Source organism: Bacillus sp. AF62 (assembly GCF_050312695.1).
GTDB lineage: Bacteria > Bacillota > Bacilli > Bacillales > Bacillaceae_G > Bacillus_A > Bacillus_A cereus.
On sequence record NZ_JBNPJZ010000073.1, the window covers coordinates 1 to 54,192 of the forward strand.

Sequence of the window (54,192 nt, forward strand, 5' to 3'; positions counted from 1 at the left end):
AGTAGGTCCTGTATCTCCAGTAGGTCCTGTATCTCCAGTAGGTCCTGTATCTCCAGTAGGTCCTGTATCTCCAGTAGGTCCTGTATCTCCAGTAGATCCTGTATCTCCAGTAGGTCCTGTATCTCCTTGTGGTCCTGTTGCTCCCGTTGGGCCAGTTGCCCCCGTTACACTCGGTCCCGTAGGTCCAGTGGGTCCTGTCGTACCAAACGCTTGCCAAGGATTCCAAACACCACCAGTCTGGCTTCGCACATATACAGATGGATTGGAAATAAATAATTGCAAGATGGACGGGGTTCCGATGCCAGGCGCAATGACCGAAACATATACTGTCCAAATGGGATTGGCATTTGGTCCATTAACAGATGGTCCAGATACTCCATCGGAACTATAGACACCAGCTGATGTTAAGGTATTGAGATCCGTATTAGAAGGAGTCGTGGCGTAAGAAAACGCACCGACATCCTGTGCGTCTAATGCAACTGCACCAGTTTGACCGTTTACTGTCAATACAGATCCAGCAGGTCCTGTTGGACCAGCTGGACCTGTTGGGCCAACCATAGTAGGCATTTCCATAACACTTTCTAATTTTCCTTTTAACAACATTTCCGTTTCAGAGGCGCTTTTTAAAGTAGATTGTACGCTTTTGTTTAATTGGATTAATTGATCGAATGTAGGAGGCGTTGCCAAATTATTATTGGTTAAAGTTCCTAATGCATATTGTAACTTTTCTCCCTCTGCATTAATAATATGTGCTAAACCGAGTTCTTGCATGGCAATGGAGGACAGCAATAAATTAATTGCTTCCTCTCGTGTCAAAGTAATATTCGGATTAATATCCGGTAAATTCGGCTGCGACATGCTTCATTCTCCTTCCTATTTGCATCTGTCACTTGTATCAAATCTTTTGATTTACTTTTACCAATACAGATATGGTTCTATATACCATATGATTCTCTCTACTCCCTTTTTTACATTAGATGTAAATGGAACACCTCTTCTCCTATCTCTTTTTCCGTAAAACAAAAAAACCATGCAAGCTCTGAGACTTGAATAGGGGTTTCACAACCCAAATTACCGATATTACATACATTTTCTAAACCAAAGAGTAACTCACAGGAATACACAAAATGATTATAACTACCTGCGGCGCTAGTTGATTTAGAATATTAAAAGGTGCTGGAAAATAGAAAAAGATTGCATATATTGAACTCAAAATGACCAAGAAATGAGTGAATGATATGCAATCTCCTAAATACATAAATAATTATACAAATACCCTTACCGTTTTTAATCAAATTTTAGAAATTGTCGTTAAACTATACAAAAAGTGTATACCATCTACGATTAAAAATCGTAAGAATGTTGATAAATTAGTCCAACCCGATACGGATGTTAGACTAAAAAGTAGACACAGGTTATTATAATAAAAATAAACCGAATGAGATAATATGAAGTGCCCCCCCTAGATTATCAAGTCAGGGATTTTAATCCATAATAATGAGTGAGAACAAACATTATGAATGGGTTTATACCCTATGACAATAGGAGGCTACTATGGAAAATATAATCTATATCGGGATGGATGTCCACAAGGAACGCCTTAGTTTATGTGCGTTGCACGGAACAACCGGGGAAATTGTAGGAGAAGCACGATGTGCTTCAAATGTATCTCTCGTGAAAAAATTCGTTGAGAAACTGAAAACAAAATATAGGGAAGATATAAACATTAAAGCTAGATATGAGGCTGGTTGTTTAGGATATTCACTCCATAATCTTCTTGAACAAAACGGAATTGATTGTGATATTTTAGCTCCCACAACAATGTACAGTTCATCAAAAAACAAAATGGTGAAAAATGATAAATTCGATGCCAAAATGATTGCTCTTAATTTAGCGAATGGCACCTACAAAGAAGTATATGTTCCAGAAGAAGAGGATGTTGCCGTGAAAGAGTATATCCGTATGTTAGGTGATTTTAAAACATCATTGAAGAAAATCAAACAACAGATAAAGGCATTCCTTTTAAGGCATGGCTATGTGTATGAAGGGATATCAAGCTGGACAATCACTTATATGAAATGGGTAAGGAACCTTGATTTACAAGGATTATTCAAAGAAACGTTAGGCGAGTATCTATTACAGTATGAGGTTCTAGTTGATAAAATTGAGCGGTTCAGTCTGAGGTTAGAAGAATTATCTCATCGTGAAAGGTACGAAGAACCAATCGCAAAGTTAAGATGCTTAAAAGGGATAGACACAACAGCAGCAATGAATGTTTATGTAGAAATTGCAGACTTCACTCATTTTCCCACAGCTAAAGCATTTATGGCTTATCTAGGATTGACGCCAATCGAAAGTTCAAGTGGAGAGAAAATTAGTCGAATTTCGATTACAAAGCAAGGCAATTCGGCCGTTAGGTCTATGCTTGTAGAATGTGCAAATGCTTTAGTAAAAGGAACAATCGGATTAAAATCGAAACGAGTGAAAGCAAGACAAACAGGGAAGCCCAGAAATGTTGCCATTACAGCGATTGCAAGAGAACTTGGGTGTTTTATCTGGGGATTAGAAACAGGAAAAATTTAAAAAATCAAAAAGGGATATGAAGGGGCTGCATTCATAGTTAGAGACCCAAAGTATCAATCGATTGATGGTATAGATGAGCTTCAGAGATAATGAATTACAGGTCTGGCTATCTATTTTGACACCTTTCTGGCACAGCTGAAATTCTGATAAACAAGCTATTTATTAGAATGTGAAAAGATGTGAACCACGTAACGAGATGATAAGAGCCTAACGACGGACCATTAACCTGAGGTAACCAATCCACGAATAACAGAGTGGTTAACTGTCGATAAACCTTATTTCTGAAGCTTTTGTGTGCCATCAAGAAAAAATATTGTGGTTGAAAAACTATTGACAAAGGTCACTTCATAACAGGTGTCTACATGGGGAAAATAAAACAATATGGAGAAAAATTTAAACGCCAAAGAGTAATGCATGTTTGACAAACGGGTAAAGCTGTAGCTCAAGTTGCCCGAGAATTAGGAATTTCAGTGAATACCCTTCACGGTTGGGTAAAGAAATATAAACAAGAGTTCGCGGTGATACAGCAACGAGCGTTCCGTTCTGAGGACAAAAAAACAAATGAAATGGAGCGACGTATTCGAGATTTAGAGGCAGAAAATGCAATCTTAAAAGGTGATGCACTTCTTCGCGAAAGACCATCGATAAAATTTAAGTTTATCCATCGACATCGCTTCACATACCGAGTGGAGAAGATGTGCCAAGTCCTACATGTATCCCGAAGCGGATATTACAAATGGAAACATCACACCAAAAGCCTTAGGCAAATACAGAGAGAACAAATAACCAAAGAAATCCACCGTATTTTCCTAGAATCGCGTTGTTTATAGGGAAGTCCCAAAGTAACGTCTGTCTTATGTCAAAAAGGAAAGTAAATCTTACAAAAAACAGTGTCCAGAATCATGAAAGAACAGGGATTACAATCAAGAACTGTAAAAAAATATAAAGCTACTACAAATTCCAAACATTCTTATCCGATACAGGACAATGTGTTAAATCGTCAATTCAAGGTAAAAAAGCTAAATCAAGTTTGGGTAGCCGATATTACCTATGTATCGACGAAAGAAGGATGGTTGTATGTAGCAAGTCTGATGGACTTGTATTCTAGAAAAATTGTGGGCTGGCATGCTAATTGTACGATGACAAAAAATTAGTATTGAAGGCTTTACAACAAGCTTATTTCCGTCAAAAACCGGAAGGTTCAGTCTTGTATCATTCTGATCGAGGAAGTCAATATGCTTCCCATGATTATCAAAAACAATTACAACAGTATGGAATGCAATGTAGCATGAGTAGAAAAGGGAACTGTTATGATAACGCTTGTATCGAATCATTCCATGGTGTCTTGAAAAAAGAACGTATTTATTAGCAACAATACGCAACACATACCCAAGCACAGCAAGATATTTGGGAATACATTGAAATCTTCTATAATCGTAAAAGAATTCATTCAGCGAATGGTTATTTATCTCCGACAGAAAAAGAACATACTTACGATTTGGAGACTGCATAATTAAATTTATCTGTGTCTATTTTATTGACTTAATATCACTCTCACCAATAGACTAACATGATTAGGACCGCAACCACATACTATATATAGAAAAATGAGGGGATACAAATAGGTAATCTGCCAATTGTATACGACTCTGGTACAGTTCACCTTAAAATAAATAAATTTACCATAAATAACCATTTATTATTTTACCTACCGCACGCTGTTTTTCAACCTAATATATTGTTTTTTCCTGATTTTTATAAAAGGAGGCCGAAATAGAATATGTCTCTTCCTAATCTCCCTGATATCACACCTGATATCTCTTTAACACGACAAGAAGTCATTAACTTATTACTCTCTTCCATTGCCATGGAGGAAATTGGTTTATCACATATACTCAATGCAGAAGGTGAAAAATTACAACATTTCATGAAACAAAAAAAACGAAATTTTTGCGAATATATAGCTATCAATCAAAGTGTGAATGCTACATTAAAAACAATTGTAAAATCTCAGCTATTGCTACAATTAAAATTAGAAGAAGTTAACGCTATAAAAGATGTAGAAAATCCAGAACACTGCACACCCTGTAAATCATATGAAGAACATACACCATGCTGTAAACAAACTTGTTATCCTTGCCAGCCAACAAGATGCCCATCTGTACCTTGTAGAAGGTTTAATTGCGATTGCAAAAGTGGGAATTCTCACCCACCACCGCTACAAAAAAAATGTACATGTCAACCCAATATTCACAAATGTCACTGTAATGACTAATCTTGTTTCGTATTGGTGGTGTAGAAATGGCGCCTCTTGATTCCTCACCTACACAGGCCATGTTGGATGCAACTCTCTTTTATATAGAGCACTCCTGTTTACTTTGCCGAGAAATGGTATCTCAAGATTCTTACGATCCATATGAACAAAAAGAAATAACTCATACCCTATATGAATCATTCTGGATTTCCCATGCGCTTATTCAAAATATTACCATTCATCATCCTGACATAGTAAGGTGCACTACACAATGTAACAACCCTGCTCTACCTTCACACACACTTGATCGAATGAAAAAGATTCGATATTTGTTACAAAAGCTAAGACAACATTTGCGTACTTTCCGTTTTCTTGATCCGAATCAAAAATGTAGCACACTACTTCAGATGTTATTACACCAAGAAATCCTAAACATACGAGCCGTAAAACCATTTCATAATAAAACCAGTCCTCCTTGGATAAATCCCATCATATCTAATAAGAAGATATGATAAGAAACAATGATCCTACCAGATACCTCCAACGTCTCTTGTACGAAATAAAGAAGCGTAAGAGCCTGTTTAAAATCTTTTCAATAAAATTGCCACACCTGCCAATAAGCAAATCTGTCTACTATTTTCAAGTGTTCGTTCACAATTCTTCCATAGTCTACGGTAATTTTCCAACCAGGCAAAGGTGCGTTCCAAAATCCAGCGTTTTGGTAACACGACAAATTTGTGAAGTTCAGAGCATTTGATGATTTCAACTGAACAATCAATCGTTTCTTTTATTGATTACGCAAAGGATGGTCCTATATATCCTCCATCACAAAGTATATTTGTTACTTTTTCCAATGTTTTCTTGTGCCTTTCACACATTTGGATGGCGCCCTCTCGGTCTGTTATGTTCGCAGTTGTTACATCAATTGCATGAATGAGACCGTCCGTATCTACAGCGATATGACGTTTGATTCCTGACACTTTCTTTCCGGCATCATAACCCTTTTCACCAGCTATCCATGTGTTTTTCACGCTTTGTGCATCTACGATGCAGAAACTTGTCTCATTCTTACGTCCACCTTGCTCGCGATAGGTTTCAACCAATTTTTTTATGCACTTTTTCGAGAAGACTTATGCCATTCTCGTCTACTTTCCGCCAAATCTGATAGTAGAAATAAACAGTTTGCCAGTTTGGGAAGTCACATGGTAGATTGCGCCATTGACAGCCTGTGGTAAGCACGTATAGTACGCCGCAGAATACCTCATATAAATTAACTGTGCGTGGACGCGTCCTTTTACGTGCGTTTTCCAAATCTTCTCGAATGAGTTCAAACTGTTCACGTGAAACGTTACTTGTATAATTATGTATCATAGAAAATATCCTTTTTGTACAGATTATACCATAGATTCTAAACAGGTTCTTAGAGAATACGATAATTGGAGCAATTTCTATCGTAATTGGAATTATACTTGGTATAGCACTATCAAAAAGCTTTTTTGAATTCATCGGGAAATCGCTCTTCTTAAGTGAGTCATTTTCCTATTTCTTCTCTCCAATTGCTACTTTTTTTACAGTTATTTTGTTTGGAGTTCTATTCTTTTTTGTTTCATTACGTAGTTATTATAAAATTGGACGCATTTCTGTTTTGGAGTTATTTCAAGAGACAAAAAAAACAAAAGATTTACCTAGGTTTTCTAAGAAGAAATTCATAATTTCCCTGTTAATTTTGGTTATTTCGTATGTTTTTATCCTTTATGCAACTTTACCTGTACTATTATTTTCTTTTTTGCCTTTATCTGCTCTTTTATTGTTAGGGACGTACCTTTTTTGTTCACACGGATTAGTAGGAACTGTATCGTATTTAATTAATAAAGAAAAAAAACATTTAAATGGCATTCGAATGCTAATATTTATAAGTCTAAGGAAAAAACTTTATTATAATGCTAAAATCATCTTTCTTGTTTCAATATTCTTATCAATGATAATGATATTAATCAGCTCTATATATTTATATTCGGAGTTGAATGATCAAAGAATGCGAAGTAGCCACCCACAGCCAGCTGTATTTATTGTTGATAAAAAACAAGAGAATACATTAGAATCTGATTTAGAAAAAAATTTCAAAGGAGAGGTTGAGGGATTTCATAAGAAAAAATGGGAAGGTGTATTACTGAAATCATCAAAGGAAGAAGGACAAACTCTTATACTACAAACAGATTCATTCTTTATAAAGAACTGGACAAAAACAAAAAAAGATAACCTGTTATTTAGTAAAAAAAATGCTAATATCGATAAGTTGAATATCCAAACAAATAAAGGGAATACAAAATTGATAGTAAAAAATGTAGTTGAAGGACATGCGATAAACCCGGTATCTGGGATAGATAATGTAGTTTTTGTACCAGCAGATATACTTAATGAATTAGAGAAGGGAATATTACCTACTCAACATGTTTCATTTTATACATTAGATTTCAAGGAAGATAATAAGAGTTATAGTGCACTAAAAACTTTATTTGAGGCACTCCCTTTAGAGATAAAGGAACAGTCCAGCGTTCGTCTTCTTCATTATGAAAATACAGTTCAATTAACTTCAGTTTTATGGATAATAGCATTATTTATTGGTTTTATCTTGCTAATTGCTTTATCCAGTCTTCTTTGGTTTAAGTTATACGAAGATATATCTAATGATAGAAAAATATTTCACGCTTTAAGAAAAATTGGTTTGAATTTCAATGAAATAAAAAAAACATTAAGAGTTCAAATTGCAATAATTTTCTTTGTACCAATTATTCTCGGGGGAATAAATCTATTCATAGCAATCTATGCCTTGCAAAATATATTGGGAGGATTTAAAATTTACTCAATAATATTAATATTTTTTATTTTCTTGGTATTCCAATTGGTATTTTGCTTCATTTCAAACCACGTTTATTATAAGAAGGTTGTTCATGAAAAGAATATTAATTAGCAAGAAAATATATTTCACAAAATAATAAGAGTTTTAAAATAAACTAGAGAGGAGTGTTTTTTTGAATGGAACGATTCTTGTTGTAGATGATGAGTCAGAAATTGTAGATGTACTCTCTGATATATTCTGTGATCGGGGTTATAAAGTTCTCAAGGCTTACAATGGAGAACAAGCTCTAAATCATTTGAAAACACAAGTTGATTTAGTCATTTTAGATATTATGATGCCAAAAATGGACGGTTTTGAATTTTGTAAGGTCGTTCGTGAACAAATAAAATGCCCGATTCTATTTTTGAGTGCTAAACATTCAGAAATAGATAAAGTGAAAGGCTTTACTTTAGGTGGAGATGATTATATTACAAAACCATTCCAAGTTAAGGAGCTCATCGCACGTGTGGAGGCCCACTTGAGGCGTGAGAAAAGAGAACGTGTAAACTTGCAAAATCAACGTTTCTTAGGAAACTTGACCATTAACTATTTACAGCATGATGTTTTTATTGATGGAGTAAAAATAGATGTAACGAGTAAAGAGTTTAAAATATTAGAGCTTTTAACGGTAAATTTAGGACAAATTTTTTCTAAGGAACAAATTTATGAGAAAATTTGGGGATTGGATGCAGTAGGAGATCTCAATACAATAATAGTGCATATTAATAACTTAAGAGCTAAATTAAGTTTGGGTATGTCAACTTACCATATTAAAACCGTATGGGGAGTTGGCTATAAGTTGGAGAAATGTTAATGTTAAAAAAATTATCGTTGAAAAACCAATTTATTCTAACATTTGCAGCTGTAATATTTTTAAGTATTGTCAGTACGGTTTGTACGTTAATTTTAATATACTCTTTTCTTTTTATTTATAATGAAAAATCTGTTTTACCTGCCAACCATTATGAAAAACAAGTGCCTAGCATTGAAAAATTTGTAGAAATGAATGGAGATAAAATAGTAGATTTATCCTATCAAAAAAAAATAGAGAAAGTGATTCCAATGCAAGGAATTACTTATCAAGTTATGAATACGAATGGAAATAGGTTATATGGTACATTGAGTGATGAATTATTGAAAAACGATAAAGAAGTGTATCATAAAATAAATACCTCTACTCAAAATGGTAAACTAATTACAAAATACATTCCAATTATGAGTAATAATCAACTAGTTGGTGTGCTTGCTGTACGATACATACTAGCTGCATCTATTGATTATTACATAGAATATGTTTTTATTATTGCTTTTCTTATTCCTTTTATATTTTTAACGCTTTATTCTTATCTATTAGCTAAACGTTTAGGAAAACAATTGAATAAACCTATTAAAGAAGTAATAATGGCCTCACAAAAAATTAAAAACAAAGATTTAGACTTTGAAATAAAATATGAAAGTGAAAATGAAATAGGTATATTAATTGATTCATTTAACAGTATGAAGGAAGAATTAAAAAATTCATTATATGTTCAATGGAAATTAGAACAGGAACGTCGGGATATGGTTGCTTCCATTGCACATGATTTGCGAACACCGCTAACTATTATTTTGTCTCATGTAGAAGTATTAATGGAGCCCATGCCAAATAATCAAAAACGACTTCATCACTACTTACAAACAATAAAGAATAATACCGAAAGAGTATTACATTTAACCGAAGAGATGAGAAGAATTTCTGAAGTGGATAACCCTGATTTCACTCTTATGATTTGTAATATAGCTCCAGCTGAAATGATTCCAGAAATGCTTGAAGAGTTTAAGGAATTGGCAAAAAATGAAGATATCCAATTAACCTATACTTTACTTATTAAACCAGAAGAAAAAAATCTTAAGTTTGCACTTGATCCAAATCGCTTGCATCAAATTCTGACGAATATTATTTCTAATAGTATTCGCTTTACGCCAAAAAAAGGAAGGATTAATGTGCAAGTGGAGGTGAAAAAAGACGTTATGTCTTTTTCTATCTCGGATTCTGGAGTTGGATTTAATACTAAAGATATTCCATTTTTATTTAGTAAATTCTACCAAGGGGATCTTTCAAGGTCAAATCAACTACATCATGGACTAGGTTTGTATATTGTAGAAAAATTGGTTGAAAAACATGGTGGAGAAATTCATGCTGAAAATAATGAGATTCAAGGAGCTCGGATTTCATTCACGATACACGCTCTGTTTAGTAATAAAAAAAGGAACTATGAATTGTCATAGTTCCTTCTCCGTTATTTAATAGCATTATATACATCCAGCTGTCCGTACCCCCAAGAAGCTTTATCAGGTGCTATATCTTTCTTTATTCCATTTTTGTAAAGGTGTGAAATTGATCGATTTGGTTGATTTTTATAATTATAGTGATTGATAATTAGAGCTAGTGTAGCGGATACTTTCGGAACTGCCATCGATGTTCCAGCGGCAAATAAGTATCTTCCAGTATTAAAAGTTGTCAGTACTTCTTCTTGTCGGAAAAGACCAGTATTCCACCATACCTCTTCGCCATATTGTTGCCACAAACGATAATCTCCTCCTGGAGCAGATATGTCAATGAATCCTTCTCCGTAATTAGAGAATACAGAACGTTGTCCAGTTGGACCAGTAGACGATACTGTTACTACTCCTGGTAATTCCCCAGGTGCTTCTATTCCTACACCAGTATATGTTTTACCCTCTTTTTCATATTTTTGTTTAAGAAAGTTATTTAGCTCCTGTTTATTAGCCACGTTTATAGAATCATTTCCTGCAGAAGCTACTACTATACTACCACGTTGATTGGCATATTCTATAGCACGTTTGTAACCTTCTACTTCTGCCCATCCATTGTCTACAAGTTTTCCATTTTCATAGACTTTTCCATTTACATAATAGGAACCAAGACTAAGGTTGATGACATCTACATCATCCTTAGCTGCTTCGATGATGGCATTAATGACCCAAGCTGCATCAGCTGATTTATTTCCAAATACACGATATGCTCTGATTCCCGTATTAGGAGCAACACCTTTTATTTCCCCATTTGCAGCAATAGATCCAGTAACGAGAGTTCCATGGCCGTTGATATCATTGATATTATTAATATCGCCTGTTTCTTCAGGTTCAGTACCTCTCAATCCTCCTTTTGGAACGAAATTTTTAGATCCGGGAATAAGGTTTTTTACTAAGTCAGGATGATCCACATCGACTCCCGAATCAATAATTCCAACAACCACATTATGAGAGCCAGTTTCCTTTTTATAACTTTCTCCATTATGAGTAAGTTCCTTCATGTCCCACTGCATATCCCATAAGGGAGGTAGGTTTGTATCTAAGGTTTTTGTTGAAAAATTAGATAAATTAGGTATCTTTATGGAATGAGAAATCTCTGGTGTTTTGACTTGCAAAGAAGGATTAACTGATTCGAATAAAGGAGATTGATTTGTAGACACTTGTGTATCTCCTTTGAATTGAATGAGTCCTATCTCCGGGACAGTGTAAGTAATTTCTCCATCCTTCTTTTTTATTTCGGTAATGCCTTGGTCTAATTTTGATGGGTCTTTTAATAAAACGGTGTAATATTGCTTAGGTTTTTCTTGAGCATGTCCTACATTTGAAAATAAAAAATACGTTAACACGGTTGCAATGACAGTGATTGCTTGTTTTTTCATAATTATCCCCTTACCTTTATAAATTGGAGGTGGAATTTGAAGATGGACCGCAAAATAAGTTTTGACAAATACCCCTATTGCCCATTTTGCTATCCCACCTAGATCCTATAAATAAGGTAACAAACCATTGGAAATTTCAAATCCGTAAATCCCGAACTTATAAGTGGTATATAGCGCAATATACTTCTTTATGTAAACACCCTGGAATTTCTACTCTAGATTTATTTCCAAAGGAATAATTCAGAAAATACAGAAAAATGTCGTAATCATTTGTAGAAGTCTGTTATAATAAACGAAAAAATGAAAACGTTTTAAAGGGGGACATAACCAATATGATGATGAATGTACCGCTAACAATTAGTTCTATGATGGAAAGAGCAGAGAAACTGTTTTCGAAGAAAGAAATTGTTTCACGGACACATGATACAGTTACAACGTTAACGTATAAGCAGTTAGGGGAAAGAACGAGAAGACTTTCCAGTGCGTTGAAAAAGCTTGGAATTAAAGAAGGTGAACGTGTAGGAACGTTAGCATGGAACCATCATCGGCATGTGGAAGCATATTTTGCTATTCCTGGTATTGCTTCTGTTTTGCACACAATTAATATTCGTTTATCTCCTCAACATATTTCATACATTATTCAGCACGCAGAAGATCGAATTCTACTTATTGATGAAGATCTCGTACCGTTTGTTGAAAAAATTCAATCACAATTATCAACTGTACAAGCTTACATTATTATGACTGATAAAGATGAACTTCCAAATACTACGCTAGAACCTGTATATCATTATGAAAAGCTATTAGAAGAAGGCGATCCAAATTTCCAATTTGTAAAAGATATTGATGAAAATACACCTGCTGGTATGTGTTATACGTCAGCGACTACAGGAAATCCAAAAGGTGTTGTATATACGCATCGTAGTACTGTGCTGCATTGCATGGCACTCGGTTTAGCGGATACAGCTGCTTTATCGGAAAGTGATGCGGCGATGGCAATTGTACCGATGTTCCATGTGAATGCTTGGGGACTTCCTTTCGCTGCTACTTGGTTTGGATCAAAACAAGTTCTTCCTGGACCGATGTTTACTCCGAAAATTTTATTAGAGATGATTCAATCAGAAAAAGTGACGTTAGCTGCGGGTGTGCCGACAATTTGGCTCGGCGTATTACAAGAGTTAGAAAATAATAGTTACGATTTATCTAGTATGACGAGAATACTATGCGGAGGTGCAGCGGCGCCGAAAAGTGTTATTAAAGCATTTGAACAGAAACATAATGTTCCGTTCATACATGCATATGGTATGACTGAAACGAGTCCACTCGTAACACTTGCACGTTTAAAAAGTTATGAAACGGAATTATCGTATGAAGAGCAACTAGAAATTCGCTCTAAACAAGGATATCTTGTACCTGGTGTCGAGATGAAAGTAGTCGGTACAAATGGTGAAGTGAAGTGGGATGGTACTGAGATGGGAGAATTATGTTTACGAGCACCTTGGATCGCTGAAAGCTATTATAACGATGATCGTACTGTCGAAGGGTTTCGAGATGGGTGGTTATATACAGGAGATGTTGTAACAGTGGATGAGGAAGGTTGCGTAAAGATTGTTGACCGTACGAAAGATGTGATTAAAAGCGGAGGAGAGTGGATTTCTTCAGTTGACCTTGAAAATGCTTTAATGGCACATGATGCTATATTTGAAGCGGCTGTCGTGGCCGTTCCTCATCCGCAGTGGCAAGAGCGCCCAGTTGCTTGCGTCGTTCAAAAGAAGAATAGTACAGTAACGAAAGAAGAGATATATGAGTTTTTAAAACCACAGTTTGCGAAGTGGTGGTTACCAGACGATATTGTATTTATGGAAGAAATACCGAAAACATCTGTTGGGAAGTTTTTAAAACAGGCGCTTCGGAAAGAACTTGAGCATTTGCATAAAGAGAAATAATTGAATTTATATTTGTAAACTGATTTAAAAAACAGGTTGACAAATGATAGGCGGAAAGATAATATAACTCCTGTAATATGTTATCTAAAAAACATTTTAAGTTTACAAATAGGAGAAGCAAATATGAATACAAAAAACTTAGTTTTCGTCGCTTTATTTAGTTCTATTATGGGAGTGTTAGGGTTAATTCCTCCAATTGCTCTTTCTATTACACCAGTTCCAATTACATTACAATCACTTGGTGTTATGCTTGCTGGTGGACTATTAGGATCACGTCTTGGTGCATTAAGTCAGCTAGTTTTCTTACTTATTGTAGGAGTTGGAGCACCATTACTTGCTGGTGGACGCAGTGGCCTTGGTGTATTTGTTGGGCCAAGTGCAGGATATTTACTTGGTTATATCGTTGGAGCGTTTGTCATTGGTTATTTAATTGAGCGTTTACGTGAAGTTTCTATAATAAAGGTATTATGTATTAATATAATTGGTGGTATTTTCGTAGTTTATGTATTTGGTATTATTGTACAAGCTTTCGTAATGGATATTTCTATATGGCAGACGATGAAAGTAAGTGTCGCATTTTTACCAGGGGATTGCATAAAAGCAATTATAGCAGCAATTCTTGTAACAAAATTACATCGTTCATTGAAACATATTATTACGCCAGCTTTAAAGAGTGGGAAATATACAAAAGCGGGATAAGAAAGAGAAGAAACACGTTCATTACGTGTTTCTTTTTATTATTTTGTCAAGAAAGGACGTCTCAAATGGGGATTACAAAAGAATATAAAAATTATGCCTCTTTACAACCGAATAAAATAGCAATAAAGGAAAATGATCGATTTTTAACATATAAAGAGTGGTTTGAGTCAGTGTGTAAAGTAGCAAACTGGTTGGCTGAAAAAGAATCGAAGAATAAAACGATAGCAATCCTATTAGAAAATCGTATAGAGTTTTTACAACTATTTTCTGGTGCCGCTATGGCCGGATGGATTTGTGTACCATTAGATATAAGGTGGAAACAGGATGAGCTTAAAGAAAGGATTGCAATTAGTAATCCGGATGTGATTGTGACAGAGCGATATAAGGTAAATAATCTACCTGGTGAAGAAGGAAGAGTAATAGAAATTGATGAGTGGAAAAGAATGATAGAGCACTATCTTCCTACATATCAGTCCGTAAAAAATGTACAAAATGCTCCTTTTTATATGGGATTCACATCAGGATCAACTGGCAAAGCAAAAGCATTTTTACGTGCGCAACAATCGTGGGTTCATAGTTTCGATTGCAATATACATGATTTTCATATGAAAGAAGAAGATTCTATTTTAATAGCTGGGACACTCGTTCATTCTCTTTTTTTATACGGCGCAATAAGTGCATTATATGTAGGACAAACAGTGCACATTATGAGAAAGTTCTTTCCAAATCAAGTATTAGATAAGTTAGAAACTGAAAATATATCAGTTATGTATACAGTTCCGACAATGCTTGAATCTTTATATAAAGAAAGTAGATTAATAGAAAATAAAGTGAAAATTATTTCGTCAGGAGCGAAATGGGAAGCTGAAGCGAAAGAAAAAATAAAGAATATATTTCCTTATGCGAAAAGATATGAATTTTATGGTGCATCAGAGTTAAGTTTTGTAACAGCACTAGTCGATGCAGAAAGCGAAAGAAGGCCAAATTCAGTAGGAAAACCTTGTCATAATGTGCAAGTTCGAATATGTAATGAAGCAGGCGAAGAAGTACAAAAAGGTGAAATAGGAACTGTTTATGTGAAAAGTGATCAGTTTTTTATGGGATACATAATAGATGGGGTTTTAACACGGGAGTTGAATGCAGAAGGCTGGATGACAGTGCGAGATGTAGGCTATGAAGATGAAGAAGGCTTTATATATATTGTTGGTAGAGAGAAGAATATGATTTTATTTGGAGGAATCAATATTTATCCAGAAGAAATAGAAAGTGTATTACATGAACACCCAGCTGTTGATGAAATAGTTGTAATTGGTGTGAAAGATAGTTACTGGGGTGAAAAGCCCGTCGCGATCGTAAAAGGAAGTGCTACGAAACAACAATTAAAGAGTTTTTGCTTACAGAGATTATCCTCTTTTAAAATACCGAAAGAATGGCATTTTGTAGATGGAATACCTTATACAAATAGTGGGAAAATCGCTCGTATGGAAGCAAAAAGTATGATTGAAAACCGGGAGAAAATATATGAATAGAGCAGTTATTGTAGAGGCGAAAAGAACACCTATTGGTAAGAAGAATGGGATGTTAAAAGAGTATGAAGTTCAGCAATTAACAACGCCGCTTCTTACGTTTTTAAGTAAAGGGATTGAGAGGGAAATAGATGATGTCATATTAGGTAATGTTGTTGGGCCAGGAGGGAATGTTGCGAGACTATCTGCTTTAGAGGCGGGACTTGGCTATCATATTCCTGGTGTAACGATTGATCGGCAATGTGGTGCTGGTTTAGAAGCAATTCGAACTGCGTGTCATCTCATTCAAGGCGGGGCAGGTAAGTGTTATATCGCCGGGGGAGTAGAGAGTACAAGTACGTCACCTTTTCAAAAAAGAGCACGATTTTCACCTGAAAAAATTGGTGATCCTGACATGGGAGTAGCGGCTGAATATGTTGCGGAGCGTTATAATATAACGAGAGAAATGCAAGACGAGTATGCTTGTCTTAGTTATAAGCGGACACTGCAAGCGTTAGAAAAAGGATATATACATGATGAAATATTTTCTTTTAATGGATTATTAGATGAATCTATAAAGCCAGAAATGAATTATGAACGAATCATTAAAAGAACAAAGCCCGCATTTTTACAAAATGGAACAGTGACGGCAGGTAATTCATGTGGTGTAAATGATGGGGCATGTGCTGTTCTTGTAATGGAAGAGGGACAAGCCCGAAAGTTAGGTTATAAACCTGTCCTTCGTTTCGTTCGTAGTGCTGTAGTGGGAGTGGATCCCAAGCTTCCAGGGACTGGTCCGATATTTGCGGTGAACAAATTATTAAACGAAATGAATGTAAAAGTAGAGGACATCGATTATTTTGAAATAAATGAAGCATTCGCCTCAAAAGTTGTTGCTTGCGCAAAAGAGTTACAAATTCCGTACGAAAAAGTAAATGTAAATGGTGGAGCAATTGCGCTCGGTCATCCGTACGGTGCATCTGGTGCTATGCTTGTAACACGTTTGTTTTATCAGGCACAAAGAGAGTCTATGAAATATGGAATTGCTACATTAGGAATTGGAGGCGGGATAGGGATTGCGCTATTATTTGAGAAAGTAGAAGACTAGCGAGGTAACTAGTTTTCTACTTTTTGAGGAACATAAATATTACTACCAGGCTTCGCTTTCATTTCGTTCCAAGCAGCAATCGCATCAGCTTTTGCTTTCCCTTTATTATTTGGATCTTCGAAAAAGTCACGAGTAAAGCGATTGTATTCAAATTGTGCACCGATAGTTGTTTTGTATGTAGGGTCTTTTTTTCGTTTGTTTTCTTTATGCCAAAAAGCTACCGCGTCTTCATATGTTTTTCCAACATTGTCTTTAAAAAACTTTTGAAGAGCTACTGTAAAGCGGAAGTTTGCTCCGATTTTTTCTTTGAAAAAAGCACGAACATCTTCGCTACAGCGGTGATTGTTAGTAATAATCGTTTGAAGAGAAAGGTCTTTATAGGATAGGGAAGCTTTACTCACCTTTTGAACAGAGCTGTTTTTTAATATTTTACCAGTAGTTAAATAATGTGAGATACGCTCGGTTATTTCGATCTTAGAGCCACTAGCTGGCAAATCATGTTCACGACAAAATGTTTGGAGTTCTGCTTTTAACCAATAATAGTTTTGGAAATCTTCAAGTGATATAGACTTTGTTAAAGGTGGACGCATGAATGTAACAACTACTTTCTTCCATAATTTTCTTCAATTATAAAACGTACGTTCTTTTTATGGAAGGGTTAATTTGTAAATATAATGGGAAGAGGAGATTACATATGGAAAATGTAATGCAAGTTCGTGTTACGGGAATTTTAATTGAAGGTGAAAAATTATTGCTAGTAAAGCAAAAAGTTGCTAATAGGAATTGGTCTTTACCTGGAGGAAGAGTGGAGAATGGTGAAATGTTAGAAGAGGCGATGATTAGAGAAATGAGAGAAGAAACGGGATTAGAAGTTAAAATTAAGAAGCTACTCTATGTTTGTGATAAACCGGATGCCAGTCCATCTTTATTACATATTACATTTCTACTTGAAAAGCTTACAGGGGAAATTATGTTACCCTCTAATGAATTTGATCATAATCCAATTCATGATGTGCAAATGGTGCCGATTAAAGATTTAAGTCATTATGGTTTTTCGGAAACTTTTATAACTCTTATAAGTGAAGGTTTTTCAAATGCAGGGAGTTACCAAGGATTGAAACAAAATATTGGTTTGTAAGTATAGAGTAAGGATAGCTGTTAGCTATCCTTACTAAAAATGCTTTACACCGCCGACTGTAAAGAAGAAACAAGCTGATTTAAAAATTCATCTCCGCTCATAATTGCTTTCCCGCCACCGCGAGCACTCTTCTTATTTCCGCCACCTTTTCCTTCGATTGTAGGAAGAGCGTCTTTTAAAAGAGCATTCATATCGAGTGATACTGATTTTCCGCAAGCGAGAATACATTGTAGTTTGTCATCATTTTCGATGACGAAATACGTAATTGCATGCTCTTGTTGTTCTGTAATAATAGCGGAAAGCTTTGCGATTTCTTGCATAGAACGATTTGTAAATACTTTAGAAATAAGTATGTCAGCATGAATTTTTATAGGCTGTAGAAGTAGTTCATTTGCCTCTGCAAATAATAATTTTTCATTCATTGTTTGTATTGCTTTTTCGTTTTCTTTTTGAGAAGTAAGCAGTTGCGCCACTTTTGCTGGAATATCATTTTCGCTACTGTTTAATTGTTTAGAAACATCTTTCATAATTTGTTGCTGTTGTCCCATTAATTTAAGTGTACGCCAACCAGCGATAAACGTTAAGCGTATACCACCTTTATTGCGCTCCCATCCTAGTACTTGAATAGGACCAACTTCACCAGTTCGTTTCGGATGCGTTCCACCACAGCCGTTGTAGTCAAAGTTTTCGATAATAACAACCCGTATATTTTCTGTCATAGTCGGTTCTTTACGAAGGGGCAACGTTTTCGCTTCTTCTAAGTCCATCCACTGGATGCGGATTGGATGGTTTTCAAAAACAATTTTGTTTGCAATTTGTATTGCTTTTTCAACCGTTTCTGCATGAAGATTTTCTGTTTCTAAATCAATTGTTACTGTTTCTTTACCAAGATGGAATCCAATTGTAGGCATGTTAAAATGGTCCCAAAAAGCAGCAGATAAAATGTGCTGAGCTGCATGTTGTTGCATATGATCAAAACGGCGCTCCCAATTGATTTTACCTTCTACGTCTTCTGTATGTAATTGTTCTGCAATGTAGTGACGAATTTCTCCGTTTATCTCTTCTACATTGATTACATTGATATCATTTAATGTACCAGTATCATATGGTTGTCCGCCACCTGTCGGATAAAATGCTGTTTCATTCAAAACAACGTATAAGTTACCGTCTTTATCATAATCTTGCTTTATAATTTTAGTAGTAAAGTCTTGCTTATAAGCGTCAGTGTAATATAATTTGTGCTCCAATTTTCTTTCTCCTCTCGCATTAACTAGTTTCATTGTAATGCAATTGAAATTAGTTTCCTAATATTTCAGAAGAAAGAAACTATTTTTAGAATTTTCTTGCTATAATAAGGGAAAGAAAATGCGGGGGTGGAATAAATATGTTATATGAAAACGGCGTAGATAAACTGCTTAGTTTAAGTAGAAATATTTCCGAATTATATCGAGAATTAAACGAAATGACCCGGATTTTAACGGATTGTAATCGAGAAAGTGTGAAGTTTGATCGATTATATGTAAAAGAGTTACTTTGGAAGAAAGAAGATGTAATAGAGAAATATGATCAGCTACTTGTACAACTTTGTATTAACGAATGCTTTGATCTAAAAAGTGTCATTACAGGGGAATATAAGTATACATATGAAGAAGTAGAAAACATAGTTTTACAATTTAATGAAAAGTATAATGTTGCAATCTTAATTAAAGATGTGTGTAAAGAATTACAGTTCACATATGGAATTGATATGGACATAACGAGAACAACTCGGGTATCAACAGCTCAAGTATAGAAAAAGGAAAAGAAAGCAGATCCTTTGCTTTCTTTTTTTTGTGAAAATAGAGAGAGTAGGTTTAACGATGAAGGGGAAGTTACAGCATATTCATCCGCTTGGAATGAGTATTATTTTAGGGACATTGTTTGCTAGGTTTGCAACTTCAATGAGTATCCCTTTTTTAGCGATTTATTTAACGACTGTTAAAGGTGTATCAGCTGGAATGACTGGTGCTATTATTGGAACGAGTGCACTTGTAGGTGTTTTTGCTAGTTTTATCGGAGGGAATTTATCAGATCGATTTGGCCGGAAAACGATTATGCTCTGGTCCATGATCGTTTGGATTTTTGTGTTTATAGGTTTTTCACTTGCGGATCATGTTTTAAGTTTCTTTTTATTAAACGCTTTAAATGGATTATGTAGGTCGTTTTTTGAGCCAACATCAAGAGCATTATTATCAGATTTAACGAAACCAGAGTATCGTTTACTCGTATATAATTTGCGTTATGGTGCAATCAATGTTGGAGTAGCGATTGGCCCACTTGTCGGATTACAAATCGGAAGCGCAAAATCTACAATTCCTTTTTTAGTAGCAGCTGGGGTATATATTTTATATACAGCTATATTAGCGTTCCAATTTAAGAAGTATCCAATAGAAAAAAAGAAAGTGAATAAAGAAAAACCTGTTACAATGCTAAATGCAATGCGTATATTGCGAAAAGATATAGTATTTTTAGTTGCTTTAGTCGGTATTATTTTGAGTAATTGTGGTTTTTCACATTTAACGACCACAGTATCTCAATATTTTGCAAATGCACATATATTTGAGGATGGAGTGAAGCTATTCTCATATATGCTCGCTTTAAATGCAATTGTTGTAGTGATTATCCAATACCCTGTTATTCAAATGTGCAAAAAGTATACACCGTTAACATCAATTATGGTTGGGACTTTATTTGTGAGCGGGGGATTATTTGGCTTTGGAATAGTAGAATCTATGCTAGGTGCTGCCGTTTGTACAATTATTTTTACAATTGGAGAAGTCTTAATGTTTTCGATGACGGATGTATTTATTGATGATATTGCTGTTGCGCATCTAAAAGGAACATACTTCGGTGCGATGGGCTTTTCGGGAATTGGAGCAGTAATAGGTCCGTGGTTTGGAGGAGTACTTCTCGATTACTACGGCTACCAAAATGGGTTTGTAGTATTTTCAGCACTAGCTATATTTTCAACTGTGGCATTTCCTGTGCTTTTAGTTACAAAAGGTTTATCGAAAAAAAGATATGATAGAAATTCTAATATAGGAATGCATGCGAAATAACATAAGCCCCAGTAACCAACTGGGGCTCAGTTTGTATTATATTAACTCTTAATTTGAAAAAAGAACTTTCTTTTCATGCTTATCAGCAACTTCATTTTTGGAAATATGAATGGCTAAAAATCCGTTTTCTAAGCAGGCTAGCATCTTTTTATAAATGATAGTAGTAGGTAAAGGGATTGTTCGTTGCAAGGAAATGTTTTTATGAAGTATGCATATAGCTAGGCCTGTCTCTAACTTTTTAATGAGTACATTTTGTTCCGTGACATTTTGTACATCTGTTTCCAAAATATATTCTTCTTCGGTTTCGCAAAGATCGATGTAAATTTGATTTGGAAAGCTAAAGTTACTATAAGAATCGGAACAAAATTGATCCATCCATTCTTCGAAACCATCAACATGAAAAAGACAATTCTTCTTTTTCTTGCCCATGTAAGACACCCTCCGTAAAATATCAATTCATATCATGTTATGCATGAATGAAACAGAGGTGAAGAATAAATGATGAAATACAAACATTTTATGTTGAATGTGCACGGTATGTGAATGTTTTTTATTACATATCATGATGTGCATGATTTTTTTGGCGTGAATGGTTACGGTTTTTCACTTTATGAGATCCGCTTAATGGTTCTGGTTGTCCTTTTTTTTCTTTAGATTCACGATTGTTTTTACCCATTGTATATGACACCTCCTCTTTCTTTTTAGAATGAGAGAAGTTGACGATTTTATACGAGAATGTTTTTAGAAAAAAAGGTAAAGATAAAGGGGACTAACAATTATAGAAAGGGGATTATATAATGCCATATCATAAAGATAAGCAACAAGCCTTTCAAGCGGCACAGCAAGGAGTTACACAAGCAGAAAATGCATTTAATAATATTGTGAAAAATGACCCTAACTACGGTCATGATTTAAAAGAGTTACGCCAAGAGGTTCAGGAAGCATATGAACAAATTCAAAATGCACTAGAGGTAGCTTCAGAAACACAACGTCCACAACTTGAGCAATATGAAAATAATCTCCAAAATATTATGCAGAATGTAGATCGATTAGAAAAGTAAATAAGGTTGTTGTGTATTCGACAACCTTGTTGCTTTCATGAACGTTATGTTAAAACAGAAGATTTTTTTAATCGTTTTTTCTTTATTATGCGCAGTACATATATTTCAAGTGGAAAAAGTGGAAGCGAAAATGTTGCTCAGAAAAGAGCTAGAACCAACCGGTTATGTAACATGGGAAGTACCTAATAATGAAAAAATTATTGCAATTACATTTGATGATGGACCAGATCCAACGTATACACCACAAGTTTTAAATTTATTACGTCAATATAAGGCTGAAGCGACATTTTTTATGATTGGATTTCGAGTTCAGCGTAATCCATACTTAGTAAAGCAAGTTTTAAAAGATGGGCATGAAATTGGAAATCATACGATGAATCATTTGTATGCAAATAACTCATCAGATGAAAAATTAAAAAATGACATTCTGGATGGAAAGAAATATTTTGAAAAATGGGTGAAAGAGCCTTTACTATTCCGTCCTCCAGGCGGATATATTAACGATGCTGTATTTAAAACAGCTAAAGAAGCCGGTTATCAAACCGTTCTATGGTCGTGGCATCAAGACCCACGTGATTGGGCAAATCCAGGGGTTGAATCCATTGTCAATCATGTAGTGAAAAATGCTAAAAGTGGCGATATTGTATTGTTACATGATGGTGGAAATGATCGTAGTCAAACAGTAGCAGCGCTAGCAAAAATTTTGCCTGAGCTGAAAAAGCAGGGCTATCGATTTGTAACGGTTTCGGAATTACTGCGTTATAAACATTAGAAAAAATCCCAAAAGGAAAATAGACCTTTTGGGATTTTTCGTTACTGGTTCTTTTTGCGTTTCTTATTATTTTGTCGCTCTGCAGGAGTTAAATTCTCATTTGCAAATTCTTCGTTATAACCAGCACCTTGTCCTTGTGCGGATGCAGCATTCATTCCTGAAATAGTATGATTTGCTTTTCGTTTACCCATTTTATTTCACCTCTATAACATTTTTTGTATGTTGCATGATGAGCAGTTCATAGTATGTATGAACTGTAAGTAAACTGCTGATAGAGCACTTTACTTTATGATAATAGTATTCATAAGGAGCATGAAAGCTATTCAAATTTAGAAACATAAAGAAAACTTATGATAATCTATAAGTTTCTTATTATTTACTTATTTAGAAAGTTGTAATAAGATATTATCGTAAGGTATTGAAAAGTTTGTCTACATTTTATATTCAGACAACTTAGTCACGTTTAACAGGGGGGAAACATAATGGTCAAACATAATCCATTTCAATCACGTGCAACTTTTGAAGTAGATGGAAAAACGTATCATTATTATGATTTGAAAGCGCTTGAAAATGCAGGGGTTGGCAACGTATCTCAATTACCATATTCCGTGAAAGTTTTACTTGAATCAGTACTTCGTCAAGTAGACGGACGTGTAATCACAGAAGAGCATGTTACAAATTTAGCGAAATGGGGAACGAAAGATGTGCAAGATATCGATGTTCCATTTAAACCATCTCGTGTAATTTTACAAGATTTCACTGGTGTTCCAGCTGTTGTTGATTTGGCTTCGCTTCGTAAAGCAATGGCAGACATGGGTGGGGATCCTGACAAAATTAATCCTGAAATTACTGTAGACCTTGTAATTGATCACTCTGTACAGGTTGATAGAGCGGGTACGGCAGACGCGCTTGCATTCAACATGGACTTAGAGTTTAAACGTAATGAAGAACGTTATAAATTTTTAAGCTGGGCACAAAAATCATTTGATAACTACCGTGCAGTTCCACCAGCTACAGGCATTGTACACCAAGTAAACCTTGAATATTTAGCACCAGTTGTTCATGCTGTGAAAAATGCTGAAGGTGACTTAGTTGCATACCCAGATTCATTAGTTGGAACAGACTCACATACAACAATGATTAACGGTATCGGCGTTCTTGGATGGGGCGTTGGTGGTATTGAAGCAGAAGCAGGAATGCTTGGACAGCCTTCATATTTCCCAGTACCTGAAGTAATCGGTGTGAAATTAACTGGCACACTTCCAAGTGGTACTACAGCAACAGACGTTGCATTAAAAGTAACACAAGTATTACGTCAAAAAGGTGTAGTTGGTAAATTTGTTGAGTTCTTCGGTAATGGACTAAAGAGCATGCCTTTAGCTGACCGTGCAACAATTTCAAATATGGCACCAGAATACGGCGCAACTTGTGGATTCTTCCCAATCGATGATATTTCATTAGAATACTTACGTTTAACAGGTAGAGATGAAGAGCAAATTCGTATTGTTGAAGAATACTGTAAAGCGAACGGTTTATTCTATACAGCAGACAGTAAAGATCCAATCTACACTGATCTTGTTGAAATTGATTTAAATACAATCGAATCTAACCTTTCTGGACCGAAACGCCCACAAGATTTAATTCCACTTTCAGATATGAAAGATGCGTTCCACAAAGCTGTTTTAGCACCAGTTGGAACACAAGGACTTGGATTTAATGAGCAAGAGTTCGATAAAGAAGTGAAGGTTACATTAGAAGATAAAGAAGTAACGATGAAAACAGGTGCAATTGCAATCGCTGCAATTACAAGCTGTACAAATACATCAAACCCATATGTATTAATCGGGGCAGGTCTAGTTGCGAAGAAAGCAATTGAAAAAGGACTTGTAGTACCTGAGTACGTAAAAACATCATTAGCACCAGGATCTAAAGTTGTTACAGAGTACTTAGATAAGTCTGGTTTAACAACATATTTAGATCAATTAGGTTTCCAAACAGTTGGTTACGGCTGTACGACTTGTATCGGTAACTCTGGTCCATTAGCGCCAGAATTAGAAGAAGCAATCGCAGCAAACGACTTATTAGTAACATCTGTTTTATCTGGTAACCGTAACTTTGAAGGTCGTATTCATCCTCTTGTAAAAGCAAACTACTTAGCATCACCACCACTTGTTGTGGCATATGCACTTGCAGGTACTGTTGATATTGACCTGAAAAATGATGAAATCGGTAAGGATGCAAATGGCAATGCTGTTTACTTCAACGATATTTGGCCATCAGCTAAAGAAATTGAAGATGTAGTTCAAAGCGTTGTTACATCTGAACTATTCAAGAAAGAATATGCACAAGTATTTAATAGCAATGAGCGTTGGAATGAAATCCAAACTTCAAACGAAGCTTTATATACTTGGGATAATGATTCAACATACATTCAAAACCCACCATTCTTTGAAGGGTTATCTAAAGAGCCAGGTGAAGTTGAAACGTTATCAGGTTTACGCATAGTTGGTAAATTTGGTGATTCTGTAACGACAGACCACATTTCACCAGCAGGTTCAATTGGTAAGCACACACCAGCTGGACGCTACTTATTAGAAAACGGCGTACAACCAGTTGACTTTAACTCTTACGGTTCTCGTCGTGGTAACCATGAAGTTATGATGCGTGGTACATTTGCAAACATCCGTATTAAAAACCAAATCGCACCAGGAACAGAGGGCGGATATACAACATATTGGCCAACTGGTGAAGTAACATCTATCTATGATGCTGCTATGAAATATAAAGAAGATGGAACTGGTCTTCTAGTTGTTGCTGGTAAAGATTACGGTATGGGAAGTTCACGTGACTGGGCTGCGAAAGGTACTAACTTATTAGGTATTAAAGCAGTAATCGCAGAAAGCTTCGAACGTATTCACCGCAGTAACTTAGTGTTAATGGGCGTATTACCACTTCAATTTAAAGATGGCGAAAGCGCTGAAACATTAGGTCTTGTTGGTAACGAGTCATTTGAAATTCAAATCGACAAAACAGTTAGACCACGCGATCTTGTAAAAGTAGTTGCAACTGATTTAGATGGCAACGAAAAACAATTTGAAGTAGTAGCTCGTTTCGATAGTGAAGTTGAAATTGACTACTACCGTCACGGTGGTATTCTGCAAATGGTTCTTCGTGAGAAAATCGAAGAGTCTAAAGTGTCAAACTAAATAATTGAAATGAACGATAAGGAAGCTGGCAATTGTTAGCTTCCTTATTTTATGGAAAGGGATGAAACCATATGGTTTCATCCCTTTCTTTTTATTATAAAAAATGGGGGGAACGTCATGAAAGAATATAAAAGAATACTGTTACCGGTACAGAAAGAAAAATTATTAGTAATAGCAGCTGTATGCAGTGGACTCTTTGCGGCTATTTTAAACTTATCCCGTCCACTATTCATGGGATTAATTGTAGATAATCTTATTCAACGAGAGCTAAAGGGAGTGTATCTTTACATTACTTTGTTTGCAGCAAGTCGCTTGTTGATGTGGATAAATAATCTTTCAGTTGATTATGTAAGCTCCAAAGCAAGTCAGCGAATATTACGAGAGAAGCGTATAGATGTATTACGTCATTTTTTCTTATTACCGTTTGAAGAGAGTGAGAAAATTAAACAAGGAGAGTTAGAGACGTTAGTTGTGTCTGATATTCCAAACTGGGTCAGATTATATGGTTCTATATTAATAGAATATATACACGCCGTTGCGCAATTTGTAGGTGCGTTCATAGCACTACAACATATAGATATACAGTTCATATTGTGGGTAACTCCGTTTTTATTTTTAAGTGCAACGGTTCCTTCCAATGCTTTTGGGGAAGAAGGTAAGAAATATTGCCAGTATTGCTCAAAAAAATCAATCAACTGTTGTAGAGATGGTGTCACAGTTTGTAAAAGGAGTACAAGATTTACGTAGTTTGCAAAAAGAAAAATGGGCCATTCGCTTATTTAAGGGAGTAACGGCACAATCTTATAAATCGGAAGTAAAGAAGACGATGATGCAACATTGCATTGGAGTAGTTGGAACAGTGATTGAAACAGGAGCATATATCGTTGTTCTCATTATAGGCGCGCAAAAAATAGCGAAGGGGGAAATGGAAGTTGGTTCACTCGTTGCAGTGTTAGCGACAATTGAGATGCTCTTTTTCCCTGTTCGTTATGTGGGCGATTTATTAGTAATGACACAAGTTGCAGTCGCTTCGGCAAATAGAGTTTTTTGCTTTCTAAATAAACGAGCAGCAGATAGCAATGTAGAAAGAGCGATGGGGATCAGGATGGAAAATGTTTCATTTCAGGAGAATACTGAAGAGAAATGCAGAATTCATAATATTGCTTTGCAAATTCGTCCTGGTGAACTCGTTATTATTGTGGGAGAAAGCGGTGCAGGAAAAACAACTCTTTTAAAGTTAATAACGGGCTTGTATAAACCATCTAACGGTAGCATTGCTTATTATGGTAATGAAGCTCGTATGACTACAGTGTGGCAAGAACCTCGTTTCTTTCGGACGACAGTAAAAGAGAATATGTATTTCGGAGAAGAGTATTTAGAAAAACAGTTAGAAAAAAATATTGAACTCGTTAATGTGAAGCCGATAATTAGGGGGATATCTGAAGGGGTTCAAACTGTATTACATAAAAGTGGTGAAGAGTTTTCGGGAGGAGAAAGGAAACGTCTTGCATTATTACGTGCCATTGTTTCAAATCCAAATCTTATTATTTTAGATGAACCGACTGCGGGGTTAGATCCGGACAATCAAGAATTGATTTGGAATATGATAGAAGGACTAGGAAGAGAGGTCACGAGAATTGTGGCGACACATGATGTAGAGAAAGTAATACTAGCAGATCGCGTTGTCATCATGAAAGAAGGAAGTATTGTAGCATGTGGAAGTCCTGAAAAATTAATAAATAGTCATTCGTTTTTTAAGAGATGTGAATAAAGATAAGAGCAATGCTCTTATCTTTATTCAGCGTCATTTATTTGATACTCGATAGATTCTGAATGATTCAAATCGAAGTTAAAAGTAGCAGTCATAAGGAAAGTTGCAATTCCAAGGATTAAGAAAAGGACGAATGAGACTAGAGAGATGTAAAGACAAATACGCCCTATGTTCTTTTTTTCAAGATCGTTACTAAAGAGTGAAATGATCCATGTAATAATACCGATTGGGTATAAAAGAAAACTAAGAATATATAATGTTATTTTTTCGAATGAATTCATAAAAAATCCCCCTTTTGTTGAAGTTTATATAAGTACGAAAGTAAAAAGGTGAATGGGCCCATAAGAAGATAAACAACACTTCATCTGTTTTTCTAATTATATGATAAAAAGGAAAAAATTACACTTTAAATAAGAATATTCTAATTATTTCGACTCTGAATATTTCCAAGCTTGTCCGTATAAGCTAAAATAAGGTATATAGTATTTTGATGAATGTGTTAAAAGAAGATAATACGTTAGGGTGATATAAAATGTGGCGGAAGCTTACGATTATTGTAGTGTTACTTTGTTTAGCGGGATACGCAGCTTATGAACAGTTTGGTAATAAAGAGCAGGCGGTAAAAGTGAAGCAAGAAAAAAGTGAAGCTGCGATGAAAGAGATTATCGCAAGGAATGGTATTGAAATAGGGAAGAGTGCGCCAGACTTCGAATTAACGAAGTTAGATGGAACGAATGTAAAGCTATCAGATTTAAAAGGAAAGAAAGTGATTTTAAACTTTTGGGCAACGTGGTGTGGACCTTGCCAACAAGAAATGCCGGATATGGAGGCTTTCTATAAAGAACATAAAGAAAACGTAGAAATTTTAGCAATCAACTATACGCCTTCAGAAAAAGGTGGGGGGGAAGAAAAGGTAAGCAATTTTGCTAAAGAAAAAGGAATTACTTTTCCTATTTTATTGGACAAGAACATTGATGTGACAACAGCGTATAAAGTAATTACGATTCCAACTTCGTATTTTATAGATACAAAAGGTGTCATTCAAGATAAGTTTATTGGGCCGATGACGCAAAAAGAGATGGAGAAAAGGGTTGCTAAATTAAAATAATGGTGAAAAGGTAGAGGTGGAGAGTTCCCATTTCTGCCTTTTCTTTTTCAAGTAGTAATAACTTCATGATATGATGTAAGAAATATAATCGTTTAGAGATAAAGGAGTGTATGGAGTGGGGAATGTATCCTTACCGTTAGATTATGTTGTAATTGATTTTGAAACAACAGGATTTAACCCTTATAATGATAAAATTATTCAAGTTGCAGCGGTGAAATATCGTAATCATGAACTGGTAGATCAATTTGTTTCATACGTGAATCCAGAGCGGCCAATTCCGGACCGAATAACGAGTTTAACCGGTATTACCAATTATCGTGTTTCAGATGCACCGACGATTGAAGAGGTATTACCTTTATTTTTAGCATTTTTACATACAAATGTTATTGTGGCCCATAATGCTTCTTTTGATATGCGCTTTTTGAAAAGTAATGTAAATATGCTAGGGCTACCTGAACCTAAAAATAAAGTAATTGATACTGTATTTTTAGCGAAGAAATACATGAAGCATGCGCCTAATCATAAACTTGAAACGTTAAAGCGAATGCTTGGAATTCGTTTAAGCTCTCATAATGCATTTGACGATTGCATTACGTGTGCTGCTGTTTATCAAAAGTGTGCAGCTATTGAAGAAGAAGGACAGAGAAAAGTAAATAAGGTCTCACTTGATGAAATCGTAGTATACGAAGCGGTGAAAGAAATGCTTGCACGTAATAAACGTAATGTAGAATGGCTACGTTGTATGAATGTAGGAAGTTATTTAGATATAAAAGCTTTTTATCCAGTTATGAGAGTAAAGGTAAAAGGGCGAAAGAAATATATATTAACAGAGATATTAGAAGATGATGTGAAAGAAATATGTACAAGCTTAAAATGTGAACCAGCGTTAAAAAGTGAAGTTGGTAATACGAGAATTATGCTTAATAGCTTAGAGGATGTTATGAAATTAGAAAGTTATATTTTAGAACAGTATGATTTTGTGTTACAGGCGCTTCATGATTATAAAGAAAATGAAATGAATGCAGATGAAAAGTTGAAAGAGTATTTAAATATTATGGTATAAAAAACTCCGTGTACAATATATTGTACACGGAGTTTTTTTAGGAGTACTAAAACATAAAATTTTCTTACAAATCTGATTAAAGAGTTTTTCGTTTGCTCATACTATGTAATAAGAAAGTGAAGGAGAGAGGGTGAACAACATGAGAAGAAGTCGCCGTAAATCGTTTGAAGAACTTGTAAATGAAAATAAACAACAATTATTAAGCGATCGTGATGCAATTGATCGCATTGAAGAGCGCATCGAAAAACGTTATGAAATGAAACTTTTTAAGCAAGCTGAATAATTCTTAACGCTAGTACGATACTAGTGTTAAGGAGGCGATAGTAATGGGTAATCCGAAAAAAAATTCAAAAGACTTTGCACCAAATCATATTGGAACACAATCGAAAAAAGCTGGTGGAAATAAAGGAAAGCAAATGCAAGATCAAACAGGTAAACAACCGATTGTTGATAACGGTTAAAAAGGAGAATGTTATCATTCTTCTTTTTTGTGAGGAAATGAAAGATGAGTTTTTAGCAGTAATATGAAAAAAAGGGCTGACTTTTGTCAGCCCTTTTTCGTAATCGTGAAATTTTCAACGAGTAAACGCCAATTTTGCGGGAATGGTAAACCGATTTTCCAGTAACTAATACCACCTATACCTTGTTCTTTCATTAAATTGAATTTACTTTGAACAGACCGTGAATCTTCAAACCAAACTTCGTGTTGCACGCCGTTTTCATCAAAATAATTAAAATGAGGAGCTTGGGCTGTGAAATCATAACGAATAGGAACATTATATTTACGAGCTAGTGCAACAGCTGCGACAGAGCTAATTGCTTTTGCGGGTGGATTTCCTTGTTTAAATGGAAGCTTCCAATCAAACCCGTATAAATTTTGCCCCATCATAATTTTTTGTGGAGGCATTTGAGATTTTGCATATTGAAGTACTTCTTTCACTGGACCGATAGGAGAAATCGCCATCGGTGGACCGCCTTGCCATCCCCAGTCATATGTCATAATGACGACGAAATCAACAATTTGCCCTTGCGCTTTATAATCGTGAGCTTCGAAAAATTTTCCCTTTTGATTTGAACTTGTTTTCGGTACGAGAGTTGTGCTCAATGTGTACCCGCTAGGTAAGCGTGTTTTTACATTTCGTAAAAAGCGATTATACGCCTCGCGGTCTTCAGGTGCTACACTCTCGAAATCGAAATGAATGTCTCGCATGCCATATTTTTGAGCTGTTTGCAAAATGTTAGTAATAAATTTGTTTTGAATCGTTGCGTCGCGTAAAATAACTGATGTTAGATCGGCACTGAAATTACCATTTTCAATATTTGTAATAACGAGCATAGGGATTGTTTTACCTTGCGTTGCAATATTAGCAATTTTAGCTGTTTCAGTAGGTTCTTTTAATGTGCCATCTCTTTTTGCCTCAAAACTAAAATAGGCTAAGTATGTTAAAAATGGATTGATGGCGCGTGTCGCATTAACTAAACTCTCTTTAATCGGTATAGTTGAAGGTTGTAAATAAGCGATGGATTCTACAGCTCGTTTTGTGCCTTTTGGTACATATAATTGTTGTCCGACATGGAGAATAGATTTTAAAGATAAATTATTAACTTTAGCTAAACTAGCGAGGGGGACATTATATGTTTGAGAAATTCGATATAGGCTGTCACCAGGCTGTACATAATAATTATTTCCTTTCGTATTAACGATAAGTGCCTGACCAACAACGAGCGTTTCAGCTGGATTTAGTCCATTGTCTTTTACTATTTCGTCAGGTGTTGATCCATATTTTGATGCCAAGCTATATACGCTATCACCACTACGAACAGTTACAATTTGAATCATATGCTGGCTCCTTTCAGTAAAAGATTCACTGTTTTTATTTTATTTTTGATGTTACTGTATTATGATTAAATGTATGCAAGGTAGCAGAAGTGAAAGAAGGCGAATACATATGTTTGTAGCAGAACATGAAGTTGAAATCCGTTATGCGGAAACAGATCAAATGGGTGTTGTTTACCATTCAAACTACTTAGTGTGGCTTGAGTTAGGTCGCACGAAACTTATACAAGATTTAGGTTTTTCATATGTTGAAATGGAGAAAGAAGGAATTATTTCTCCTGTGTTAGATTTACAAATTTCATATCGTAAAGCGATGCGTTATGGAGAAAAGGCAATCGTAAAAACATGGGTAGATACTGTGAGCCCGCTTCGCGTTGTATATGGATATGAAATATATAATGGTGATGGTGATCTTTGTATTACTGCAAGTACGACGAATATTTGTGCGAAAAAAGAAGGATTCCGCCCTGTATCATTTAAAAAGTTATATCCTGAGTGGTATGCGAAATATGAGGAAATTAAGAAAAAATAAAAAAGCGTGGCAGAAGCCGCGCTTTTTTATTTTTCATAATTAAATTGTGGGAAGTCGTCACCTTCATTAAGTGTAACAGATAAATTATGTCCATCGAAGAACCATTCATCATCGCCTTCAATAAAGAAGTTAATACCTTCTTCTTGAATTTGAACAGCAGGGTGTGCAGGATCATCTTTACGAATACCTAAAGAAAGTCCTTTTTGCACAGTACTGCAACCACCGTATTGTACGAAAAAGCGTAGTGTTTCATTTGATTGTAAGTTTAATTCAGTTTTATACCATTGTGCTGCTTCTTTTGTTACGGAAAGATTCATGTATAGTTCCTCCAAGTTATGTTGCTTTTTCTTTAGTATAAAAAATAACGCAAAAAGACGCTATTAATATGCTTCACGTTTTCTTTTTGCGTTATGTGGGTTACGATCTTATTTTTGCTTTTTTGAAAAGTTTGCTTTTGGTTCAGTTTTATTTATAATTCGTCCGATATTTGCACGGTGTTTATAAATAACCATACCTGCTAATAAACACATCGCAATAATGAAGATTTTATCCCCGCTAACAATGGATGCAATAACAGCAACAACTGCTGTTACCATAGAAGAAAGTGATACGTATCTTGTTGTAAATAAAAGGGTGAAAAATACAACAGCCAATATTGCAAAAACAACTGGTGAATAGCATAATAGCACCCCAGCAGAAGTTGCAACTGCTTTACCACCACGGAATTTCGCGAAGATCGGGTAGACATGTCCAAGAACAGCCGCTAATCCGAACCATAGTGGGTGAATATCTAATCCGAAAATCATTGGTAGACTTGTTGCTAATGTCCCTTTTAAAATGTCAGCAATTGTAACGGTAAAACCTGCTTTTTTCCCTAATGTACGGAATGTGTTTGTTCCGCCTAGATTACCGCTCCCGTGCTCACGAATATCGATTCCGTAGCCAATTTTTCCAACAACTAGTGCAAATGGAATCGAGCCAAGTAAGTAGGCAACGATAAATAAAAGATATGTAGTAACCATAAGTTCAGTCTCCTTTATTCAAATGTGTTGATAAAGGGTAAAAAGAGTTTTTCCCGTATATTGTACCATACATTTGTAAAGAGCACATTTCTTTTTTGTAAATGAAAAATTCATTATTTCGTGAAAAAAATTTCACAGTAATGTTACATTTCTCGCAGAAACAGCAAGACTATATGTAGTAACATTTTAATCAAAAGACAACAACATATTGGTGGAGGGTTATAAATGTTACAAAATAATACACGTGGAGAAGAATTAATGAAAGTGTTCGAGACGATAGTCCACGGCAATGAACAAGATTTAATGCAAGAAAATGCAAATGTAGACGGCCGCTCTCCAATGGGTGTAATGGGAACGTTCGCATCTGAGAGTGCAAAATATTATGCTGTTGAGAATTTATTGTCAGATCAAGTGAAAAAAGCGATAAATGAAAATATATTATATCCACATGATTTAGATTTTTATGCGACAGGAACGACGACTTGTTCGCAAATTCCGTTAGCGCAAATGCTTGCTAACGGTTTTCATACTGGACATGGACATATGAGACAACCACAAGACATTAAAAGTGCATTGGCTCTTTCGTCTATTATTTTTCAAGCGAATCAAAATATGCAGCATGGCGGTCAATCGTTTGCACTCTTTGATATTGATTTAGCACCTTATGTACGAAAAACAATTGAGAGACATAAAAAACGATTACAATCATATCCGCTTACGAAAGAACAAATAGAAGAATTTGCATGGAAAGAAACGGAAAATGATACGTATCAAGCGTGTGAGGCTTTCGTTCATAATTCGAATAGTATGCATAGTAGGGGCGGAGGACAAGTACCGTTTATTTCTATTAATTACGGAACAGATACGTCAAAAGAAGGAAGAATGTTAATTAAACAACTATTAAAAGCGACACAAGCTGGACTTGGTAAAGGAGAGACACCAATTTTTCCGATTCAAATTTTCAAGATGAAAAAAGGTGTGAATTTTGAAGAAAGTGATCCGAATTACGATTTATTTGAATTAGCATTAGAGACAACTGCAGAGCGATTATTCCCTAACTTTTCATTTTTAGATGCTCCGTTTAATGCAGTGCATTATGATGGAAGACCAGAAAGTGAAGTATGTTACATGGGATGTCGTACCCGTGTTATGTCTAATATACATGGAGAAGAAACAGCGATTGGTAGAGGGAATTTATCATTTACGTCTATCAATTTAGTGAAATTAGCGTTAATTAGTGGTTCAAAAGAAGCATTTTTTGAAGCGCTAAAGTACTATTTAGATTTAGGAATTAAGCAGTTATTAGAAAGATTTGCGTATCAATGTACGAAGCGAGCAAGAGATTTTCAGTTTTTATATTCACAAGGTGTATGGCGTGGTGGAGAAGCATTGCAGCCTGAAGACTCCGTAGCTTCGATTTTAAAACAAGGGACGTTAAGTGTTGGTTTTATCGGTCTTGCGGAATGTTTAGTAGCTTTAACAGGAAAGCATCATGGGGAAGATGAAGAATCATGGAAACTTGGGTATGAAATTATTTCCTTTATGAGAGATAGAATGGATAAAGCGACAGAAGAACATCAACTGAATTTCTCGATAATTGCAACTCCAGCAGAAGGATTATCAGGAAAGTTTGTGAAAAAAGATAGAGAAGAATTTGGCGTAATTAGCGGTATAACGAACCATAATTACTATACGAATTCATTCCATATTCCAGTTTATTATAACATTCAAGCGATAAATAAAATCCGTTTAGAAGGCCCGTTTCATGCTCTCTGTAATGGAGGACACATTACGTATATTGAACTAGACGGAGCAGCGATGCATAACAAAAAGGCATTAAAACAAATTGTACAAGCCATGGCAGAACATGGCGTTGGATACGGTTCAATTAATCATCCTGTTGACCGTTGTAAGTGCTGTAGTTATCACGGGGTTATTGGAAATGAATGTCCAAGTTGCGGGAATGAAGATGAGGCTAATATAGAAAGAATTCGCCGTATAACAGGCTATCTTGTAGGAGATATGTCGAAGTGGAATAGCGCGAAACGTAGTGAAGAGATAGATCGGGTGAAACATAAATGAAAGTGATGAATATTATTCATGATAGTGTAGTAGATGGAGAAGGATTGCGGACAGTCGTGTTTTTTGCGGGCTGTCCGCATCGTTGTGTCGATTGCCATAATCCAAAATCGTGGAATATTTGCAACGGAACGGAAATGACAGTAGAAGAAATTGTGAAAGAGATTGCAAGTAATCCATTAACTGATGTAACATTTTCAGGTGGAGATCCATTTTTTCAAGCTGCTGAAGTGAAAAAGGTAGCAAAAATCGTGAAAGATTTGAAAAAAAACCTATGGATGTATACAGGTTATACGTTAGAAGAGATACAGAGTTCTCAAAATAATGATATGATAGAGTTGTTACATTATGGGGATGTTTTAGTCGATGGAAGGTTTGAAATTGAGAAAAAAGATTTAACACTTCCATTTCGCGGAAGCTCCAATCAACGTATTATTCGATTGAAAGAGTAAAAAGGCGGGATAGATTATATGAATAAAACAGTATTGCTTGTTGAAGATGAAAGAAGATTACGTGAAATTGTTAGTGATTATTTTCGTAATGAAGGCTTTGAAGTAATCGAAGCAGAAGATGGAAAAAAAGCGTTAGAGTTATTTGCAGAGCATGAAATTGATTTAATTATGTTAGATATTATGTTACCGGAAATAGATGGATGGTCTGTTTGTAGACGAATTAGAAAAGAATCAGCAGTACCAATTATTATGTTGACAGCGCGTTCTGATGAGGATGATACATTGCTAGGTTTCGAATTAGGTGCAGACGAGTATGTAACGAAACCATTTAGCCCGAAAGTGTTAGTAGCTCGTGCAAAGACGTTATTGAAACGTGCGGATGGTGCGGTAGGTGTAGCGGAAGAAAATGCTATGTCTTTAGCTGGAATTGAAGTGAATCGTCTATCTAGAACTGTTTTAGTAGATGGAGAAGAAATTATATTGACACATAAAGAATTTGAACTTCTCGTTTATTTAATGGAGAACAAAGGAATCGTTTTATCACGTCAACATTTATTAGACCAGTTATGGGGATATGACTATTACGGTGATGACCGAACAGTTGATACTCATATTAAAAAACTTCGAAATAAGTTGGGAGATAAAGCGAAGCATATCGGTACTGTTATTCGAGTTGGTTATAAATTTGAAGAATAATCTAGAACGATTTGTGTAATTTAGCCTAGGGAAATGGCAATTTTATACTCTCTTTTGAAGGTAGAATGTACAAAAAATACTTTTCTTGTCTACAATGTTAGATAGGAGTATTTTTTTAATTGGATTTCACGATGAGTTCACAAGAAGGACACAAAACGTGACTATACTGAAAATACGAATTCACCAGAGAGGGGAAATAAAACATGGGATATTACGACGGACCAAATTTAAATGAAGAGCATAGTGAAACGAGAGAAGTGAGAAAATCAGGTAGTAAAAAAGGCTATTTCTTCACAGGTTTAGTGGGAGCTGTAGTCGGAGCGGTTTCGATTAGTTTTGCAGCACCATATATGCCATGGGCTCAAAATAATGGAGCACCAGTATCATCATTTAGTTCGGATTCAAAAGTAGAAGGTACTGTAGTTCCTGTTGTAAATAAAGCGAAAAATGAAACTGATTTACCTGGTATGATTGAAGGAGCGAAAGACGTTGTTGTAGGTGTTATTAATATGCAGCAAAGTGTTGATCCATTTGCAATGCAACCGACAGGTCAAGAACAACAAGCTGGTTCAGGATCAGGTGTTATTTATAAAAAAGCAGGAAATAAAGCATATATTGTAACAAACAACCACGTAGTAGATGGTGCAAATAAACTTGCTGTAAAACTAAGTGATGGTAAAAAGGTAGATGCAAAGTTAGTAGGGAAAGATCCTTGGTTAGATTTAGCTGTTGTTGAAATTGACGGCTCTAATGTGAATAAAGTTGCAACTTTAGGTGACTCAAGTAAAATCCGTGCGGGTGAAAAAGCAATTGCAATCGGTAACCCACTAGGATTTGATGGAAGTGTAACGGAAGGCATTATTAGTAGTAAAGAACGTGAAATTCCAGTTGATATTGATGGCGATAAACGACCAGATTGGCAAGCACAAGTTATTCAAACAGATGCAGCGATTAACCCTGGTAATAGTGGTGGTGCATTATTTAACCAAAATGGTGAAATAATTGGGATTAATTCAAGTAAAATTGCACAGCAAGAAGTTGAAGGAATTGGATTTGCTATTCCAATTAATATCGCAAAGCCAGTTATTGAATCACTTGAAAAAGACGGAGTAGTAAAACGTCCAGCTCTTGGAGTAGGTGTCGTTTCGTTAGAAGATGTGCAAGCTTATGCAGTCAATCAATTGAAAGTACCGAAAGAAGTAACGAATGGTGTTGTATTAGGTAAAATTTACCCAATATCACCGGCAGAAAAAGCTGGTTTAGAGCAATATGATATTGTAGTAGCATTAGATGATCAAAAAGTAGAAAACTCACTTCAATTCCGTAAATATTTATATGAAAAGAAAAAAGTAGGCGAGAAAGTAGAAGTTACATTCTACCGTAACGGTCAAAAAATGACGAAATCGGCTACTTTAGCAGATAATTCAGCTACAAAGAATCAATAATCGAAATAAAAGAAAGTCTCTTTCATATTGAAAGAGACTTTCTTTATCGGCTATACTAAAGGAATAGGAGGGATTAATTATGACAATTGAAAACCCAACTCGTACGGAAATTGGTGAAGTGTTAAAGAGAAGCAAAACAATTGCGGTTGTTGGATTATCAGATAAGCCAGAACGTACATCGTATATGGTTTCAAAAGCAATGCAAGATGCTGGATACCGTATTATTCCAGTTAATCCAACAGTAGATGAGGTGCTTGGAGAAAAGGCAGTTTCTTCACTAAAGGATATTAAGGAACACGTTGACATAGTAAATGTATTTCGTCGCTCAGAGTTTTTAATGGATGTTGCAAAAGAATTTGTAGAGATTGATGCAGATGTTTTTTGGGCACAATTAGGAGTACAAGATGAAGATACATATAAACTTTTAAAAGAAAAAGACTATACTGTAATAATGGATCGTTGTATTAAAGTAGAACATGCGATGACAAAATAGTATAGATTTAAAAGTAGAAAGATTGATTCAGCTCTCATTATAGATAAGTAGGGCCGATGAACGAGGTGTTCATCATGAGATTTTTTAAAGGCTGTTTTTGGGGATTGTTATTTGTAATCCCATTTTGGATCTTGATCATTTGGATCATAATAAAGGTTTGGAATGTGTAATCTTGGAATACATATCCATTTCTCGTTGACAAACGATTATTTTTCTGAAATAGTAGCCTAGAGGAATCCTTGTGAGAAAACAAGGATTTTTCTATTGAAGATGGTATATAAAAGAGATAAGATAACTTGCCAAAACTATAGTCGAGGCGTTATTCTATAATAGAAACATATGTTCTGATTTTGGATTAGGAAAGGGGCAAGGAGTTTGGCGAAGCATCAGTTCCAATATAATGAAGATGCGATTCAAGTGTTAGAAGGACTTGAAGCCGTTCGAAAACGCCCGGGTATGTATATCGGGAGTACGGATAGCCGTGGATTGCATCATTTAGTATATGAAATAGTAGATAACTCCGTTGACGAAGCGTTAGCGGGATTTGGCGACGAAATTTCAGTCGTAATACATAAAGATAATAGTATTAGCGTTATAGATAAAGGGCGAGGAATGCCTACGGGAATGCATAAACTTGGGAAACCTACACCTGAAGTTATTTTAACTGTACTTCATGCAGGTGGTAAGTTTGGTCAAGGTGGCTATAAAACGAGTGGTGGTTTACACGGTGTTGGGGCATCAGTTGTAAACGCTTTGTCAGAATGGTTAGTAGTAACAATTAAACGTGATGGTAACATTTATGAACAACGCTTTGAAAATGGTGGCGTTCCTGCAACGACGTTAGAGAAAATCGGGAAAACAAAAGAGTCTGGTACGACAATGCACTTCAAACCAGATACAACGATTTTCAGCACGACAAATTACAATTATGAAACATTATGTGAGAGATTGCGTGAATCTGCATTCTTATTAAAAGGAATGAAAATCTCGATAAAAGACGAACGTAATGATTTAGAAGATATATTTCATTATGAAACAGGAATCGAAGCTTTCGTTTCATATTTAAACGAAGAAAAAGATTCAATTCACCCGGTTGTATATTTCACTGGTGAACAAAACGGGATTGAAGCAGAACTAGCATTCCAGTTTAATGATGGTTACTCAGAAAATATTCTTTCGTTTGTAAATAACGTACGTACAAAAGATGGTGGAACACACGAAGCTGGATTTAAAACAGCAATGACGCGTGTGTTCAATGAGTATGCTCGTAAAGTTTCATTATTAAAAGAAAAAGATAAAAATTTAGAAGGTACAGATATTCGTGAAGGTGTAGCGGCTATCGTTTCTGTACGTGTACCAGAAGAAGTACTTCAGTTTGAAGGACAAACGAAAGGGAAACTTGGTACAAGTGAAGCTCGTTCTTCTATTGATGCCATTGTATCAGAGCATTTAGCTTACTTTTTAGAGGAAAACCCGGATGTAGCTACACTTCTTGTGAGAAAGGCAGTTAAAGCAGCGCAAGCACGTGAGGCTGCTCGTAAAGCGAGAGAAGAAGCACGTAGTGGTAAGAAGAAGAAAAAATCAGAAGGTACGTTAAGCGGGAAGTTAACACCTGCACAATCACGTAATCCTCAGAAAAACGAATTGTATTTAGTAGAGGGTGACTCTGCTGGTGGTTCAGCGAAACAAGGACGAGACCGTCGTTTCCAGGCCGTATTACCATTACGTGGTAAAGTAATTAATACAGAGAAAGCAAAGCTTGCTGATATCTTTAAAAATGAAGAGATTAATACAATCATTTATGCGATTGGCGGCGGTGTAGGAAATGAATTTGATGTTGAAGATATTAACTACGATAAAGTTGTAATTATGACCGATGCCGATACGGATGGAGCTCATATTCAAGTATTGTTATTAACGTTCTTCTACCGATATATGAAGCCACTTATCGAAGCGGGTAAAGTGTTTATCGCACTCCCTCCTTTATACAAAGTAAGTAAAGGAAAAGGTAAGAGTGAAGTAATTGAATACGCTTGGTCAGATGAGGAATTAGACGGTGTAACGAAAAAAGTTGGAAAAGGCTATATGTTACAACGTTATAAAGGGCTTGGTGAAATGAATGCGGATCAATTATGGGAAACAACAATGAATCCTGAAACGCGTACATTAATTCGCGTGAAAATTGATGATGCAGCAAGAGCAGAGCGTCGCGTTACAACATTAATGGGCGATAAAGTAGAACCGCGCCGTAAATGGATTGAACGTAATGTACAGTTTGGTATGCAAGAAGAAGGAAATATTTTAGAAAATGAAATGATTATGGAGACGGAGGTGGAATAACATGCAAGCAGAGAAGTTTCATGACCTCCCGCTTGAAGACGTGTTAGGTGATCGCTTTGCACGTTATAGTAAATATATTATTCAAGATCGTGCACTTCCAGATGCACGTGATGGCTTAAAGCCAGTACAAAGACGTATTTTATATTCTATGTATGTAGAAGGTAATGTACATGATAAAGCGTTTCGTAAATCAGCTAAAACAGTAGGTAATGTTATCGGTAATTATCATCCACATGGAGATTCCTCCGTATATGAAGCAATGGTACGCTTAAGCCAAACTTGGAAAGTACGTAATGTTTTAGTTGAAATGCATGGTAATAACGGTAGTGTTGATGGGGACCCAGCGGCAGCAATGCGTTATACGGAAGCTCGTTTATCACCAATCGCATCTGAATTATTACGTGATCTTGATAAAGAAACAGTTGAATTCGTGTCAAACTTTGATGATACGAGTGAAGAACCAGTTGTATTACCAGCAGCGTTCCCGAATTTATTAGTGAACGGATCTACAGGGATTTCCGCTGGTTATGCAACAGAAATTCCTCCGCATCATCTTGGAGAAGTTATTGATGCTACAATGATGCGTATTGATAAGCCAAATAGTACTGTTGATGATTTATTAACAGTTATGAAAGGACCAGATTTCCCAACAGGCGGTATTATTCAAGGGATTGATGGTATTAAAAAGGCGTATGAAACAGGTAAAGGTAAAATTATTATTCGCGGAAAAGCAGAAGTTGAAACAGTGCGCGGTGGGAAACAACAAATTGTAATCACTGAAATTCCTTACGAAGTGAATAAGGCAAACCTTGTAAAGAAAATGGATGAATTACGTCTAGATAAAAAGTTAGATGGTATTGCTGAAGTGCGTGATGAGACAGATCGTACTGGTTTACGAATTGTTGTTGAATTAAAGAAAGAAGCAAACGCCGAAGGTATTTTAAATTATTTATATAAAAATACAGATTTACAAATTCCATATAACTTTAATATGGTAGCGATTAATAATCGTCGTCCAACACTTATGACATTACCAAAAATTTTGGATGCTTATATTGGACATCAAAAAGAGGTTATTACGAGACGTTCGCAATATGAATTAAGAAAAGCAGAAAATCGTCAACATATTGTAGAAGGTTTAAAGAAAGCATTATCGATTTTAGATCAAGTAATCGAGACAATTCGAGCTTCAAAAGATAAACGTAATGCGAAAGATAATTTAAGTGCAAAATTTGGCTTTACAGAAGCACAGGCGGAAGCAATTGTTTCCTTGCAATTATATCGCTTAACGAATACAGACATTACGGCGTTACAAGAAGAAGCAGATGAGCTTAATAAGAAAATTCTAGAGCTACAGTCAATTTTACAAAGTGAAAAAAGATTACTTCAAGTCATTAAAACTGATTTGAAGAGAGTTAAGAAAACATATAGTGATGATCGCCGTGCTATTATTGAAGAACAAATTGAAGAAATTAAAATAGACGTAGAAGTGATGATTCCACAAGAAGATGTCATCGTTACTGTAACGAAAGAAGGATATGTGAAACGTACTGGATGGCGCTCACATAATGCATCAAACGGCAAAGACTTCGGTATGAAAGAGGGTGACATCTTACTTGAACGATTCGATACGAATACGACTGAAACAGTTCTTTTATTCACAAGTAAAGGGAACTATATATATCTTCCAGTATACGAAATGCCAGATATTCGTTGGAAAGATTTAGGTCAGCACGTTGCAAATATCGTTTCACTCGACCGAGATGAAACGATCATTTGGGCAACGGTTGTACCGAACTTTGAGGAAGAAAAACGATTTATCGTATTTGTAACACGAAATGGTATGATAAAGAAAACAGAATTAAATCAATATAAAGTTCAGCGTTATTCAAGGGCATTCGTTGCTGTAAACTTGAAAAAAGATGATGAAGTTGTCGATATATTTGCGACAGATGGAACGAGTGATATCGTTCTTGCTACACATGGTGCATATGCACTTATTTTCCATGAAGATGAAGTAAGTCCAGTCGGTGTAAGAGCTGCTGGTGTGAAAGCAATTAATTTAAAAGAAGATGACTATGTCGCTTCTGGTAAACCGTTAAATGGTGATAAAGATCAACTTATTCTCGTAACGCAGCGTGGTGCTGTAAAACGTCTAAAAGCATCAGAAATTGAAAAATCAACGAGGGCGAAGCGAGGTCTTGTTATTTTCAAAGAGTTAAAACGTAATCCGTACCGCATTGTCGGTATTGAAATTGTTCGGGACGATGAATTAGTTTACATGAAGACAGAGAAAAACATTGTAGAAGAGATTGATCCGAAAGCGTATCGAAATAAAGACCGGTATAGTAATGGTAGCCTAGTGCTAGATGTAAATGATACTGGTGAAGTAGTAGAAACGTGGACGAAAAAACGACCGGAGTAAAAAAGCATCTTGCTATGAATAATAGCAAGATGCTTTTTTCTAGGCAATTTATTATGTAAATAATAATAATCTTGTTATAATAACTGAATGAAATCGTTCTCATAAAGTGAAACTTTAATCAATGGGGATTTTCTTCATCCTCACTGATTATTAGTTGAACTAATCGGGCTTTAACAAGCAGTTGATTCCTCACCTAATTCCTTAGCTTTCACTGAATTTTGGGTTAGGAATCTTACTGCCCGTTAAAGCGGCACAAATGGAGGGGCAACATGAAAAAAATAGGTGTAGGGATTGTAGGATTTGGTTTTTCTAGTACGACATTTCATATCCCACTATTACAAATAATAGAAGAATATGATATTCGAGCTGTATTATCCTCAAAAGAAGAGGTAGTAAAAGAAACATTACCAAACGCTAATGTTGTTAGTACAATTGATGAATTGGTGAAGCGAGCTGATGTTGACTTAGTTGTTATTACATCACCTAATACAACTCATTTTCCATATGTAAAAGAAGCAATTTTAAACGGTAAGCATGTTGTTGTAGAAAAACCATTTGTTGTTTCAATTGAAGAAGGGGAAGAGCTTATTACATTAGCAGAGCAGCATAATGTAATGTTAAGCGTATATCATAATCGTCGTTTTGATAATGATTTCTTAACAATTAAGAAATTGTTAGGAGAAAACAGAGTAGGGAATGTATACGCATATGAATCAAATTTTGATCGTTTCCGTCCACATGTACGTGATCGATGGAGAGAAAAAAATCTACCAGGTTCCGGTATATTATACGATTTAGGATCGCATTTAATTGACCAAGCGTTATCAATATTCGGGAAACCAGATGCGATAAGTGCAGATGTAATAAAACAACGACCAGGTGCAGAGGTGGATGATTATTTCCACATAGTACTGCATTACGGAGTTAAACGTGTCATTTTACGTAGCAGCAGTTATGTGAAAAAAGCTGGACCGCATTTTATAGTGCATGGAGAGAAAGGTTCTATCGTGAAGTACGGTATGGATTCGCAGGAAGAGCAATTAAAAAGTGGAATGAAGCCAGGCAATAACGGTTATGGGGTAGACGATGAAGAGAATTTTGCTACTTTAGAAACAGAAGAAAGCTTAGAGCGTATTCCAACAGAAGTCGGTTGTTATGACAATTATTATAAAGGTGTACGAGATAGTATATTAAATGGTGAGGAACTACCTGTAACAGCAAAAGAAGGTTTAGATGTTATTAAACTGATTCAATTAGCGATTGAAAGCAGTGAAAAGGGTAGAGTCATTTCTATAAAATAAAAAGACACGAATTTCGTGTCTTTTTTATTAGGAATATGTGAATATGATTAATTAATTAGTTTAGTCGTTTATCGTACATTAATTGGATTTGTATGCCATAAGGATCTTCAATAATACCATATGCTTCACTAAATATATTTTTTTCTAGCTGAGAGATTATTTTTACATGCTTATCGGAAATTAAATTATTATAAAACCTTTGTATTTCTTCTAAATTAGCGCTTTGAATGCAAAGTGACATGTTATTTCCAACGTTATAACGTTCATTAGTATTCATTGTATCTTCTGCTATCATTAGCTTTGTATTCCCAATTTGTAAAACAGAGTGAGCAATATGATCTTTATTTTCACTTGTAATTTTAAAAGAACTATCTCTTTTCGCCAGTTCTTCATACGTAACAATCATTAACTTTTTGGCTTCTAAATTACGTATATAAAAATTAATCGCCTCCTTTGCTTGCCCATTCATTGAAAGAAAAATAGCTATTTCTAATGTCATAAATATATAACTCCTTTATTAGTTGATAATTATAATATAGATTAAAAGGGTTTCAATACATGACACCTTTTTGGGAGGGAAATATGAAAAAAACGGAACGAATAAATGATATGCTTATTTTCTTAAAGAATAAAAGATATTTTAATTTAAAAGATTTAATGACTAGATATGATATTTCTAAAAGTACCGCTTTGCGAGATATTCAATCATTGGAAGAAATAGGTGTACCCATATATTCTGAACTGGGTAGAAATGGAAGTTATAAAATTATAGAAAATAATGTGTTATCACCAATTTATTTTAGTGTGGATGAAATGTATGCGTTATACTTTTCAATTCTTACGCTAAATGGATACAAGACAAAACCATTTAATGTAGAAAGTATTGCGCTTGAAAATAAATTTAAACATGTATTACCTGATAATGTGAGTAAAAATATTTCAATCATGGAACGAACGCTTTCCTTTGAAGTAACAAATCATAGTAATTTTAGTCCGTTCTTAAAAGAAATTTTACAGGGGATTTTTGCTGAGCGAGTTTATCATTTAACATATTTAAAAAAAGGTGAGGAGAAAGCATTGGTTGCCCAATTTATTCGAATAGAATCTAAATTTGGCCAGTGGTATGCTAAAATCTTTAATTTTGAGACAAATCATGTTCAAATAATTAGATGTGATAAAATTCTTTCTATTGTGGAAACAAGCAATGTTCATCCAAAAAATCTTAAAGAATTATTAAGTTATCTTACTACTTTTCACAGGAAGCCTGATGCAATTGATTTTAGCGTCATTGTTAGTCAAAAAGGAAAGGACATTTTTGATAAAGAGAATTATCCTTCCATGAGGATGCAAAAGGAAAATGAAAATTACATTATAACAGGCTATTTTAACAAGCAAGAATTTGATTTTATTTCAAATTACTTTCTGAATTTCGGTGAAACGATTATCTCAATTCAGCCTGTTATGCTAAAAGAGTTAATCTATAATAAGGTGTTATCTATAAAGCAGCATTTAACTTCTTTAAGATAAAGTTAGTTTTAGTCATTTTTTGATATGAAAAAGCCCTTGCGATTTAAATATCCAAAGGGCTTTTTGGTGATTCTATTTGTTCTTTAGAAAAATTATTTTTCTGGGACGGAGAGTCCATAAAAGAACATCGTAACGATATCTTTTATATGTTTTTCACGATCTCCTTCAAGAAGTTGTGCCCCAAAATGATCACCTAATTTAGTAAACATTTGAATGTAAAGTAACATCATTTCTTTAGTAAGGTGTGGATTAATTTCGTTTTTGCGCTGAGCTTGTTCTAATATTTCTAAATACCAGGGCAGGATTTTTTCATTTTGATAACTATAAATAAACTTACGGAGTTCTTCGTCCCTTTGCATCATTTGTAGTAACATATCAGGTTGAAATAACCCGCCAGTATTCATTTTTCTTACAATCATTTTTTGCATCATATCATGAAAAGGTAATTTTTCTTCTGCAAGATCTTTATAATATTGAAATTCAGATATGATAAATTCTTGTATGAGCTCCTTAAATAATGCATCTTTACTTCCGAAATGATTATAAATTGTAACTTGAGAAACGTTTGCTTCTTTTGCGATATGTTCTATTTTCACTTCATTAAATCCACGTTCTGAAAATAATACGAATGCTGCTTCTTTAATGGCACGCTTTTTCTTTTCTTTTACTCTTTCAAAGCCGTTCAATGCAATCACCTCACTTAAAATATACAAGAAAAAATAATGGAAAACAATAATTTTGAAATATAGACTAATAAATATTTCAAAAAGTTGTTGCGAATATGGAAGATGAGGAGTACAATAATTTTGAAATATCATATATTAAATATTTCAAAAAAATGAGGTGGAATTATGATTTCAGTTCAAGATGTCACAAAACAGTTTTCGAATGGAAAAGGTTTGTTTCATATTACATTTGATGTAAAAGAGGGAGAAGTATTTGGTTATTTAGGACCGAATGGTGCCGGGAAATCAACGACGATTCGTAATTTAATGGGATTTATAAAACCGACAGCTGGTAAAGCGACAATTTTTGGATTAGATTGTTGGAATGAAGCAGCGAAAATTCAAAGGGAAGTTGGTTATTTACCGGGTGAAATTTCTTTTATTGAAGGAATGAACGGATTAGAGTTTTTAAAATTAATGCAAGGAATGCGTGGATTAAAGGATACAAAAAGACGAGATGAACTGATAGAGCGTCTGCAATTTGATGTGAAAACACCGATTCGCAAAATGTCTAAAGGAATGAAGCAAAAAGTAGGGATAGTCGCTGCATTTATGCACGATCCAGAGGTGTTAATTTTAGATGAACCAACATCTGGACTTGATCCACTTATGCAGCAAATGTTTATAGATTTAATATTAGAGGAAAAGCAAAGAGGAAAAACAATCCTAATGTCATCACATATTTTTACTGAAATTGAGAGAACTTGTGATAGAGTAGCTATTATTAAAGATGGTCGAATCGTAACGGTTGAAAATATTCACGATTTACAAAGTATGAGAAGACAGGTGATAGATGTAACAGTATCATCACAAGAAGAGATTGAGTCCCTTACAAAGTGTAATTTGCAATTTGAAGCGGTAAAAGGTAGAGAGGCATCTATCATTGTACAAGGAAACTATCAAACTGTTTTACAAACACTTTCAAACTATAATGTAACGGCTCTTCAAACGAGAGCGATGGATTTAGAACATTTATTTATGCATTATTACGATAAGAAAGAAGGGATAATGCATGAATAAGCAATTGTTTTTAGCTAGTTTGAAAGAAACACAAAAAAGTATTTTGAGTTATGCGTGTGGTGCGGCTTTATATCTGTGGTTATTAATTTGGATATTCCCGTCAATGGTATCAGCGAAAGGGCTAAATGAATTAATAGCTGCCATGCCTGATAGTGTGAAAAAAATCGTTGGTATGGAAAGTCCGATTCAAAACGTAATGGATTTTCTAGCGGGCGAATACTATAGTCTATTGTTTATTATCATTTTAACAATTTTTTGCGTAACAGTTGCGACACATTTAATTGCTCGTCATGTAGATAAAGGAGCAATGGCATACTTGCTAGCAACACCTGTATCTAGAGTGCAAATTGCTATTACACAAGCTACTGTTCTCATATTGGGACTTCTGATTATTGTATCTGTTACGTATGTAGCTGGGTTAGTAGGTGCAGAATGGTTTTTACAAGATAATAACTTAAATAAAGAATTATTTTTGAAGATAAATATAGTCGGAGGGCTCATATTTTTAGTCGTTAGTGCGTATTCATTTTTCTTTTCTTGTATATGTAATGACGAAAGAAAAGCACTAAGTTATTCAGCGAGTTTAACTATCCTATTTTTCGTATTGGATATGGTAGGGAAGTTAAGTGATAAGTTAGAATGGATGAAAAACCTATCATTATTCACGCTGTTTCGTCCGAAAGAAATTGCTGAAGGAGCGTATAATATATGGCCAGTAAGTATAGGGTTAATTGCCGGAGCACTTTGTATTTTCATAGTAGCAATTGTAGTGTTTAAGAAGAGGGATTTACCGTTATAAAGTAGAAAGTCCACTAGAAAGTGGGCTTTTTTTATTTGTAAATTTAAACTAGTATGTTTATCGCATAACACTTATAAAGGATATTTATCTTTTTAATTAAGGAAATATTCAAAAAAACGAACCTTTTTCTAGGTTCATACGTCTAATACATGTAAAGTTAAATTGGAAGTGATGAAGTGAGGATGAAACAGGAGGAGCAATTGTGAAAGTAATCCCTTTATATAAAATGATTATAAAAGAAGAAACGGATGTTTCTTTGGCGAAAAAAGGTGATCATGAAGCCTTTATAGCGCTTATGCATACAGAAAAAGTGAAGATGTATCGAATAGCAAAGGCGATGTTACGTGATGAGACAAATATAGAGGATGCGATACAGACAACAATTTTAAAGGCCTATGAAAATATAAAAAAATTAAAAAAAGAAGAATTTTTTCAAACTTGGTTAATTCGAATACTAATAAATGAGTGTAACAATATTATTAGAGCGTATAAAAATGTAATTGTGACAGAAGAGAATGATTACAATATGAGTGCGTGTGATCAGTATGAAGATATAGATTTGTGTAATGCGATTCAATCGTTACATGAAGAATTAAGAGCTGTTACGGTGCTTTATTATTATGAAGATATGAATCAAGAGAGTATAGCAAAGCTGTTAGAAATACCGAAAGGAACAGTGAAATCAAGATTGTCACGCGCGAGGGAACAACTACAAAAACGATTAAAGATGGAATAGGGGGTGTAAAGGATGGATAATGAAAAATTATTTGATGAGAAATTAAAAAAGAGAATAAAAGATGAAAATGTTATAGTACCTCCAGAGTTAAATGAAAAAATTAATGGCACACTATATAATCTTCAGGTAAAAAAGAAGAGTTACAAAATTCATATGATGATAATTAGTGCAGCGGTTTGTATACTTTCAGTGGTATCTATGTCTGAGTTTTCTATACAAAGTTTTGCGCAAAATGGTGGAGTATTTGAATATGTAAAGAAAAAAGCGTTTTCTGATTTTGAAAATGAAGAAGAAATAAAATCGAATGTACATTATCCAGATAAAGAAAAGATTCATCAAAAAATGCTAGATTCTATTGATTATTTTAAAAATATTTCAGGACAATTTGAGGAATATTCTAGCTCATCAAGAATTGCTACAACATATAAGTATGCGATTGATACGGAGAAACAAAGAGGTATCTCTTCGAAAGAAGATAAACTAGCGAAAAAACGAACAATTATATATAAAGAGGGCAAGAAAAAAGAGTTTGATGATGAGAAGTATACCTATAAAGAGACAAAATGGAACCCGAAAGAAAGAAACAATGAACTATTAAAATTAAATCCTACGGAAAGGTTAGTGAGAAAATCAAGTGAGAAAAAGAGATATGATGATGAATATGTAGGGCTAGCTAAATATAGTATTCAATCAGAATTCGCAGATTTGTTGATTCGATATAAAGATTGGAATTATAAAGAAACAAAATATCTTGGATTAGATTGTTACAAAATTGAAGGAGTCATCAACATAGAGATGCCTGTTAGCACCTCTGAAGATTTAAGAGGGAAATTCGAAATGGTTGTGGAGAAAAATACAGGGATTATGTTGAAATTTCTTAGTTTTCAAGAAGGCTTGATTCAATATTCAGTTACGACTGAATGGATACAAATAGATAAGGGATTGAAAGAAAGTATGTTTCAAAAGGATAGCGCTAAATATGAAAGAATGAAAAACATATTGGATGAATAGAAACAGGAGGAGAGTAAATGGAGAATCATTCATCTTTAAGAGAAGAGAAAAATAAGCAAAAATATAAAAAGAAAACGATAATAAGTTTACTACTGGCGGTATTACTATTTGGTGGAATTGGCTATGGAGCCTATGTATATATGAAAACTTCTAGTCTCGTACAAAAATCTAATTTGAATTTAGCACGAGGTGAAAAATCCAATTTACGTGAGAAATCTGTAAAGCCAATTGCAAATCATGTTTCACTTTTAATTATGGGAATTGATGAAAATCAAGAACGACAAAAGGAATATAATGGTGCATTTCATACAGATGCATTATTGTTAGCGACTTTTAATAAAGACGATAAAACAGTGAAATTAACGAGCATACCGCGTGATACATATACATATGTTCCAGTTGAAAAGAAAAAAGATAAAATAACCCATGCATATGGAAGTGGTTTCGTTAAAAATGGTAGAGATGGAGGACCGCAAGCTTCTGTGGAAGCGGTAGAAAAATTGTTACAGGTGCCCGTTGATTATTTTGTGAAATTTAATTTTGGTTCCTTTACTAAAATTGTTGATGGGTTAGATGGTATTGAAGTGGATGTCCCGGTTGAATTTACGGAGCAAAATAGTAAAGATGAACCTGATGCGATTCATTTGAAAAAAGGATTACAAAAATTAAATGGCGAAGAAGCACTTGCACTAGCAAGAACGCGCCATATTGATAGTGATGCAATGAGAGGACAGCGCCAACAACTTGTTATTGAAGCAATTTTAAGTAAATTAAAAAGTGTAGGATCGATTACGAAGCTAGAAAAAATAGTTGAGGCGGTTGATAGTGATTTTAAAACAAATTTAGTAATGGATGATATTTTATCTTTTTATAAATACGGTTTAAACGGTTCAGTTGAAAAAATACAATTAGCTGGTGATGATTTATACTTACCTAATGGCCCAAACGGGCAACGTGTATATTATTATAATCCTAATAAAAAAGATCTACAGAGTTTGAGTAATACTCTTAGAACACATCTAGGGTTAAGTGAAAAGCAAATTGAGGAGAATTAAAGCAGACGAAATGTCTGCTTTTTTATTTTTGTAGAAAAGAGGTTTGTTACGATATACATTATTTATTAACAATAATTTACAAGTTATTTTATAGTGAAGGGATATAAAGACTATTAAATCAATACATAGAATTCCATGAGGTATAGTGTTTCGAAAGGTTAAGTAATTTTTATGAATATTACTGTAAAAAAATAATTTTTTAAAAATTTTCAATAATAACACTTTACAAAACTCAAAAAATTAGTAGAATAATAGTTAATAAGAATCTTCTAATAAATATATAAAGAAAAACATAATTATCAGAAAATTCTTAAATGAGAGCGTTAAGAATTAGGGAGGGTACAGAAAGTGAAAAAGAAAAAAATGAAAAAACTAACAGCGGTTGTAGTACCAGTTTTAGCAATGAGTATGGCATTAACAGCATGTTCTACATCAGGTGGAGATAAGAAGACAAGCACAAATTCTAGCTCTGGTGGAGATAGTAAATCAGAAGGAAAATTAGCAGCAAAACAAGTACTAAATCGTACTGAAACAAATGAGATTCCAACAATGGATACTTCTAAAAATACAGATACATTAGGTTCTCAAATTTTAGGGAACACAATGGAAGGTTTATATCGATTAGATAAAGATAACAAACCAATCCCAGCTGCTGCAGAATCAAGCACGAAGAGTGAGGATGGTAAAAAATATACATTTAAACTACGTAAAGATGCAAAATGGTCAAATGGTGATCCTGTAACAGCGAAAGATTTTGCATATGCATGGCAACGCTTATTAGATCCAAAAACAGCTGCTGAGTATGCATTTATTGCATTTCCAATTAAAAATGCGGAAGCGGTGAATAAAGGTGAAAAACCTGTAGCAGAGCTAGGAGTAAAAGCGGTAGATGACTATACGCTTGAAGTTGAGTTAGAACAAGCAGTACCATACTTCTTAAACTTAGTAGCGTTCCCATCGTACTATCCATTAAATGAGAAGTTCGTGAAGGAAAAAGGAGATAAATATGGTTTAGAGTCTGATACAACAGTATATAACGGACCGTTCGTTCTTACTGATTGGAAGCATGAGCAAGGTTGGAAATTAAAGAAAAACGACCAATATTGGGATAAAAAGACTGTAAAACTAGATGAAATTAACTATAGTGTAGTAAAAGAAGTAGCTACAAGAGTAAATTTATATGATACAAATGCAATTGATTTTGCACTTCTATCAGGTGAATTCGTTGATAAGTATAGAAATAATAAAGAAGAGTTTGGCACATATTCACAAGTAAGCACATACTTCTTACGTCTGAACCAAAAACGTGGCGGACAAGATACACCGTTAAAGAGCCAAAAATTACGTGAAGCAATCGCGCTTTCTATTGATAAGAAAAATCTATCAAATGTAATTTTAAATGATGGATCTAAACCTGCGGACTTCTTAGTACCAAAAGGATTAGCAACCGGACCGGATGGTAAAGATTTCCAAGAAACATTTAAAAATGGTATTAAGCCAGATGCGAAAAAAGCAGCAGCTGCATGGAATGAAGCGAAAAAAGAACTTGGAAAAGACCAAGTTACAATTGAGCTATTAAACTATGATACTGGTAATGCGAAAAAAGTTGGAGAATATGTAAAAGACCAAATTGAGAAAAACTTAAAAGGTGTAACGGTTAATATTAAACTTCAGCCATTCAAGCAAAAGTTAAAATTAGAAACAGAGCAAGATTATGATTTATCATTTGCTGGTTGGGGACCTGACTACGCTGACCCAATGACATTCTTAGATATGTTCCAGTCTAATCATTCTCATAACCAAATGAGCTTCGCTGATTCTAAGTATGATGATATGATTAAAAAAGCTGGTGGAGAATTAATGGGTGACGCGAAGAAACGTTGGGAAGAGCTAGGAAAAGCTGAGAAATTACTTCTTGAGAAAGATGTAGCACTTGTACCTTTATACCAACGTGGTGATGCATATGTTCAAAAACCAAATGCAAAAGGCATCGTTCACCATAACATTAGCCCAGAGTATAGCTTCAAGTGGGCATATATGACTGAAAAAGATGGAAAATAATTTTTAAACAGTAATGTTATCTTTAAGTGGATGTATACAAGTTTCTTAGCTTATTTTGTAGTGAGAATCTCGTACAATAGAAAGATAAATGATAGAGCATTCCAAAAGTAGACTATTTACTTTTGGAATGCTCTTTTTATTATGAGATTACATGTAAATAAATCGATAGATATAATGAAGAATTTGTATAGTGATAATTGTAAAAAGAATACTTGTTACTATCACAAAAAAATAATTTTTAGAATATTTTAAAAATAACTTTACAAAACCAGAAAAATTAGTAGAATATTAATTAATAAGAATTTTCTGATAACTAGTTAATAGGAAATTACTCAAATCTAGTTTCGTACATATAATTGGGGAGGATACAAAAATGAAGAAAAAGATGAAAAAGTTTACGGCGGTTGTAGCGCCAGTATTAGCGATGAGTATGGCGTTAACAGCATGTTCTGGATCAGGTGGGGAGAAGAAAACGACTACGACGTCTAGTGGTGGCGAAGATAAAAAGTCTGATATTAAATATGCAGCGAAGCAAGTGTTAAATCGTACGGAGAATCAAGAAATTCCGACAATGGATACTTCTAAGTCTACTGATACGTTAGGGGCACAAATTTTAGGAAACACGATGGAAGGATTATATCGTCTTGATAAAGATGAGGGTGTTGCAAAACTCATAAATATCCAAAAATGAATGCATAAAGAAACCCGTTTTCCTGGAAGAATGATAGTA

The 54,192-nt window shown here is 34.8% G+C and carries 47 protein-coding genes and 6 pseudogenes; 39 read left to right on the forward strand and 14 right to left on the reverse strand.

The window, feature by feature from the left end:
• A pseudogene (locus tag ACQRBL_RS17555) lies at positions 1 to 603 on the reverse strand (collagen-like protein); the annotation flags it as partial.
• 635 nt (positions 604 to 1,238) lie between these two features.
• Here ACQRBL_RS17555 and ACQRBL_RS17560 point away from each other — a divergent pair.
• The 4 genes and pseudogenes from ACQRBL_RS17560 to ACQRBL_RS17575 all read left to right on the forward strand — a co-directional run.
• Positions 1,239 to 1,388, forward strand: a pseudogene (locus ACQRBL_RS17560) (IS982 family transposase); the annotation flags it as partial.
• A 166-nt stretch (positions 1,389 to 1,554) separates the two neighbouring features.
• Positions 1,555 to 2,583 (forward strand): IS110 family transposase, encoded by a 1,029-nt coding sequence (locus tag ACQRBL_RS17565; protein ID WP_411996514.1) that lies wholly within the window; start codon positions 1,555 to 1,557, stop codon positions 2,581 to 2,583.
• 371 nt (positions 2,584 to 2,954) lie between these two features.
• Positions 2,955 to 4,096: pseudogene (locus tag ACQRBL_RS17570) on the forward strand (IS3 family transposase).
• A gap of 267 nt (positions 4,097 to 4,363) precedes the next feature.
• A complete protein-coding gene (locus ACQRBL_RS17575; protein ID WP_242068174.1) occupies positions 4,364 to 4,858 on the forward strand; it encodes a hypothetical protein in 495 nt (164 codons plus the stop codon).
• Between the two features lie 560 nt (positions 4,859 to 5,418).
• Here the strand turns inward: ACQRBL_RS17575 and ACQRBL_RS17580 are convergent.
• Positions 5,419 to 6,208 (reverse strand): annotated as a pseudogene (locus tag ACQRBL_RS17580) (IS5 family transposase).
• A gap of 274 nt (positions 6,209 to 6,482) precedes the next feature.
• On the opposite strand from ACQRBL_RS17580, the gene ACQRBL_RS17585 reads away from it, so the two are divergent.
• The 3 genes from ACQRBL_RS17585 (at position 6,483) to ACQRBL_RS17595 (ending at position 10,004) form a co-directional block, all read left to right on the forward strand.
• Entirely contained in the window at positions 6,483 to 7,808 is a 1,326-nt protein-coding gene (locus ACQRBL_RS17585; RefSeq protein ID WP_232357461.1) for an ABC transporter permease, read from the forward strand.
• A gap of 61 nt (positions 7,809 to 7,869) precedes the next feature.
• Positions 7,870 to 8,550, forward strand: a complete 681-nt coding sequence (locus ACQRBL_RS17590; protein ID WP_023522741.1) for a response regulator transcription factor — start codon at positions 7,870 to 7,872, stop codon at positions 8,548 to 8,550.
• Positions 8,550 to 10,004, forward strand: coding sequence for a sensor histidine kinase (locus ACQRBL_RS17595; protein WP_411996166.1), 1,455 nt, complete (start codon positions 8,550 to 8,552; stop codon positions 10,002 to 10,004). Before ACQRBL_RS17590 ends, ACQRBL_RS17595 begins: the two co-directional genes overlap by 1 nt.
• Before the next feature lie 11 nt (positions 10,005 to 10,015).
• Here ACQRBL_RS17595 and ACQRBL_RS17600 read toward each other — a convergent pair whose 3' ends face one another.
• On the reverse strand, positions 10,016 to 11,431 hold the full coding sequence (locus ACQRBL_RS17600) for a S8 family peptidase (RefSeq protein ID WP_411996165.1): 1,416 nt from the start codon (positions 11,429 to 11,431) through the stop codon (positions 10,016 to 10,018).
• A 332-nt stretch (positions 11,432 to 11,763) separates the two neighbouring features.
• On the opposite strand from ACQRBL_RS17600, the gene ACQRBL_RS17605 reads away from it, so the two are divergent.
• The 4 genes from ACQRBL_RS17605 (at position 11,764) to ACQRBL_RS17620 (ending at position 16,689) form a co-directional block, all read left to right on the forward strand.
• Complete coding sequence (locus ACQRBL_RS17605; protein ID WP_023522737.1) at positions 11,764 to 13,377, forward strand: long-chain fatty acid--CoA ligase; 1,614 nt, start codon at positions 11,764 to 11,766, stop codon at positions 13,375 to 13,377.
• A 123-nt stretch (positions 13,378 to 13,500) separates the two neighbouring features.
• On the forward strand, positions 13,501 to 14,076 hold the full coding sequence (locus ACQRBL_RS17610) for a biotin transporter BioY (RefSeq protein WP_023522736.1): 576 nt from the start codon (positions 13,501 to 13,503) through the stop codon (positions 14,074 to 14,076).
• A 65-nt stretch (positions 14,077 to 14,141) separates the two neighbouring features.
• Entirely contained in the window at positions 14,142 to 15,605 is a 1,464-nt protein-coding gene (locus ACQRBL_RS17615) for an acyl-CoA synthetase (protein WP_065484952.1), read from the forward strand.
• Positions 15,598 to 16,689, forward strand: coding sequence for an acetyl-CoA C-acyltransferase (locus tag ACQRBL_RS17620; protein ID WP_065484950.1), 1,092 nt, complete (start codon positions 15,598 to 15,600; stop codon positions 16,687 to 16,689). Before ACQRBL_RS17615 ends, ACQRBL_RS17620 begins: the two co-directional genes overlap by 8 nt.
• Before the next feature lie 8 nt (positions 16,690 to 16,697).
• Here ACQRBL_RS17620 and ACQRBL_RS17625 read toward each other — a convergent pair whose 3' ends face one another.
• On the reverse strand, positions 16,698 to 17,279 hold the full coding sequence (locus ACQRBL_RS17625; RefSeq protein WP_411996164.1) for a DUF6434 domain-containing protein: 582 nt from the start codon (positions 17,277 to 17,279) through the stop codon (positions 16,698 to 16,700).
• Positions 17,280 to 17,383: 104 nt separating this feature from the next.
• On the opposite strand from ACQRBL_RS17625, the gene ACQRBL_RS17630 reads away from it, so the two are divergent.
• The gene (locus ACQRBL_RS17630; RefSeq protein ID WP_000432583.1) at positions 17,384 to 17,827 is read left to right on the forward strand and encodes an NUDIX hydrolase; all 444 of its coding nucleotides are present in this window, start codon (positions 17,384 to 17,386) and stop codon (positions 17,825 to 17,827) included.
• Between the two features lie 44 nt (positions 17,828 to 17,871).
• On the opposite strand, the gene ACQRBL_RS17635 is transcribed toward ACQRBL_RS17630, so the two are convergent.
• Positions 17,872 to 19,074, reverse strand: a complete 1,203-nt coding sequence (locus ACQRBL_RS17635; protein WP_153218214.1) for an alanyl-tRNA editing protein — start codon at positions 19,072 to 19,074, stop codon at positions 17,872 to 17,874.
• Between the two features lie 137 nt (positions 19,075 to 19,211).
• Between ACQRBL_RS17635 and ACQRBL_RS17640 the strand changes: the two genes are divergently transcribed.
• Both ACQRBL_RS17640 and ACQRBL_RS17645 read left to right on the forward strand, forming a co-directional pair.
• Complete coding sequence (locus ACQRBL_RS17640; protein WP_000965149.1) at positions 19,212 to 19,619, forward strand: hypothetical protein; 408 nt, start codon at positions 19,212 to 19,214, stop codon at positions 19,617 to 19,619.
• 67 nt (positions 19,620 to 19,686) lie between these two features.
• Positions 19,687 to 20,925 (forward strand): MDR family MFS transporter, encoded by a 1,239-nt coding sequence (locus ACQRBL_RS17645; protein WP_043924692.1) that lies wholly within the window; start codon positions 19,687 to 19,689, stop codon positions 20,923 to 20,925.
• A gap of 48 nt (positions 20,926 to 20,973) precedes the next feature.
• Here ACQRBL_RS17645 and ACQRBL_RS17650 read toward each other — a convergent pair whose 3' ends face one another.
• Together ACQRBL_RS17650 and ACQRBL_RS17655 are read right to left on the reverse strand one after the other, a co-directional pair.
• The gene (locus tag ACQRBL_RS17650) at positions 20,974 to 21,354 is read right to left on the reverse strand and encodes an Hsp20/alpha crystallin family protein (RefSeq protein ID WP_023522729.1); all 381 of its coding nucleotides are present in this window, start codon (positions 21,352 to 21,354) and stop codon (positions 20,974 to 20,976) included.
• 124 nt (positions 21,355 to 21,478) lie between these two features.
• A complete protein-coding gene (locus ACQRBL_RS17655) occupies positions 21,479 to 21,601 on the reverse strand; it encodes a small acid-soluble spore protein P (RefSeq protein WP_000517651.1) in 123 nt (40 codons plus the stop codon).
• A gap of 121 nt (positions 21,602 to 21,722) precedes the next feature.
• Between ACQRBL_RS17655 and ACQRBL_RS17660 the strand changes: the two genes are divergently transcribed.
• Both ACQRBL_RS17660 and pdaB read left to right on the forward strand, forming a co-directional pair.
• Positions 21,723 to 21,986, forward strand: coding sequence for a hypothetical protein (locus ACQRBL_RS17660; protein WP_023522728.1), 264 nt, complete (start codon positions 21,723 to 21,725; stop codon positions 21,984 to 21,986).
• A gap of 46 nt (positions 21,987 to 22,032) precedes the next feature.
• Positions 22,033 to 22,758: a polysaccharide deacetylase family sporulation protein PdaB gene (gene pdaB, locus ACQRBL_RS17665; protein WP_109737209.1), complete on the forward strand. Its 726-nt coding sequence runs from the start codon at positions 22,033 to 22,035 to the stop codon at positions 22,756 to 22,758.
• A 41-nt stretch (positions 22,759 to 22,799) separates the two neighbouring features.
• Here pdaB and sspO read toward each other — a convergent pair whose 3' ends face one another.
• The gene (gene sspO, locus ACQRBL_RS17670) at positions 22,800 to 22,949 is read right to left on the reverse strand and encodes an acid-soluble spore protein SspO (protein WP_000518052.1); all 150 of its coding nucleotides are present in this window, start codon (positions 22,947 to 22,949) and stop codon (positions 22,800 to 22,802) included.
• 291 nt (positions 22,950 to 23,240) lie between these two features.
• Here sspO and acnA point away from each other — a divergent pair, with 291 nt between their 5' ends.
• Both acnA and ACQRBL_RS17680 read left to right on the forward strand, forming a co-directional pair.
• Positions 23,241 to 25,964 (forward strand): aconitate hydratase AcnA, encoded by a 2,724-nt coding sequence (acnA, locus tag ACQRBL_RS17675; RefSeq protein ID WP_023522726.1) that lies wholly within the window; start codon positions 23,241 to 23,243, stop codon positions 25,962 to 25,964.
• A 117-nt stretch (positions 25,965 to 26,081) separates the two neighbouring features.
• Positions 26,082 to 27,735: pseudogene (locus tag ACQRBL_RS17680) on the forward strand (ABC transporter ATP-binding protein).
• 23 nt (positions 27,736 to 27,758) lie between these two features.
• Here the strand turns inward: ACQRBL_RS17680 and ACQRBL_RS17685 are convergent.
• Positions 27,759 to 28,016, reverse strand: coding sequence for a hypothetical protein (locus ACQRBL_RS17685; protein WP_023522724.1), 258 nt, complete (start codon positions 28,014 to 28,016; stop codon positions 27,759 to 27,761).
• 251 nt (positions 28,017 to 28,267) lie between these two features.
• Here ACQRBL_RS17685 and ACQRBL_RS17690 point away from each other — a divergent pair, with 251 nt between their 5' ends.
• The 4 genes from ACQRBL_RS17690 (at position 28,268) to sspN (ending at position 30,367) form a co-directional block, all read left to right on the forward strand.
• Positions 28,268 to 28,843 carry a redoxin domain-containing protein gene (locus ACQRBL_RS17690; protein ID WP_000269083.1) on the forward strand — a complete coding sequence of 192 codons (576 nt, stop codon included), beginning with the start codon at positions 28,268 to 28,270 and terminating at the stop codon, positions 28,841 to 28,843.
• Positions 28,844 to 28,958: 115 nt separating this feature from the next.
• Positions 28,959 to 29,906 carry a 3'-5' exonuclease gene (locus tag ACQRBL_RS17695; RefSeq protein WP_023522723.1) on the forward strand — a complete coding sequence of 316 codons (948 nt, stop codon included), beginning with the start codon at positions 28,959 to 28,961 and terminating at the stop codon, positions 29,904 to 29,906.
• A 139-nt stretch (positions 29,907 to 30,045) separates the two neighbouring features.
• On the forward strand, positions 30,046 to 30,189 hold the full coding sequence (locus tag ACQRBL_RS17700; RefSeq protein ID WP_001254699.1) for an FbpB family small basic protein: 144 nt from the start codon (positions 30,046 to 30,048) through the stop codon (positions 30,187 to 30,189).
• A 43-nt stretch (positions 30,190 to 30,232) separates the two neighbouring features.
• Positions 30,233 to 30,367, forward strand: a complete 135-nt coding sequence (gene sspN / locus ACQRBL_RS17705) for an acid-soluble spore protein SspN (protein WP_000527987.1) — start codon at positions 30,233 to 30,235, stop codon at positions 30,365 to 30,367.
• A gap of 86 nt (positions 30,368 to 30,453) precedes the next feature.
• On the opposite strand, the gene ACQRBL_RS17710 is transcribed toward sspN, so the two are convergent.
• Entirely contained in the window at positions 30,454 to 31,746 is a 1,293-nt protein-coding gene (locus ACQRBL_RS17710; RefSeq protein WP_000614858.1) for a glycosyl hydrolase family 18 protein, read from the reverse strand.
• Between the two features lie 109 nt (positions 31,747 to 31,855).
• Between ACQRBL_RS17710 and ACQRBL_RS17715 the strand changes: the two genes are divergently transcribed.
• A complete protein-coding gene (locus ACQRBL_RS17715) occupies positions 31,856 to 32,275 on the forward strand; it encodes an acyl-CoA thioesterase (protein ID WP_000495808.1) in 420 nt (139 codons plus the stop codon).
• 26 nt (positions 32,276 to 32,301) lie between these two features.
• On the opposite strand, the gene ACQRBL_RS17720 is transcribed toward ACQRBL_RS17715, so the two are convergent.
• Together ACQRBL_RS17720 and plsY are read right to left on the reverse strand one after the other, a co-directional pair.
• Positions 32,302 to 32,592 carry a HesB/YadR/YfhF family protein gene (locus ACQRBL_RS17720; RefSeq protein WP_001054455.1) on the reverse strand — a complete coding sequence of 97 codons (291 nt, stop codon included), beginning with the start codon at positions 32,590 to 32,592 and terminating at the stop codon, positions 32,302 to 32,304.
• 108 nt (positions 32,593 to 32,700) lie between these two features.
• Entirely contained in the window at positions 32,701 to 33,297 is a 597-nt protein-coding gene (gene plsY / locus ACQRBL_RS17725; RefSeq protein WP_000258974.1) for a glycerol-3-phosphate 1-O-acyltransferase PlsY, read from the reverse strand.
• 225 nt (positions 33,298 to 33,522) lie between these two features.
• Between plsY and ACQRBL_RS17730 the strand changes: the two genes are divergently transcribed.
• The 8 genes from ACQRBL_RS17730 to ACQRBL_RS17765 all read left to right on the forward strand — a co-directional run bounded on the left by ACQRBL_RS17730 (position 33,523) and on the right by ACQRBL_RS17765 (position 44,528).
• Positions 33,523 to 35,379 carry an anaerobic ribonucleoside triphosphate reductase gene (locus ACQRBL_RS17730; RefSeq protein WP_411996163.1) on the forward strand — a complete coding sequence of 619 codons (1,857 nt, stop codon included), beginning with the start codon at positions 33,523 to 33,525 and terminating at the stop codon, positions 35,377 to 35,379.
• Entirely contained in the window at positions 35,376 to 35,828 is a 453-nt protein-coding gene (nrdG, locus tag ACQRBL_RS17735; protein ID WP_000867072.1) for an anaerobic ribonucleoside-triphosphate reductase activating protein, read from the forward strand. The genes ACQRBL_RS17730 and nrdG overlap by 4 nt, the downstream gene beginning before the upstream one ends.
• An 18-nt stretch (positions 35,829 to 35,846) precedes the next feature.
• Complete coding sequence (locus ACQRBL_RS17740) at positions 35,847 to 36,524, forward strand: response regulator transcription factor (RefSeq protein ID WP_001044679.1); 678 nt, start codon at positions 35,847 to 35,849, stop codon at positions 36,522 to 36,524.
• A gap of 203 nt (positions 36,525 to 36,727) precedes the next feature.
• Positions 36,728 to 37,969 carry a S1C family serine protease gene (locus tag ACQRBL_RS17745; RefSeq protein ID WP_000542643.1) on the forward strand — a complete coding sequence of 414 codons (1,242 nt, stop codon included), beginning with the start codon at positions 36,728 to 36,730 and terminating at the stop codon, positions 37,967 to 37,969.
• Between the two features lie 79 nt (positions 37,970 to 38,048).
• Positions 38,049 to 38,462 carry a CoA-binding protein gene (locus tag ACQRBL_RS17750; RefSeq protein WP_000151397.1) on the forward strand — a complete coding sequence of 138 codons (414 nt, stop codon included), beginning with the start codon at positions 38,049 to 38,051 and terminating at the stop codon, positions 38,460 to 38,462.
• A 375-nt stretch (positions 38,463 to 38,837) separates the two neighbouring features.
• Positions 38,838 to 40,802, forward strand: coding sequence for a DNA topoisomerase IV subunit B (parE, locus tag ACQRBL_RS17755; protein ID WP_001062197.1), 1,965 nt, complete (start codon positions 38,838 to 38,840; stop codon positions 40,800 to 40,802).
• A gap of 1 nt (position 40,803) precedes the next feature.
• Positions 40,804 to 43,227 carry a DNA topoisomerase IV subunit A gene (parC, locus tag ACQRBL_RS17760; protein ID WP_001147467.1) on the forward strand — a complete coding sequence of 808 codons (2,424 nt, stop codon included), beginning with the start codon at positions 40,804 to 40,806 and terminating at the stop codon, positions 43,225 to 43,227.
• A 269-nt stretch (positions 43,228 to 43,496) separates the two neighbouring features.
• A complete protein-coding gene (locus ACQRBL_RS17765; protein ID WP_023522722.1) occupies positions 43,497 to 44,528 on the forward strand; it encodes an oxidoreductase in 1,032 nt (343 codons plus the stop codon).
• A gap of 55 nt (positions 44,529 to 44,583) precedes the next feature.
• On the opposite strand, the gene ACQRBL_RS17770 is transcribed toward ACQRBL_RS17765, so the two are convergent.
• Positions 44,584 to 45,027 carry a VOC family protein gene (locus ACQRBL_RS17770; protein ID WP_000171338.1) on the reverse strand — a complete coding sequence of 148 codons (444 nt, stop codon included), beginning with the start codon at positions 45,025 to 45,027 and terminating at the stop codon, positions 44,584 to 44,586.
• Positions 45,028 to 45,086: 59 nt separating this feature from the next.
• Between ACQRBL_RS17770 and ACQRBL_RS17775 the strand changes: the two genes are divergently transcribed.
• Positions 45,087 to 46,055, forward strand: a complete 969-nt coding sequence (locus tag ACQRBL_RS17775; protein ID WP_411996162.1) for a helix-turn-helix transcriptional regulator — start codon at positions 45,087 to 45,089, stop codon at positions 46,053 to 46,055.
• A 92-nt stretch (positions 46,056 to 46,147) separates the two neighbouring features.
• Here ACQRBL_RS17775 and ACQRBL_RS17780 read toward each other — a convergent pair whose 3' ends face one another.
• On the reverse strand, positions 46,148 to 46,750 hold the full coding sequence (locus ACQRBL_RS17780; protein ID WP_411996161.1) for a TetR/AcrR family transcriptional regulator: 603 nt from the start codon (positions 46,748 to 46,750) through the stop codon (positions 46,148 to 46,150).
• Positions 46,751 to 46,906: 156 nt separating this feature from the next.
• On the opposite strand from ACQRBL_RS17780, the gene ACQRBL_RS17785 reads away from it, so the two are divergent.
• From ACQRBL_RS17785 to ACQRBL_RS17815, 7 genes and pseudogenes are all read left to right on the forward strand, one after another.
• Complete coding sequence (locus ACQRBL_RS17785; RefSeq protein ID WP_065484939.1) at positions 46,907 to 47,800, forward strand: ABC transporter ATP-binding protein; 894 nt, start codon at positions 46,907 to 46,909, stop codon at positions 47,798 to 47,800.
• Positions 47,793 to 48,599, forward strand: a complete 807-nt coding sequence (locus ACQRBL_RS17790; protein ID WP_001041425.1) for an ABC transporter permease subunit — start codon at positions 47,793 to 47,795, stop codon at positions 48,597 to 48,599. Before ACQRBL_RS17785 ends, ACQRBL_RS17790 begins: the two co-directional genes overlap by 8 nt.
• A 202-nt stretch (positions 48,600 to 48,801) precedes the next feature.
• Entirely contained in the window at positions 48,802 to 49,335 is a 534-nt protein-coding gene (locus ACQRBL_RS17795) for an RNA polymerase sigma factor (RefSeq protein ID WP_065484938.1), read from the forward strand.
• Between the two features lie 12 nt (positions 49,336 to 49,347).
• Entirely contained in the window at positions 49,348 to 50,346 is a 999-nt protein-coding gene (locus ACQRBL_RS17800; RefSeq protein ID WP_411996160.1) for an anti-sigma factor, read from the forward strand.
• A gap of 17 nt (positions 50,347 to 50,363) precedes the next feature.
• The gene (locus ACQRBL_RS17805) at positions 50,364 to 51,401 is read left to right on the forward strand and encodes an LCP family protein (protein ID WP_065484935.1); all 1,038 of its coding nucleotides are present in this window, start codon (positions 50,364 to 50,366) and stop codon (positions 51,399 to 51,401) included.
• A gap of 348 nt (positions 51,402 to 51,749) precedes the next feature.
• Positions 51,750 to 53,462: a peptide ABC transporter substrate-binding protein gene (locus ACQRBL_RS17810; protein ID WP_000727534.1), complete on the forward strand. Its 1,713-nt coding sequence runs from the start codon at positions 51,750 to 51,752 to the stop codon at positions 53,460 to 53,462.
• 373 nt (positions 53,463 to 53,835) lie between these two features.
• Positions 53,836 to 54,117, forward strand: a pseudogene (locus tag ACQRBL_RS17815) (peptide ABC transporter substrate-binding protein); the annotation flags it as partial.
• Positions 54,118 to 54,192: the final 75 nt, after the last annotated feature.

Excerpts from the sequence above, each read along its gene's own strand:
- ACQRBL_RS17740 (WP_001044679.1), top strand. The coding sequence starts at position 35,847 with ATGAATAAAACAGTATTGCTTGTTGAAGATGAAAGAAGATTACGTGAA.
- ACQRBL_RS17615 (WP_065484952.1), top strand. The coding sequence starts at position 14,142 with ATGGGGATTACAAAAGAATATAAAAATTATGCCTCTTTACAACCGAAT.
- ACQRBL_RS17750 (WP_000151397.1), top strand. The coding sequence starts at position 38,049 with ATGACAATTGAAAACCCAACTCGTACGGAAATTGGTGAAGTGTTAAAG.
- ACQRBL_RS17605 (WP_023522737.1), top strand. The coding sequence starts at position 11,764 with ATGATGATGAATGTACCGCTAACAATTAGTTCTATGATGGAAAGAGCA.
- ACQRBL_RS17595 (WP_411996166.1), top strand. The coding sequence starts at position 8,550 with ATGTTAAAAAAATTATCGTTGAAAAACCAATTTATTCTAACATTTGCA.
- ACQRBL_RS17630 (WP_000432583.1), top strand. The coding sequence starts at position 17,384 with ATGGAAAATGTAATGCAAGTTCGTGTTACGGGAATTTTAATTGAAGGT.
- ACQRBL_RS17800 (WP_411996160.1), top strand. The coding sequence starts at position 49,348 with ATGGATAATGAAAAATTATTTGATGAGAAATTAAAAAAGAGAATAAAA.
- ACQRBL_RS17640 (WP_000965149.1), top strand. The coding sequence starts at position 19,212 with ATGTTATATGAAAACGGCGTAGATAAACTGCTTAGTTTAAGTAGAAAT.
- plsY (WP_000258974.1), bottom strand. The coding sequence starts at position 33,297 with ATGGTTACTACATATCTTTTATTTATCGTTGCCTACTTACTTGGCTCG.
- ACQRBL_RS17765 (WP_023522722.1), top strand. The coding sequence starts at position 43,497 with ATGAAAAAAATAGGTGTAGGGATTGTAGGATTTGGTTTTTCTAGTACG.
- ACQRBL_RS17805 (WP_065484935.1), top strand. The coding sequence starts at position 50,364 with ATGGAGAATCATTCATCTTTAAGAGAAGAGAAAAATAAGCAAAAATAT.
- pdaB (WP_109737209.1), top strand. The coding sequence starts at position 22,033 with ATGTTAAAACAGAAGATTTTTTTAATCGTTTTTTCTTTATTATGCGCA.
- sspN (WP_000527987.1), top strand. The coding sequence starts at position 30,233 with ATGGGTAATCCGAAAAAAAATTCAAAAGACTTTGCACCAAATCATATT.
- ACQRBL_RS17575 (WP_242068174.1), top strand. The coding sequence starts at position 4,364 with ATGTCTCTTCCTAATCTCCCTGATATCACACCTGATATCTCTTTAACA.
- ACQRBL_RS17600 (WP_411996165.1), bottom strand. The coding sequence starts at position 11,431 with ATGAAAAAACAAGCAATCACTGTCATTGCAACCGTGTTAACGTATTTT.
- ACQRBL_RS17685 (WP_023522724.1), bottom strand. The coding sequence starts at position 28,016 with ATGAATTCATTCGAAAAAATAACATTATATATTCTTAGTTTTCTTTTA.
- ACQRBL_RS17770 (WP_000171338.1), bottom strand. The coding sequence starts at position 45,027 with ATGACATTAGAAATAGCTATTTTTCTTTCAATGAATGGGCAAGCAAAG.
- ACQRBL_RS17620 (WP_065484950.1), top strand. The coding sequence starts at position 15,598 with ATGAATAGAGCAGTTATTGTAGAGGCGAAAAGAACACCTATTGGTAAG.
- ACQRBL_RS17610 (WP_023522736.1), top strand. The coding sequence starts at position 13,501 with ATGAATACAAAAAACTTAGTTTTCGTCGCTTTATTTAGTTCTATTATG.
- ACQRBL_RS17655 (WP_000517651.1), bottom strand. The coding sequence starts at position 21,601 with ATGGGTAAAAACAATCGTGAATCTAAAGAAAAAAAAGGACAACCAGAA.
- ACQRBL_RS17710 (WP_000614858.1), bottom strand. The coding sequence starts at position 31,746 with ATGATTCAAATTGTAACTGTTCGTAGTGGTGATAGCGTATATAGCTTG.
- sspO (WP_000518052.1), bottom strand. The coding sequence starts at position 22,949 with ATGGGTAAACGAAAAGCAAATCATACTATTTCAGGAATGAATGCTGCA.
- nrdG (WP_000867072.1), top strand. The coding sequence starts at position 35,376 with ATGAAAGTGATGAATATTATTCATGATAGTGTAGTAGATGGAGAAGGA.
- ACQRBL_RS17775 (WP_411996162.1), top strand. The coding sequence starts at position 45,087 with ATGACACCTTTTTGGGAGGGAAATATGAAAAAAACGGAACGAATAAAT.
- acnA (WP_023522726.1), top strand. The coding sequence starts at position 23,241 with ATGGTCAAACATAATCCATTTCAATCACGTGCAACTTTTGAAGTAGAT.
- ACQRBL_RS17745 (WP_000542643.1), top strand. The coding sequence starts at position 36,728 with ATGGGATATTACGACGGACCAAATTTAAATGAAGAGCATAGTGAAACG.
- ACQRBL_RS17715 (WP_000495808.1), top strand. The coding sequence starts at position 31,856 with ATGTTTGTAGCAGAACATGAAGTTGAAATCCGTTATGCGGAAACAGAT.
- ACQRBL_RS17645 (WP_043924692.1), top strand. The coding sequence starts at position 19,687 with ATGAAGGGGAAGTTACAGCATATTCATCCGCTTGGAATGAGTATTATT.
- ACQRBL_RS17700 (WP_001254699.1), top strand. The coding sequence starts at position 30,046 with ATGAGAAGAAGTCGCCGTAAATCGTTTGAAGAACTTGTAAATGAAAAT.
- ACQRBL_RS17660 (WP_023522728.1), top strand. The coding sequence starts at position 21,723 with ATGCCATATCATAAAGATAAGCAACAAGCCTTTCAAGCGGCACAGCAA.
- ACQRBL_RS17565 (WP_411996514.1), top strand. The coding sequence starts at position 1,555 with ATGGAAAATATAATCTATATCGGGATGGATGTCCACAAGGAACGCCTT.
- ACQRBL_RS17720 (WP_001054455.1), bottom strand. The coding sequence starts at position 32,592 with ATGAATCTTTCCGTAACAAAAGAAGCAGCACAATGGTATAAAACTGAA.
- ACQRBL_RS17625 (WP_411996164.1), bottom strand. The coding sequence starts at position 17,279 with ATGCGTCCACCTTTAACAAAGTCTATATCACTTGAAGATTTCCAAAAC.
- ACQRBL_RS17690 (WP_000269083.1), top strand. The coding sequence starts at position 28,268 with ATGTGGCGGAAGCTTACGATTATTGTAGTGTTACTTTGTTTAGCGGGA.
- ACQRBL_RS17730 (WP_411996163.1), top strand. The coding sequence starts at position 33,523 with ATGTTACAAAATAATACACGTGGAGAAGAATTAATGAAAGTGTTCGAG.
- ACQRBL_RS17790 (WP_001041425.1), top strand. The coding sequence starts at position 47,793 with ATGAATAAGCAATTGTTTTTAGCTAGTTTGAAAGAAACACAAAAAAGT.
- ACQRBL_RS17650 (WP_023522729.1), bottom strand. The coding sequence starts at position 21,354 with ATGGGCAAGAAAAAGAAGAATTGTCTTTTTCATGTTGATGGTTTCGAA.
- parC (WP_001147467.1), top strand. The coding sequence starts at position 40,804 with ATGCAAGCAGAGAAGTTTCATGACCTCCCGCTTGAAGACGTGTTAGGT.
- ACQRBL_RS17785 (WP_065484939.1), top strand. The coding sequence starts at position 46,907 with ATGATTTCAGTTCAAGATGTCACAAAACAGTTTTCGAATGGAAAAGGT.